The organism is Luteibacter sp. 1214 (assembly GCF_031455395.1).
In the GTDB taxonomy this organism is placed as follows: Bacteria; Pseudomonadota; Gammaproteobacteria; order Xanthomonadales; family Rhodanobacteraceae; genus Luteibacter; species Luteibacter mycovicinus.
Genome location: NZ_JAVDSQ010000005.1, coordinates 1 through 55284, shown reverse-complemented (window position 1 = coordinate 55284; position 55284 = coordinate 1). Strand labels below are relative to the sequence as shown.

The window sequence follows — 55284 nt, the reverse complement described above, 5'->3', positions numbered from 1 at the left end:
CCGGCTGTTGCAAGAAGATCGGTGCTTACGCGCCGATCGGTCGCATCACCTCGTCGAAGCTCAGTTCCTGGTCGGTGGACTTGGCGTTGTCAGCCACCCACTCGGCCACCTGATCTTCCATCACGCGGTTCTGCAGTCCCGACATCAGTTGGGGATCACCGTTATACAGTTCAATGACCTTTTCCGGTTCTTCATAGGTCGAGGCAATCGCCGTGAGCATTTCAGCCATGCGCTTGCGATCGATCCGGATCTCGTTCTTGCGTGCGATTTCGCCCATGAGCAGGGCGGCGGCGACGCGCTTGCGGGCAAACGGAGTGGCCTCGGCGACCATCTGCGGGCTCGGCTCCTGGCCACGCGGCAGGTTGCCGGCGGCGAGGCTGCGGGCTTCGGCGTCGGACATCAGTTCCGGCACGTCGAGGTCCGGATAGGCGCCTGCCAGCTTCTCGGCCACTTCGGACTTGAGACGGGCCATGAGCGTGGCCTTGAGCTCGCGCTCGAGGTTGGCGCGAACTTCCTTGCGGAAGGTTTCCAGGTCGCCGTCGGCCACGCCGAACAGCTTGACGAAGTCGGCGTCGACGGCCGGCAGGTTGGCTTCCTGCACCTTGATGATCTTGAAGGTGACCTTCGCGGTCTTGCCGGCGAGTTCCGGGTTGCGGAAGTCTTCCGGGAAGGCGACGTCCTGGACCAGCTCTTCGTCAGCCGAACGGCCGGTCAGCGCTTCGTCGAGCGCCTTGAACAGGGTGCCCGAGCCCAGCACGCTGCCGGCACGCTCGAGACCTTCGGCCGGGAAGCGGTAGTCACCGGCTTCGGCGGCGTATTCGAACATTACGAAGTCGCCGTCTTTCGAGGCGCGCGAGACTTCGTCAAAGCTGCGACGCTGGGTGCGCAGGGTTTCGATCATCTTGTCGATGTCGGCGTCCTTGACCTCCGCCTTGGGGCGGGCGATTTCGATCGTCGAGACGTCGATGGCCGGGAACTCCGGCATCACTTCGAACGTGGCCGTGTAGGCGATCTCGCCGTTCTCGGGGTTGCCCGTGGTGTCGACCGACGGATTGGCGATCGGCTGGAGCTTCTCCTGCTCGACGGCCTGGCGCAGGGTGCTGCCGATCAGCTCGGACAGCGCCTCACCACGGACCTGCGCGCCGAAGCGCTGCTTGATCACGTTGGTGGGCACCTTGCCCGGACGGAAGCCCTTCAGACGCACCGTGCGACCCATCTCCGCGATGCGCTCGCTGACCTGCGACTCGAGGCGCTCCGCCGGGAACTTCACCGTGAGCTTGCGCCCGAGCTTGCCGACATTCTCAACCGAAACCTGCATGACCTCTCCTGAAACCACTAAAACGATATGGGATTCACCGCGAATGTCGGGCTCGTCGCCGCGACCTTGATCCCCGGCGGCGAAAAACCCCGCAAATGACTGCCCATTCTACGTTTTGCCCTTACACCGCCGCAACCTGCATCAGCCGGGGCTCCAGCGCCTCGGGCCGCCGCCTTCGGAGGCGAGCGAGTCGCCCGGATTGGCGAGAGCGCATGCCGTCAGCGAAAGACAGCCGCAGCCGATACAGTCCGCCAGTTTGTCTTTCAGATTAAGCAGTTGCGAGATTCTCCCCTCCAGCTCCTCACGCCAGGCCGCCGACATCGTCGCCCACTCGTCGCGCGTCGGCGTTCGCTCATCCGGGAGTGTCGCAAAGGCCTGACGGACGGCCTCCAGGGGGATGCCTACCCGCTGGGCGACCCGGATGACCGCGATCCGGCGCAGGACGTCCGCGGAAAACCGGCGCTGGTTGCCCGAGGTACGCAGGCTCCGGATCAGCCCTTTCCGCTCATAGAAATGCAGGGCCGACACCGCGACACCGCCGCGCCTGGCCACCTCCCCCACACTCAGCTCGCGCATCCACTTGACCTAAACGTTAGTTGAGGTCGCATCCTGCGCCTCTCCGGGACCGCCGCGCAAGCGTGCGACACTCCCCACCCCCAAGGAAGCCAGCATGCACGTGGGAACCTCCGACCCCCATCTCCCTCCCGCCGAAACCCTTCCCCAGGTCGACGGCATCCTCAGCCCGCGATACCGCGCCGCCACGCTCGGCATGGTCTGTCTGATTTCGCTTATCGCCTTCGAGGCGCTGGCCGTCACGACCGCGATGCCGACGGTCGCCCGCGAACTGGACGGACTGCGCGCCTATGCCCTCGCCTTCGGGGCGTTCTGGCGACCAGCGTCATCGGCATGACGTTGTCGGGCCGCTGGAGCGATCGGCGTGGGCCGGCGCCCGCCATGTGGACGGGACTGGTCGGCTTCGTGATTGGGCTGCTTATCGCCGGATCGGCTCAGAACATGCCGATGCTCCTCGTCGGACGACTCGTCCAGGGCCTGGGTGCCGGCTGCCTGTCCCCTGCCCTCTACGTCATCGTCGGCCGCCTTTACCCGGAGTCGATGCGGCCGAAGGTGTTCGCCTCGTTCTCCGCGGGCTGGGTCGTGCCTGCGCTCATCGGTCCGGCGGTGAGCGGAGCGATCGTCGAGCACATCGGCTGGCGCTGGGTGTTCCTCGCCGTGCCGCTGCTCGCGTTACCGGCCGCCCTCGGGTTACGCGGCGCCTTGCGCTCGCTGCCGGCGCCGTCCGGCACACCGTCGGATACCTCGGGACGCATGCTCAATGCGGTCGGGGCGTCCCTGGGTGCGTGCCTGCTGTTCGTGTCGGGCCAGGAGCACGGCCTGCTCGCTGTAGCGCTGATGCTGCCGTCACTCGCACTGCTCTTCTTCTGCGGGCGCCGGTTGCTGCCACCCGGCACCTTGTGGGCTGCGAGAGGGTTGCCTGCGGTCGTCGCCTTGCGTGGCATTGCCGCTTCGGCGTTCTTCGGCGCCGAGGCATTTCTTCCGCTCGTGTTCTCGCAGCAGCATGGGCTGTCACCGATGTGGTCCGGGCTTGCGATCAGTGTCGGCGCGATCGGCTGGTTTTCCGGATCGTGGTACCAGGGCCACTACGCGAAGATTTCGCGGCAGACTTTACTCACTCGCGGCACTGCGCTGATGGTGATCGGCAGCATCGTCGCGTCGCTCGGTATCTTCGAATGGATGCCTGTGCCTGCCGCCGTTGCCGGCTGGCTTATTACCGGGCTGGGCATGGGAATGCTTTACGGGACGGTTTCCGTACTCGCGTTGTCGATGTCCGCGGAGCACGAGCAGGGAAAGAACAGTTCAGCGTTGCAGCTGTGCGAGTCGTTGATGGTGGCGACGACGCTGGCGGTCGGAGGTACGCTGTTCGCGGCGATGCTCAACGTCTCGCACGTGGCGGCGTTTGCGGCGAACTTCGCGATTACGGTGGTGTTGGCGATGCTGGGAACGGTGGTTGCGCGGCGTACGCGCGCCGACGCGTGAACCCGGGCGTCATTGATCGGTGCGGAACCATCGCCCATCATCGTGCCAGCCGGTGAATCAACGAATTTCGGACTGGTGCGAGAGGGGGGACTCGAACCCCCACGGGTTACCCCGTCAGAACCTAAATCTGGTGCGTCTACCAATTCCGCCACTCTCGCTCGCGGCGCCATTCTAGGCGCCCGCAGGACGCAGGTCTACCGACTCAGCCACGGCAGCCGGCAAGCAGGTCGAGCGCCGGCTTGTACACCGACGTGCGCGTGCCGAAGAAGCCCAGCAAGGTATGGAACAGGTTGTCCTGACTTGCCGGCTGCACGCGTCGCTGGTTGAGGCACTCCAGCCGCATGCCCGTGTCGCTTACCCAGCCGGGTGAGAACCACATCAGCATCGGGATGTGCTTCTGCTGTGTGGGGGCCGTATCCCAGTCCGCGCCATGGAGATAGATGTCGTGCTCACCCAGCGACTCGCCGTGATCGGACAGGTACATCATCGCGCTATCGATGTCGGGCGCGGCCTTTAGCGTGTCCACCACCCGGCCAAGGATATGGTCGGTGTAGAGAATGGTGTTGTCGTAGCTCGCCACCGTCTGCGCATAGGTGCACGTCTGCACTTCGGCGGTCTCGCAGCCGGGTTTGAAGACATTGAACGCGGCCGGATAACGCTGGAAGTAAGACGGTCCGTGGCTACCCTTGATGTGCAGCACCAGCAACGCGGGTGAGCGCATCTTCGCCAGACGCTCAGGCAGGTCCGCCAGCAACACTTCGTCGACGCAACCATCCGCGTCGCACAAACCCGCGACCCTGGCATTGGTCAGGTCATCGTTGGGCACTCGGGCGCAGACGTCCTTGCAGCCTTCATCGTTGTCGCGCCAGAACACGTCCACGCCGGCATGCTGCAGCACATCCAGCGCATTCCAGTGCGACTTGGCGACCGGCTTATCGAACTTCGCGCGCGTCATGTCCGAGAACATGCAGGGGACCGACACCGTCGTCGCCGTGCCGCACGACCACGCATCGCTGAAATAGATCGCGCCCGCCCGCTTCATCTCGGGATTGGTGTCGCGCGCATAACCCTGCAGCGACTGATTTTCCGCGCGCGCCGTCTCACCCACCACCAGCACGACAACACGCTTGCGCGGAGCGACGGACGCATCCGTTGGCGGCAGCGTCGCGTCGGTGCCGATCGGCACCATCACCCTCTTGCGACGGAACACATCGCGCTGCAGGTAGTGAAACGTGCCGCTGAGTGCCGCGTAGGGATTGAAGACCTCGTACATCGTGCGGTGATTACGCTCGAAGTAGACGTAGGTGCGACCCATCAACATGGGCGGCACGAGCATCAGCGCGGCGGCGACCAGCACGATGACGGCACGCCAGCTGAGGCTTCGCCAGACTGGCATGAAACGCACGGGCACGAGCAGAACGAGGACGGCGGGCAGCACGCCGAACAGCGCGATCCATGTCACCGATCCGGTTGTGATCATCGCCATCGCTTCGGCGCGCTGCGTCTCGAAAATGCTTTGGATGATTTCTTCGTTGAGCCGCACGCCGAAGGTGTCGGCGTAAAAGGCGCTCGCGGCGGAGATAACGATCAGCAGCGCAAGCAGCGCTTTACCGATACGCGGCCACATGACCAGGGCGAGCGTCAGAACCAGATTGCCAACCAGCCGACAGCAAACTGTCACACTGAGACCCCAGAATCCTTGTATGCCCTGCGATGCTGCCAGAGCCGCGTGCAGCTCCGTCCACAAGCCACGATTCAGCACGGCGAGGATGTACACGGCGACCACGGCGCCGAGCGCCCATGCCGGTAGCGCTCGCCGAGCCCGGCGCTGAGACGGCTGGTCTTGAATGATCATCGGGTATCCATCCTGGCCCGAGACAGTCGCGAGCACATGAAATATCGCACATAAGAAAAAGGCACCTAGATTTCTCTAAGTGCCTGATTCAAATTGGTGGGCCGTGTAAGATTCGAACTTACGACCAATTGATTAAGAGTCAACTGCTCTACCAACTGAGCTAACGGCCCGTTTTAAACTTGCAAACCACACTAAAAGTGGGGTGGACGATGGGACTCGAACCCACGACATCCGGAATCACAATCCGGTACTCTAACCAGCTGAGCTACGCCCACCATAAAACACGATCTGGCGCGCCCGACAGGAATCGAACCTGCAACCGTCGGCTTAGAAGGCCGATGCTCTATCCGGTTGAGCTACAGGCGCAGGCACTGTACGTAGAACGCCAATTGGTCGGGGCAGAGGGATTCGAACCCCCGACATCCAGCTCCCAAAGCTGGCGCTCTACCAGACTGAGCTATACCCCGAACTTCTAAGCTGCATCCCGATGACCCGGGGTGAAGCCTTCAAATGTTACGGGTCTAACTCAAGCCCGTCAATCCGTATGAACACACCACACTTTCAACTACCGCTACCGTCGCGCATGTACCGCGCCGGCTTACCGCTTAAAGATGGTGCGCCCGGAGAGATTCGAACTCCCGACCACCAAGTTCGTAGCCTGGTACTCTATCCAACTGAGCTACGGGCGCACACTTTAAACCTTTAACCCGGCGACTTCCGCTGCGAAGCGTTGGCGCCGTGTCGAGAAGCGGAATTATTCAGATATCGGAGCTGTGCGTCAACCCTTTTCTGCATCTTTTTTTCTCGAATCGGTAACACGCAGTTCAAATAGCCGTCCGAATGAAGAAGGGCGGCCATGGGCCGCCCTTCTCTTTTACAGCTGCGTCGCCGGTTTACCGACTTTGTCCGGTGCCGGGCCCGCGTCGCGCGGCGGTGGCGGCGGGGTCGAACCCGGCTTCTGCCAGTCGGCCGGCGGACCCGGCTCACGACCGTTCATGATGTCGTCGATCTGGCGCGCATCGATGGTCTCGTAGAGCAACAGTGCTTCAGCCATACGGTGCAGCTTGTCGATGTTCGTCGTCAGGAGGTCCTTGCTGCGCGCGTAAGCGCGATCCAGGATCGTCCTGACCACTTCGTCGATCTTGCGCGCGGTCTCGTTGGAGACGCTCTTGTGCTGCGTGACGGAGCGACCGATGAAGACCTCGTCCTCTTCCTCGCCGTACATCACCGGACCGAGTTCGTCCGACAAGCCCCACTTGGTGGCCATGTTGCGGGCCATCTTGGTGGCGCGTTCGATGTCGTTGGAGGCACCGGTGGTGATCTTGTCGTGGCCGAAGATGACCTCTTCCGCGACGCGACCGCCGTACAACGAGCACAGCTGCGATTCGATCGCGACCTTGTTCATGCTGTAGCGATCGCCTTCCGGCAGATACATGGTCACACCGAGCGCGCGACCGCGCGGAATGATGGTGACCTTGTAGACAGGATCGTGCTCGGGCACCAGGCGGCCGATGATGGCGTGGCCGGCCTCGTGGTAAGCGGTCAGCTTCTTCTCTTCGTCGTTCATGGCCATCGAGCGACGCTCGGAGCCCATGAGGATCTTGTCGCGCGCACGATCGAGGTGGCTCATGCGGACTTCGCGGGCATTCTCGCGCGCCGCGAACAGTGCGGCCTCGTTGACCAGGTTGGCCAGGTCGGCGCCGGAGAACCCGGGCGTGCCGCGCGCGATGACCATCGCTTCGACATCGGCCGCTGTCGGCACCTTGCGCATGTGGACCTTTAGGATCTGCTCACGACCCTTCACGTCCGGCAGGCCGACCACCACCTGGCGGTCGAAGCGGCCCGGACGCAGCAGCGCGGGATCGAGGACGTCCGGACGGTTCGTGGCGGCGATGACGATGATGCCTTCCGTACCCTCGAAGCCGTCCATCTCGACCAGCAGCTGGTTGAGGGTCTGCTCGCGCTCGTCGTGACCGCCGCCCATGCCGGCGCCGCGATGGCGACCGACGGCGTCGATTTCGTCGATGAAGATGATGCAGGGAGCGTGCTTCTTGGCCTGCTCGAACATGTCGCGCACGCGGCTCGCGCCCACGCCGACGAACATCTCGACGAAGTCCGAACCGGAAATCGAGAAGAACGGCACCTTGGCTTCGCCTGCGATGGCCTTGGCCAGCAGCGTCTTACCGGTACCGGGCGGACCCACCATCAGCACGCCGCGGGGAATCTTGCCGCCCAGCTTCTGGAACTTGCCGGGGTCGCGGAGGAACTCGACCAGCTCGCCCACCTCTTCTTTCGCTTCGTCGCAGCCAGCGACGTCGGTGAAGTTGACCTTGACCTGGTCCTCGCCCTGAAGCTTGGCGCGGGAGCGCCCGAAGCTCATGGCACCGCGACCGCCCGAGCCGGCCTGCATCTGTCGCATGAACCAGATCAGGACGGCGACGAAGATGATGATGGGCAGCCAGTTGAAGACCAGCCCCAGAAGGGAGAAGCCGTTATCGGCCGGCTCCTGGCGCAGCTCGACGCCCTTGTCGCGCATCTGCTTGACCAGGTCGCTGGTCGACAGGCCGACCACCGGTACGACGGTGCGGTAGGAACCGCCGTCTTTCAGTTTGCCGGTGATGGTCGGAGGTGCCGTCGACGTAATGGTGCCGCTGGCGACGTTCCCGTTATCGACCTGCTGGGCGAAGGTCGTGTAGGACATGTCCTGCGACGATCCGCCATGCGGGTTGAAGGTCTGGAACACGGTCAGGAGGACCACCGCGATGATCAGCCAGAGCAACAGATTTTTTGCCATCTCATTCATGCGCGGTTCTCGCCTGGTTGCCGGGTCGCGGACTTCAGTCCGGTCGCCAGTGCATACACCTCCGGCGAACGTGCGCGGGAGGCTTTCGGTTTACGCATCGTCACGCGACTGAAGTCAGCGCGCAAGGTCTTGAGGTACTCGTCGAATCCCACGCCCTGGAACAGCTTCACGAGAAACGACCCGCCCGGCTTCAGCCATTCGAGGCTGAACTCACGAGCGAGATCGCAAAGGTCCATCGCGCGGATCTGATCCGCCAGTGCCACACCGGACATATTGGGGGCCATGTCCGACAGGACAAGATCGACCTTCTGGCCGCCAAGCATGGATTCCAGCTCGCGCAGGACCGATTCCTCACGGAAATCGCCCTGCATGAACTCGACCCCGGCCAGGCTGGCCATCGGCAGGATGTCCATGGCGATGACCTTGCCGGTGTCGCCCAGGCGCTGCCGGGCCAGCTGCGACCAGCCGCCCGGGGCGGCGCCCAGATCGACCACGGTCATGCCGGGCTTGATCAGGCGGTCGCGCTCGATCAGCTCTTCGAGCTTGTAGATGGCGCGCGAACGCGCCCCCTCGGCCTGAGCCTTCTTGACGTAAGGATCGTCGAAGTGCTCTTTAAGCCAACGGGAGCTGGTCTTGCTGCGTGCCATGGGCTTTTGCCGGATTCTTAATAAGGAGCGGGCCTTGCATGATACCCTTTGCCGCCTATCCGCCGCACATCGAACCTGAACGCAATGTCGCTTTCCCCTACACAGCGCCGATATCTCCGTAGCCTCGCCCACGACCTGCGGCCGGTCATCCTGCTCGGCAACAAGGGCGCGACCGAAGCCGTCGCCAAGGAGCTCGCCCAGGCCCTGGATATCCACGAGCTCGTGAAAGTGAAGCTTTCCGGCGGCGACAAGGACGAGCGCCAGGCTCAGATCGCCTTCCTGTCGGGCCAGACTGGCGCCGAGAACGTCCAGGAAATCGGCCACATCGTCGTCCTGTTCCGCCGTAACGAACAGGATCCGAAGCTCGCCCTGCCCCGGTAAACCCCATGGATCTCTCGTTCGAACACCCGGGTGAGTACCTGTTCGTGCGCCGGGTTGGCCCCGGCACGGTCACCGTGGTCGACCGCGACTTCCGTACGAGCCTCCTGCTGACGCCCGAACGGGTGGTCGAGGACTGGGCCGTGAGCGACGCGAGCCAGCTCACCGCCGACGATGTCGAGACCTTCGTTGCCCTCGGCCCCGAGCTCGTCCTGCTCGGTACCGGCGAGCGCCAGGTGTTTCCGCCGGCCGCCTTCATGGCGGGACTGCTGAAGAAAGGTATCGGCGTCGAAGCCATGACCAACGGATCGGCCGCCCGAACTTACAGCCTGCTGGCTGGCGAGGGCCGCAAGGTCCTGGCCGCCTTCATCCTTCCCAAGGTCTGAACCTCATGCGACTCCTGGTCCTCGGCGCCGGCGGGACCGGCGGTTACTTCGGGGGCCGGCTCGCACAGGCCGGCTCCGATGTCACTTTTCTCGTCCGCCCCGAGCGCGAGCGCGTACTGGGCGAACAGGGACTGGTGATTCGCAGCCCGCTCGGCGACGCGACGGTGAACGTCGCAACGGTCACCGCCGAAACGGTCGGCAACGCGGGCGCGTTCGATATCGTCCTGCTTTCCTGCAAAGCGTATGACCTGCATTCCGCCATCGAGGCCATCGATCCGGCCGTGGGTCCCCGGACCGCCCTCCTTCCGATCCTGAACGGTCTGGCGCATTACCCGACGCTCGACCGGCGCTTCGGGCCGGACGCCGTCATTGGCGGACTTTGCTTCATCAGCGCGGCGAAGGGTCCGCACGGCGAGGTTCTGCACTTCGGCAACGCCGCCTCGGTCACTTTCGGCGAACGTGACGGCCAGGCGCATGACAACCGTTGCGATGCCCTGGCGCAGGCCTTTACCGCCGCCGGGGTCGACCACGCTCACTCGACGGACATCCACCGCGACATGTGGGCGAAGTTTTCCTTCCTGACGACGCTCGCCGGCGCGACTTGTCTGTTCCGCGCAAGCATCGGCGACATCGTCGCCACCAACGACGGCCGCCAGCTGATCGAGCGCATGTACGAGGAGTGCCTGATGGTGGCGCGCGCCTCGGGCCATGCCGTGCCCGACACCGCACGCTCGTTCGCCTGGAAGACGCTCACGCAGGAGGGCTCTCCGCTGACGGCCTCGATGCTGCGCGACCTGGAGTCGGGGCAGCGGGTGGAAGCCGATCACATCGTCGGCGACATGCTGACGCGGGCGCGGGATGCGGGTATCGCCGCGCCGATGCTGGAGGTGGCGTTCGCGCACCTCCAGGCGTACGAGGTAAGGCGCCCTACTTAGCCGGCAGATACTGCAACGGATCGACCGGATTGCCATCCCGCCGGATCTGGAACTGCAGTTCGTCGCGCGTCGCACCCGACGAGCCCATCTCGGCCACCGACTGCCCCGCCTTCACCTTCTCGCCTTCCTTCACCAACCGCTTCCGGTTGTGCCCATAGGCGGAGAGGAAGCTGTCGCTGTGTTTGATGATGACGAGCTCGCCGTAACCGACCAGTCCATTGCCGCTATACACCACGACACCGTCGGCGGCCGCGCGCACCGGATCGCCCGACTTGCCGGCGACCTCGATGCCGGGGATGGCATCGCCCGACGCGAATTTCTTGATCAGCGTACCGTCGGCCGGCCAGCGCCAGTTGATGCCGCCCGCACTGCGCGTCGCGCCGCTGGTGACGATCGGCGTGGCCGCCGGCGGGTTTTCGACCGGCGCCGGAGCGGCAGCGGGAGCGGAAGGCGTCGGCGCCGGAGGCACGAGCGACTCACCAGGCTTACCCGCCACGACCACCGGCGTATTGGTGGTCGTCGCCGGCGCCGGCACGGACGGCGGAGCCGACTCGGCGGCGGTCACATTCTCGAAGGCGGGCCTGGTCGGCTGCACGGGCGGTGGCGGTGAAGCCGGCGCCGGATGCCCGGCAGGCGGCGGCACGGCAACGACCACCGGCGGAGCGGCGTGCGACGAAGCCGGTGCATTCTCATGGCCTGGCGGCGACAGGCGAAGATCCTGCCCCGGCCAGATGGTGTACGGCGAGGCGATACCGTTCCAGCCGGCCAGATCGCGGAAATCGACCTTGTTCCGGAATGCGATGCTGTAAAGCGTATCGCCCTTGACGACGCGGTAGCTCCCACCCGGAGGCGGCGACGGCGACGTGGCGGCGTGCGCCGGACCGTAACCACCCGGCGAGCGGGTCACGACCACGGTACGGGTCGGCGCGCAGGCGGAAAGAGCCACAGCCATGCCCAGCACGACGGCCAGGGCCAGCGGACGGGTCATGAGCATCGCGGATTTCCTTTCTCGGTCACTCATCGCAACAGGAACCACCAGACGGCCAGGAGGACGACCGCCACGATAACAGCCCAACCTATCCACTCGATGTGTTTGCGGAGCATCTTTTCGGCACGCTCGCCGAAGATGCGGATCAGCAGCGCCAGCAGCCAGACGCGCTTGCCGCGACCGATCAGCATGCACAGCAGAAAAGGCAGCAGGGGCACGCCGACGATGCCCGAGGCCCAGGTGACGAACTTCATCGGCACCACGGGCTGCAACGCGGCCATGGCGAGCACGATGTACAGCCCGAACGAGTGCGCCTCCATGTCCTTCTGCAGGTTGCCCACGCCCGTCATGATGGGCGCCAGGAGGTGCATCGACTCGAGCAGCGGCTTCAGCGCTTCAAAGGCGTAGTGGCCGAGCATGTAGCCGACCAGCGAACCCAGCAGCGAAAACAGCAGGCTCCAGTTAGCGAGGCGGAAAGCCTTGCGCGGCTCGGCCAGCATCATCGGCGCGAGCATCACCTCGGGCATCACCGGAAAGATGAAGGCCTCGACGAACGAAAGTCCCGCGAGGTAGCGGACCGCGTGACGATGGCGTGCCCAGACGATGGCGCGCTCGTAGAGCGATGAAAACATCCGCATTCAGCGGTTTCCCTTATGGTGTGAGGACATCAGCCGATGCCGCCGAGCAGCGGAACGAAGCTCACCGCGCCGAGTTCTTCGCGCACGACCTCACCGTCGTCGCCCTTGCGCAGGCGGAGCAGCAGCTGCTGGCTCGGACTACCGACCGGCGCGACCAGTACCCCGCCCGGCTTGAGCTGATCGAGCAGCTTCGCCGGTACGCGATCGCCCGCGGCGGTCAGGATGATGGCGTCGAACGGTGCGTCGGACTCCCAGCCCAGCTTGCCGTCGTCGTGGCGCGAGCGGAGGTTCTCGATACCCAGCTGGCGGAACCGGCGGCGCGCCTGACGCAACAGCTCTTCGATCCGCTCGACGGTGTAAACGGTCGGCACGATGCCGGCGAGCACGGCGGCCTGGTAACCCGAGCCGGTGCCGATCTCGAGCACGCGTTCGGGGACGCCGTGCTCGATCAGCGCTTCCGTCATGCGCGCGACGATCCACGGCTGCGAAATGGTCTGGCCGTGGCCGATGGGCAGCGCGGTGTTCTCATAGGCGCGCGAGTGCAACGCCTGATCAATGAAGTGATGCCGCGGGAGCTGGCGGATTACTTCCAGGACGCGCTCGTCGCGAATGCCCTCCTCCACCAGCCTGGCGACGAGACGATCGCGCGCCCGTTGCGAGGTCATGCCTTCGCCGCGCAGCGCGGAAGGAGGAAGGGCGTGCAGGTTCACCATCAGGCCGCCTCCTCGCTGTCCATCGCCGAGGAGAGCGACAGCATCCAGCTGCTCACTTTCTCCAGTGCCTGAAAGCGCGTCAGGTCGGTGTGGATCGGCGTCACCGAAACGAAGCCCCGGCGCACGGCGTCGAAATCGGTGCCCGGACCGGCATCGTCGATTTCTCCCGGCGGACCGATCCACCACAGGGTGCGACCACGCGGATCCTCGCCGCGGATCGCCGGAGCGGCGCGATGGCGACGGCCGAGGCGGGTCACTTCGAAACCCCGGATGGCTTCCCAGGGGAGATCGGGGACGTTGACGTTGAGAATGGTGTCGGCAGGCAGCGGATCGACGATCAGGCGCTGCATCAGCATGAGCACGGCGCTCGCGGCCGAATCGAAATGCCGGCCGGTGCCCTCGCCCGTCACCAGGGAGACCGCGATGGCGGGCAAGCCAAGGAAGCGCCCCTCCATCGCCGCGGAGACGGTACCGGAGTAGATGACGTCGTCGCCCAGATTGGCGACGTTGTTGATGCCAGAGACGACGATGTCGGTCTGATGATCGAGCAGACCCGAGAGCGCCAGATGCACGCAATCGGTCGGCGTGCCGGCGACACGGTAAAAGCCATTTTCGAGACGCTGCGCACGGATCGGCGCATCGAGGGTGAGCGAATTGCTCGCCCCGGAGCGATCGCGGTCGGGCGCGACGACCGTCACCGCGCCGAACTCGCCCAGACGCCCGGCGAGGACCCGGATGCCCGGAGCCTCCACGCCGTCGTCGTTGCTAACCAGAACTTGCATGCTGATCCAGATCGAAAAACGGGTACGGCGGCCACAGCTGAAACGAGAGCCGCCCGACCGCCCAAGTCTACCGGACCGGGCAGCGGGATTCACGAAAGGCCGCTAGGATGTGAGACATGAAGCGACGCTCGCCCACGGTCAATGAGGACGACAGCCAGCTGTTTCGCGAGGCGATCGGCGACGTTCGGCCCATGGCGCCCGTCGAGCCCGTGCCGGAGCGCCCCCGGCCGGCGCCGCATCCGCACATGCGCGACGCGGACGAAGCCGCGGTGCCCGCGGATTCGATGCTGTTCGATTACGACCCGGCGGACCTGGAGGTGGGTGAGGAACTCTCCTACCTTCGCGACGGCTATCCGCCGAAACTGCTGAAGCAGCTGAAGCGCGGGCAATTCAGCATCCAGGCGGAGGTGGACCTGCACCAGATGAACGCCGCCGCCGCGCAGCTGACCATTGCCGAGTTTCTGGCCGAGTGCCGGCACGACGGAATCCGCTGTGTGCGGATCATTCATGGGAAGGGACTGCGGTCGAAGGCGGCGGGGCCGGTGCTCAAAGGGCTGACCGACCGGCTGCTGCGGCGACGGGACGATGTGGTGGCGTTCGCTTCGGCGAGGCCGGCACAGGGTGGGACCGGCGCGGTGGTGGTGTTGTTGAAGGGGTAACCCGGGTTACGAGGTCACCGCCACTTCCCGAAGCACGGTGGTCGCATACGCCCCGGCCGGCAGCCCGAACGACACTTCCAGCGCGCCGTCGTCCAGCCAGCGCCACGCCAGGTCGCGCGGCATCAGACGCAGCGCCCGGCGCTCCTGGTCCATGCGCGCACCCGCAAGTCCCCTGACGAGGACGTCATCCCGCGCGGCGACCGAACGCTCCAGCTCACCGACCGCCTCGGTGGTCGGCGGCTCACCATCGCCCCACAACGGTCCGGACGGATGGATGTCGAAACGGCCCAACCGCTCGGCCAGCGTCTCGTTGAACGGCTCCGGCCCGAACCACGAGCGCGAGCCATCGAGGGACCAGATCTCGCCGTCCATCGGCGTGTCCCACTGCCCGTTGCGGACACGCTCGGCGAGCACGCCGTTATAGATGTGCGAGCGTGCGGCGGAAAGCAGGATCGACCGTTTGTCGCGATCCACGCGGCGACCGCCGAACATCGCCTTCGCCTGCTCGACGTTGTTGCCACCCAGGCCGAAACGCTGCTCACCGAAATAGTTAGGCACACCACGCGCGGCGATCTCCGTCAGACGCGCATCGGCGGCGGCGCGATCGCCCTCGATCTCGCGCAGCACCAGGACGAAGCGGTTTCCACGCAGGGCACCGCGCTTGATCTTGCGCGAGTGACGCGCGGCCGAGACGATCGTCACGTCCTCGTGCGGAAACGCCGACCAGTCCGGATCGGCCTTGCCCGGCAGATGTGCCGTGAACACCTGGCGCGTCACGGCGTGACGGTCCTTCATGCCCGCATAGCCGACGTTCATCGCCTGGATACCGGCGAACTTCGCCAGCTCGCGGGCCACCCACTCGGTGTTCTGACCGCGTTTCTCGACGAGGAGAAACGCATGCTCGCCCGCACCGTCGGCTTCGTAACCGAGGATTTCCTCGACGAAGAAATCCTCGGGCGCGGAGCGCAGGCGACCGCGCAACGGCGGTTCGCCGTAGGCGTAGGGAAGTTCGTTATGGTCTGTCATGTTCGGGCCTTCAGAGCAGGAAAATCGTCGCCAGCCCCAGGAAAATGAAAAAGCCGCCGCTGTCGGTCACCGCCGTGATCAGCACGCTGGAGCCCAGCGCCGGATCGCGGCCGAGTCTGGTCATGAGCATCGGGATACCGACCCCCATGAACGCGGCGAGAAGAAGATTGAGTGTCATGGCCGAGGTCATCACCAGACCGAGCGACACGCTGCCGTAGAGCAGCCATGCGACCACGCCGATGCAACCGCCCCAGACGACACCATTGATCAGCGAGACGCCGAGCTCCTTGCGCCACAGACGCTTGGCCTGCGACGGACCCACCTGCTCCAGCGCCATGGCGCGGACGATCATGGTGATGGTCTGGTTGCCGGAATTGCCGCCGATGCCCGCGACGATCGGCATCAGTGCCGCGAGCGCGACGAGCTTTTCGATCGAGTGTTCGAACAGGCCGATCACACGGGAGGCGATGAAGGCCGTGATCAGGTTGATCGCCAGCCACGCCCAGCGATTGCGCACGGACTTCCATACCGAGGCGAAGATGTCTTCTTCTTCGCGCAGACCGCCACGCGACAGGGCTTCGGTCTCGCTTTCCTCGCGGATGAAGTCGAGCATCGCGTCAACGGCGATACGGCCGATCAGGCGCTGCTGGTGATCGATCACGGGCGCCGTGACCAGGTCGTAGCGTTCGAACGCCTGGGCGACGTCGTACGCATCGTCTTCCGGACGGAACGTATTGACGTCGGGCGCCATGATCTCGTGAACCATCTTGTCCGGCGAGTTCACCAGCAGCCAGTGCAAGGGCAGCACGCCGGTGAGCACGTTCTCCGAATTGACGACGAACAGCTTGTCCGTCTGCGCGGGCAGTTCTTCGAACCGACGCAGGTAGCGCAGCACCACCTCGAGGCTGATGTCCTCGCGGATGGTGACCATGTCGAAGTCCATCAACGCGCCGACCTGGTCGTCCTCGAAGGACATGGCAGCCTGCACGCGTTCGCGCTCCTGCGCGTCGAGGCTGGCCATGAGCTCGGGCAGCACGTCGGTCGGCAGGTCGTCGACGAGGTCGGCGAGCTCGTCCGCGTCGAGCGGCTCGACAGCGGCGAGAATCTCGCTGTCGTCCATGTCCGCGATTAGCGCTTCGCGCACCGAGTCGGAGACTTCCAGCAGGATCTCGCCGTCCCGGTCCGAACGCACGCGCTGCCAGACCGCGAGGCGATCTTCCAGCGGCAGCGATTCGAGCACGTCGGCGAGATCCGCCGGATGCAGTTCATCCAGGCGTGACTGGAGCTCCGCATCGGTCGCGCCGAGCGCGGTCTCGTCGTCGTTGGGTGCCGCACCCGCGTACTCGAGCAGGCCTTCCCGGCGCCGCAGCAACTCGGTGATCGCCTCGAGCCTGTCGTGCAGGCGCGGCGTCGAGGTGCGCGGTTCGGCCTCGCTCATGCGCGCAGCACCAGCACGGTGGCCAGCGCCGCGATGCCTTCGCGACGACCGGTGAAACCGAGGGTTTCCGTCGTCGTCGCCTTGATGCTGATGCGGTCGATGTCGACACCGAGATCCTCGGCGATGATCGCCCGCATGGCCTGCGCGTGCGGACCGACCTTCGGCGCCTCGCAGATCACGGTCATGTCGGCGTTCCCGAGCTCGTAGCCGCGCTCGGCGAGAAGATCGCGTACGGCGCGGACGAACGAACGGCTGTCCGCGCCCCGCCACTTCTCGTCGGACGGCGGAAAATGCTTACCGATATCGCCGAGCGCCAGCGCGCCGAGCAAGGCATCGCAGAGCGCATGCAGCACGACGTCGCCGTCGGAATGCGCAAGCACGCCCTGGCTATGCGGCACGCGCACGCCACCGAGCATCACATGGTCGCCGTCGCCAAACGCGTGGACGTCGAAGCCCTGGCCAATACGCATCACCGAGTTCTCCCTGACAGGAATTCCGCCAGGGCGAAGTCGGCCGGCGTCGTTACCTTGATATTGTCTTCCGAACCTTCGACCAACAGCGGCGAAACACCGGTCCGCTCCATCGCCATCGCCTCATCGCTGACGACGATACCCGCGTCGGCGGCAAGGCGAAGTGCACGCGCCAGCGCGCCGCGCCGGAACATCTGCGGGGTGAACGCACGCCAGCGGCCGTCGCGCGGCTCGGTCGCCACGCTGCGATCCTGTCCATCCGCCCGTTTCAGCGTGTCACGCAGGGGGGCGGCAAGCAGGCCACCCTCACCCGTCGAGGCGAGCTCGATCAGGCGGGAGATGTCGGTGGCGCGCACGCACGGCCGGGCCGCGTCATGCACGAGCACGAAGTCACCCTCACCGACGGACGGCGGCAAGGCCAGCAGGCCCGCGAGGACGGAATCGCTGCGTTCGCCACCACCCCTGGCCACGATCAGCGGCTTGCCGCCCACCGTGTCCACGGAAGAAAAGTGCCCATCGTCGGCCGCGATGACCACCACGAAGCCAGCGATGCGCGGATGCGCAGCGAGGCGTTCGAGGGTGCGGTCGAGCATCGGTCTGCCGGCGATCGGCTGGTATTGCTTGGGTCGATCACCGCCGGCCCGGACGCCCTTACCGGCGGCGGGAATCACACACCACAGCGCGTCCATTACTGGCCGCCAGGCGCGACGGGCGGCGGAGCCGGCGGCGCGCTGGTCGCGGCCCCCGGCTCGACGACCTGGTAGAACGTTTCGCCCGGCTTGACCAGACCCAGTTCCTGACGCGCGCGCGCCTCGGTGGCCTGCTCGCCGTGCTTGAGGTCTTCAACGTCCGCCGCCAGCGCCTGGTTGCGCTTCTGCAAGGCGGCATTGTCTTCGGTCTGTTTGGCGACCGACGCGCGCAGTGAATCGACCTCGGCCATCCCCCCACCGCCGACCCACAGCTTCAGCTGCAGCGCGATGAGGATGATGACGAGGATCAGGCCGATCCACCGCAGGATTGCCGCATTGCTCAAGTGACGACTCAGCCCGGCAGCTTGGACAGGCTCGGGAACGCATGGCGACCCGCGTACTTCGCCGATGCGCCAAGGGCTTCCTCGATACGCAGCAGCTGGTTGTACTTGGCCACGCGATCCGTGCGGCACAGCGAACCGGTCTTGATCTGCGTCGCCGTGGTGGCCACGGCGATGTCGGAGATCGTGGTGTCTTCGGTTTCACCCGAGCGGTGCGAGACGATGGCCGCGTACTTCGCGCGGTCGGCCATGGCGATGGCTTCGAGCGTCTCGGACAGCGTACCGATCTGATTGACCTTGATCAGGATGGCGTTGGCGATCTTCTTGTCGATGCCTTCCTGGAAGATCTTCGGGTTGGTCACGAACAGGTCGTCACCGACCAGCTGGATGCCTTCGCCGATCGCGCGAGTCAGGTGTGCCCAGCCTTCCCAGTCGCCTTCACCCATCCCGTCTTCGATGGTGACGATCGGGTACTGCTTCGACCACGAGGCCAGCGTGTCGACCCACTGCTCCGGCGTGAACACCTTGCCTTCGCCTTCGAGGTCGTATTTGCCGTTCTTGAAGAACTCCGAGCTGGCGACGTCGAGGCCGAGGAGGATCTCGCTGCCGACCTTGAAGCCGGTCTTGTTGACGGCTTCCAGGATCGTGTCGAGCGCTTCGACGTTGGACTTGAGGTTCGGCGCGAAGCCACCCTCGTCGCCCACCGACGTGTTCAGGCCGCGACCCTTCAGCACCGACTTCAGCGCGTGGAAGATCTCGGCGCCGTAACGCAGGGCTTCGGCGAAGCTGGGCGCGCCGACCGGCAGAACCATGAACTCCTGCACATCGACGTTGTTGTCGGCGTGGGCGCCACCGTTGATGATGTTCATCATCGGCACCGGCAGCGTGCCGCCGCCGTCGACCATCAGGTACTGCCACAGGGCCTGCTTCTTCGAGGCGGCAGCGGCGTGAGCGGCGGCCATGGAAACGCCGAGCAGCGCGTTGGCGCCCAGCTTGCCCTTGTTGTCGGTACCGTCGAGTGCGATCAGCTTGTCGTCGAGACCTTTCTGGTCGAGCGCGTCGTAGCCAGCCAGCGCCCTGGCGATGTCGCCATTGACGTTGGCGACGGCCTTCGTGACGCCTTTGCCGCCGTAACGGGAGGTGTCGCCGTCACGCAGTTCCACGGCTTCGCGGGTGCCGGTGGAGGCGCCGCTGGGCACGGCCGCGCGGCCGAACGAACCGTCGGCCAGGGTGACTTCGGCTTCGAGGGTCGGGTTGCCGCGGGAGTCGAGGATTTCGCGGGCGTGAATTTTGGTGATCGAAGTGCTCATGCTGTTCCCGTTACGAGTTGGAATGACGCAGGACAGTACCGAGCAGCATGAGGCCGCCGGTACCGATCAGGATGAAAACGTTGAGTCCGAGCCCGATCGCGCCGAACGTGCGGCGGCGGTCCTGGCGGCGCAAGGCGATGAAGCCGAGCACGACGCCGACGAGGGCGAGGACGAGAAAGGCGATGAGGATGAAGCCGATGGTGCCGAACACCGCGAGCTGCTCTTCCGGGTTACCGGCCATCATCAGGGAGGCGGCGAGCGAGATGCCGAAAGCGATGGCGAGACCGGAGACGATGGCTAGGACGAACGAGGCGATGCCGTGACCCGACTGCGGCAGACGTGCCGCACGCTGGCGACCTTCACCGGCGGTAGGGATCCCGTTGTCCTCAGTCATCCAGCCTGTCTCCCCGGACCCTTTGCGGCCCCAGCGTTGGCATCGCCGGCGCACCTCGCGCCGGCATCCCGTCAATCATACCGTTTCAGGGAAACGATCAGGCGTGGCTCGATGCCGCCGACGCCTCGGAACGGACGGCGAGCTTTTCACCCTCACGGACAGCCTTGTACTCGCGGGCGGCACGGACGAATCCGATGAACAGCGGATGGCCTTCGCGCGGCGTCGAGGTGAATTCCGGATGCGCCTGGCAACCCAGGAACCACGGATGCACATGGCGCGGAAGCTCGACGATTTCGACCAGGAGATCGTCCATCGACTTGCCCGAGATCACCAGGCCGAGGTCTTCGAACGACTGGCGGTAGCGGTTGTTGAACTCGTAACGGTGACGATGGCGCTCGCGCACCACGTCTTCGCCATAGAGTTCGCGGGCCAGCGTTCCGGCCTTGAGGCGGCACTCCTGCGCGCCCAGGCGCATGGTGCCGCCCAGGTCGGAGCGCTCGCTGCGCTGCTCGATTTCGCCGGTGGCGGTGGTCCACTCGGTAATCAGCCCGATGACCGGATCCGGCGTGTTGCGGTCGTTCTCGCTGGAGTCGGCCTGGGTGAGGCCCGCCGTATTACGGGCGAACTCGACCACCGCCGCATGCATGCCGTAGCAGATGCCGAAGTACGGCACACCGGCTTCGCGGGCGAACTGCGCGGCCAGGATCTTGCCCTCGAACCCCCGCTTGCCGAAGCCGCCGGGCACGAGGATGGCGTCCGAGTCGCCCAGCACGGTGCGCGCGCCACGCGCTTCCACGTCCTCGGAATCGACCCAGTGCAGGTTGACCCGCGTGGACTGGTTGATGCCGCCGTGACGCAGCGCTTCGGCCAGGGACTTGTAGGCGTCCTTGTGCTCGACGTACTTGCCGACGATGGCGATGTTGATCTCGTCGCGCGGGTGCTCGACGGCTTCGACCGTGCGCACCCAGCTGGAGAGGTCCGCCGGGCCGGCGTCGAGGCCGAGCCGCTTGATGACCAGTTCGTCCAGACCCTGCTCGTGCAGCCACATCGGCAGCTTGTAGATGACGTCGACGTCGATCGTGCTGATGACGGCGTTCTTCGGCACGTTGGTGAACAGGGCGATCTTGTGGCGCTCGGCGTCCGGAAGGGGCTCCTCGCAGCGGCAGAGCAGCACGTCGGCCTGAATACCGATGGAGCGAAGCTCCTTCACCGAGTGCTGGGTCGGCTTGGTTTTGATCTCGCCCGCGGCCTTGATATACGGCACCAGCGTGAGATGCACGAACATGCACTTCTCGGCGCCGTGCTCGATACGCAGCTGGCGGATGGCCTCGAGGAACGGCAGGGACTCGATATCGCCCACGGTGCCGCCGACTTCCACGAGCGCCACGTCGTAACCGCGCGTCGCTTCGTGGATGGAGTGCTTGATCTCGTCGGTGATGTGCGGGATGACCTGCACGGTGGCGCCGAGGTAGTCGCCGCGGCGCTCCTTGCGGATCACCGACTCGTAGATCTTGCCGGCGGTGATCGAATTCTTACCGGTGAGGCGCGTGCGGACGAAGCGCTCGTAATGGCCCAGGTCGAGGTCGGTCTCGGCACCGTCGTCGGTGACGTAGACCTCGCCGTGCTGGAAGGGACTCATGGTGCCCGGATCCACGTTGATATACGGATCGAGCTTCATCATGGTGACGGAGAGACCCCGCGCCTCGAGAATGGACGCGAGCGACGCCGCTGCGATGCCCTTCCCGAGGGAAGACACCACACCGCCGGTGACGAAAATCAGGGGAGTCATGCGAGCAGCCAGTGCTGGAAATCGGTATTTTACCCGAGTGCATCCCTACTCGCGAGGGGCATGATGAACGTGCCGGACGGGCGCCTTCGTTTTACCATGGTGAAATGACCGCTACCTCCATCCCCGCCCGTCTCCAGGCCCTTCGCGCCGCCATGGCCCGCGAAGGCATCGCCGCCGTCGTCGTTCCCACGGCCGATCCCCACCTTTCCGAGTACCTGCCGCCCCGCTGGCAGGGCCGCGAGTGGTTTTCCGGCTTCACCGGCTCGTCCGGCACGCTGATCGTGACGGCGACCGGCGGCGGGCTGTGGACCGATTCCCGCTACTTCTCGCAGGCGGAAACCGAGCTCGCGGGCAGTGGCCTGCCCCTGATGAAACTGAACGTGGCGCACACGGCGGAGCACGTCAGCTGGCTGGTCGGCCAGGTCGGTGAAGGCGATACCGTCGCCGTCGCCGGCGACAGCGTGTCGCTCTCGGGTGCCGAAAGCCTGGGCAAACGGCTGGCCGCCGCCGGCGCCTCGCTGCGCACCGACCTCGACCTTCCCGCCGCCGCCTGGCCGGATCGTCCGGGCAGGCCCGATGCACCGGTGTTCGCCCATCTGGCTCCGTTTGCCGCGGTCGATCGCGCGGACAAGCTGCGCCATGTGCGCACGGCGATGCGCCGCGCGGGCGCCACGCACCACTTCCTGTCCAGCCTGGACGACATCGCCTGGCTGACCAACCTCCGCGGTGCGGACGTCGACTACAACCCGGTGTTCCTGGCGCATCTGCTGATCGCGGAGGATCGGGCCACCCTGTTCGTCGATGCGGCCAAGGTGCCGGGCGAGGTCAAAGCGGCGCTCGCCGCGGATGGCATCTCAGTCGCCGATTACGCCACGGCCGCCTCCGCGCTGGCCGCCCTGCCCGACGAGGCCGTGCTGCTGATCGATCCGGCCCGTGTCGTCGTCTCCGTTCTGGAGGGTCTGCCCCCGACGGTGAAGCAGGTTCATGCCGCCGCGCCGTCCACGGCGCAGAAAGCGCGCAAGACACCCGAGGAACTCGACCACATCCGCGACGTCATGCGTCGCGACTGCGCCGCGCTGGCCCGGGCCTTCCGCCGTATCGAGACCGGTCTCGCCGCCGGTGAGCCGCTGACCGAACTCGATGTCGACACGATCGTCCGCGACGCACGCAGCGCCCAGACCGGCTTCGTCGGCGAGAGCTTCTCGACCATCGCCGGGTATCAGGCCAACGGCGCCCTGCCCCATTACCGGGCCACCGAAGACCAGTTCAGCCCGCTGGCCGCCAAAGGCCTGCTGCTGATCGATTCCGGCGGCCAGTACCTGGGCGGCACGACCGACATCACCCGCGTCCTCGCCCTCGGCCCCGTGACCGACGAGCAGCGCCGCGACTCGACCCTCGTGCTCAAGGGCATGATCGGCCTGTCCCGCGCCCGTTTCCCCAAAGGCGCCAGCGGCCCGCAGCTGGACGCACTCGCCCGTGCGCCGCTGTGGGCGGCCGGCATGGACTTCGGCCACGGCACCGGCCACGGCGTCGGGTATTTCCTGAATGTGCACGAGGGCCCGCATGGCATTCGCCCGCCGGTGACCGGTGGCGCGCTGGTACCGCTGGAGACCGGGATGATCACCTCGATCGAGCCGGGCCTGTACAAGCCCGGCCGTTACGGTATCCGCCACGAAAACCTGGCGGTGGTGACGCAGGCGGACAGCACCGAGTTCGGCGAATTCTTCGCCTTCGAGACGCTGACACTCTGTCCGTTCGATCGTCGGGGGCTGGAACCGCGCCTGCTGGAGCCCTCGGAGCGCGCCTGGCTCGACGACTATCACGCCACCGTACGCGCGGCGCTGTCACCGTTGCTGGACGGGGCGGATCGCGAATGGCTGGAGTGGCATTGCGCGCCGTTGTGAGTCATCGCCCACAGCGTGTGCTTTCGCAAGGCCGATCTCATCCTCCGATACACGGCGGTCCCACGCTTGACCATTCCGGGGCACTCACCCCATCCTGCCCGGCTACGAACGGCCTCGATACCTAATGAATACTCGCTACAACGCCTCAGACATCGAAGTCCTCAGCGGTCTCGATCCCGTCAAGCGCCGTCCCGGCATGTACACCGACACCTCGCGGCCGAACCATCTGGCCCAGGAAGTCATCGACAACTCGGTCGACGAAGCCCTCGCCGGCCATGCGAAAACCATCGATGTCACGGTCTTCGAGGACGGCTCGGTCGAAGTCACCGACGACGGCCGCGGTATGCCCGTGGACATCCACCCGGAAGAGAAGGTGCCGGGTATCGAACTGATCCTTACCCGCCTCCATGCGGGCGGCAAGTTCTCGAACAAGAATTACGCGTTCTCGGGCGGCCTGCATGGCGTGGGCGTGTCGGTGGTCAATGCGCTGTCGACGCGCGTGGACGTCACGATCCGCCGCGAGGGTCAGGAATACCGCATGAGCTTCGCCGACGGCGACCGTGCGAGCGACCTCGAAGTCATCGGCACGGTGCCCAAGAAGAAGACCGGCACCACGCTGCGCTTCTGGCCCGATCCGAAGTACTTCGACACGCCGAAGATCCTCGTTTCCAAGCTCAAGCACCTGCTGCGCGCCAAGGCGGTGCTGTGCGCCGGCCTTACCGTGCGCCTGACGGACGAAAGCTCCGGCGAAACCACCGAGTGGTACTTCGAGGATGGCCTGTCCGATTACCTGCGCGCCGAACTGCAAGGCGCCGAAGCGCTGCCGTCGGAGCTGTTCGTCAAGCATTTCTCACGCGAGACCGATGCACTCGACGTCGCCCTGGCCTGGCTGCCGGAAGGCGACCTCGTGCAGGAAAGCTACGTCAACCTGATTCCGACCGCGCAGGGCGGCACGCACGTCAACGGTCTGCGTTCGGGCCTGACCAACGCCATCCGCGAGTTCTGCGACCTGCGCAACCTGCTGCCGCGTGGCGTCAAGCTGGCACCGGAAGACGTCTGGGAGCGGCTGGCCTTCGTGCTCAGCGTCAAGCTGCAGGACGCCCAGTTCGCCGGCCAGACCAAGGAGCGCCTGTCCTCGCGTGCCGCCGCCGGCATCGTCGAAGGTGTAGTGCACGACGCTTTCAGTCTCTGGCTGAACCAGCATGTGGACCTCGGCGAGAAGATCGCCCAGCTCGCCATCGAACGCGCCAGCGCGCGCCTCAAGGCGGCCAAGCAGGTCGTCCGCAAGAAGATCACCGCAGGTCCCGCCCTGCCCGGCAAGCTGGCCGACTGCGCCTCCACCGACCTCACCCGCACCGAGATCTTCCTGGTCGAGGGTGACTCGGCGGGTGGCTCGGCCAAGCAGGCGCGCGACAAGGACTTCCAGGCGATCATGCCGTTGCGCGGCAAGATCCTGAACACCTGGGAAGTCGAGTCGACCGCCGTGCTCGCCTCGCAGGAAGTGCACGACCTGGCGGTCGCCATCGGTTGCGATCCCGGCAAGGACGACCTGTCCGGTCTGCGCTACGGCAAGGTGGTGATCCTGGCCGACGCGGATTCCGACGGCCTGCACATCGCCACCCTGCTCGCCGCCCTGTTCCTGCGTCACTTTCCAACCCTGGTCAGCCAGGGCCACGTCTTCGTCGCCATGCCGCCGCTGTTCCGTGTCGACGTGGGCAAGCAGGTGTTCTATTGCCTGGACGAGGAAGAGAAGCGTCTGATGCTGGAGAAGGTCGAGCGCGAGAAGATGAAGGGTGCCGTCAGCGTGACGCGCTTCAAGGGCCTGGGCGAGATGAACCCGGCGCAGCTGCGCGAGTCGACCGTGCATCCCGATACGCGTCGTCTGGTGCAGCTGACCATCGAAGCGGAAGACGGGACGGCGAAGCTGATGGATATGCTGCTGGCCAAGAAGCGTGCGAGCGATCGCAAGCAGTGGCTGGAAGAAAAGGGTGATATGGCGACGCTCGAGGTTTGAGCGTCGCCTTGCTTCAGTTGAGGATGGCCTGGTCGGCCGCGTTGTACGCAAAGGTCGCGCGGCCACCGATCGACGTCGCGGGTGTCCACCGGATCACCGGAACCCAGCGACCCGCTGTCGTCCTGAAATCCTGCTGATCCAGCTTCGCGCTGGCGAGGCCGGATGCATTCCCTGAGATATAGAAAAACGCCTCGAGGGGCATGTTTGCGTAGGTGTTCTGAGGCCATGCCTCCACCATGATTTCGTTCCACGTAAAGATGCTCCGCGCCTTGCGGACCTCGACGATCTGCATCCATGCGACGGCGGCATCCGGAGCGGCGTCCCCGGGGGCGATCTTGAATGCACAGCCATAAGACCCCGCGCCGTACTTTGCCTGCCACTGGGCGGCGGTGAGCACCCCTTGCGCGTGACACGGAGACCGGCACTTGTCAGGGAGGCCGTTCGTTCCGGCGTTGATGACGTAGCCGCAGTTCACCGTCAGCTGGTAGAAGTTGGGTGTGTCCGAGTAGAAATGCGGATACACGATAAACCCGTTCGGATAGGCCGAGAGGCCGAAATTCGAGTCCTGCCGCAGCCACGAGAAGGACACGCCACCATTCGCGTTTGCCGGGTTCGGAATCCACGAATGGTAGCCCGTCGACCATATCGTCCCGCGCATAAGAACCCCCGTGCACAGCACCGCGGGCGTATAGCTGGGCCGACATTCCGTGTAGAGCTGGTCGTACCGATCCTGGATGTGCTGCGCCACCGTGGCACCGTCTTCCTGCGTCGAGGCATGTGGCGTGAGTCGGCGGGGCGACTCCGTGGCGCAGCCGGCAAGCAACAGCAGAAGGGCGAAAACCTTCCACATTCCAGTGTGTCGTGTCGTCATGACGCGTCTCCATCCTTGGGAACTTCGCGCTCACTGTGCGCCCGATGGCGACAGCACCGCGATAGGCCATTGGCTGTAGGCGCGACCTGTGTTTTTCCGGCATATGAAAACGAAAAGCCCGGCATATGCCGGGCTCTTCGTGTGTTGGCGATGCTCGTTACCGACGCCCGCGAATCGCCCCGATCAATGCACGTGTCGCGCCATCGAACTGCGACAGATCGCCGACGTCCTTATCGCTGGCGAGCGACGGATAGATCTGCTTCGCAATCACCTTGCCCAGCTCCACGCCCCACTGGTCGAACGCGTTGACGCCCCACAGGTGGCCGAGCAGGAACACCTTGTGCTCGTACAGCGCGATCAGCGCACCCAGTGAATGCGGGGTGAGCGAGTCGAGCATGAACACGGTGCTCGGACGGTCTCCCTTGAAGGTGCGCTGCGCAGCCAGCGCGCGACGCTCTTCTTCCGTGCCGGTCTTCGCTTCGGCCAGGGCCTCTTCGAAGGTCTTGCCCAGCGACAACGCAGCGGCCTGCGCCAGCAGGTTGGACAGCAGCACGTCGTGGTTCTCGCGCAGCGGGTGCGCCGGCTTGACCAGACCGATGAACTCCAGCGGCACGATATCGGTGCCCTGGTGCAGCGCCTGAAAATAGGCGTGCTGCGCGTTGGTACCGATGCTGCCCCAGACCACCGGAACGGTCTTGCCCGTCACTTCGCTGCCGTCGCCCGGATGCACGTGCTTGCCGAGGCTTTCCATCTCGAGCTGCTGCAGGTAGGACGGCAGGTCGGCGAGGGAATCCACGTACGGCACGACGGCACGGCTACTGCGGCCGAGGACGTTGCGGTTCCAGACTTCGGCGATGGTCAGCAGGACCGGAAGGTTGTCCTTCCACTCCGCGCTGCGGAAATGATCGTCGGCCTCGGCAGCGCCCGCGAGCAAATCGCGGAAGCCCTTCATGCCGATGGCGAAGGCAATCGACGCGCCGACCGCAGACCACAGCGAGAAACGGCCGCCGACGTAGTCCCACATCGGGAGCACCTGAGAGGCACCCCACTTGTGCACGGCTTCGTCGTTGGAACTCACGGCGATGAAGTGCCTGGTGGTCTTCGCCTCGTCGCCGTTGTTGGCCTTGAGAATCCAGTTGCGGAACACGCCACCGTTGAGCAGCGTCTCCTGCGTGTTAAAGCTCTTGGAGACGAGAATCACCAGCGTGTGCGCCGGGTCCAGCACCTTCATCAGGTCCGTCGCTGCCTGGCCGTCGACATTAGTCAGGAAGTGGCTGCGGATGCCGTCGACATGGAACTGCTCCAGCGCGTGCACGGCCAGACGGGGACCGAGGTCCGAACCGCCGATACCGATGTTGACCACGTCGGTGACGCGACCGATCAGGCCGACCGACTCGCCTTCGCCCTTGTGGACGGCATTGACCAGGGTTTCCATCTTGTCGAGCGCGTCGGCGACTTCCTTGCGGACGTCGGCGGGCGCCGCAGGATGTCGCGAGGCACCGCCGCGCAACGCGGTATGCAGCACCGCGCGGTCTTCGGAGGTGTTGATGTGTTTGCCTTCGTACATCGCGTCGCGCGCGGCTTTCCAGCCGGTGCTTTCGATGTACTCGCCGACGGCGTCGAGCGCCGCGACGTCGAGCTTCTGGCGGGACACGTCGAGAAGGATGGGGCCCATACGGCGACGCAGGCGCTCACCGCGGGCATCGTCCTGGACGAGTTCGCGAAGCGTGGTCCTGGCAAGGCGGGAGGCGTGCTCCTCGAACGAGGGCAGACGGTCGTGCTGTGATTCCATGGCTTCCACTTGGCTGCAACGGATAGGGAATCCCGATGTTACCGCAGTGCAGCGTAAGTGGATTGTATGGATGTCGCTCCGGGGACTCGCGAGATCGTGTGGCCAGCCCGATGATGTGGCCGCCCCGCGGCTGCGGCCACCCCGCTGATGTAGGAGCGCGCCCTGCGCGCGAAAAGCCTACAGGGCGATGATGGGGTGCCGCTTCATCGCTTTGTTGGCTTTTCGCGCGCGGGGCGCGCTCCTACCCAGCAGGCGGCTACGCCGCCTGCTTCGGAATCGAATGATTCGTATGCGTGATGCGGTTGTTCGCGTCGACGTACACCAGGTCCGGCTGATACTTGGCCATCTCGGCCTCGGAGAGGGTGGCGAACGCGGCGATGATCACGAGGTCGCCTACGGAGACGCGACGGGCGGCGCTGCCGTTGACGGAAATGATGCCCGAGCCCTCATCCGCGCGCAGCGCGTAGGTGACGAAGCGTTCGCCGTTGCTGATGTTCCAGGCATGGATCTGCTCGTACTCGCGGATACCCGCGGCGTCGAGCAGGTTGCCGTCGATGGCGATCGAACCTTCGTAGTTCAGCTCGGCGTGAGTCACCGTGGCGCGGTGGATCTTGCACTTGAGCATGTTGAGCTGCATGGCGGTCTCTGGGTATTGGCGGTTACAAAAACGCCCATTCTAACGGAGGGTTGCCCGTCCGTCGCGTGGGCTTCCTCTGTCGGTGCGCTTTATGGGGGACAGCGCCTCGAAACGCAAGTCCCCGTTTGTGAAGGGATTCAGTCGAACGGCAGGTTGTCGATCAGGCGGGTATTGCCCAGCCGGGCAGCCACGAGGGCGACGAGGCCGTCGCGCTGCTCCGCCGTCGGCTCCGTAAGGTCGTCCGCACGGCGAATCGCCACGTAGTCGGGCACGAAGCCGGCCCGCTCCAGACGCGCCCTGGCGGCCTGTTCCAGCGCCTGCCAGCTGTGACCCTGACCGAACAGATCGCGCATCTGGGTCAGGGTGGCGTAGATCTGCGGCGCGCGGGCGCGCTCCTGGGTCGACAGATACTGGTTGCGCGAGCTCTTGGCCAGGCCGTCCTCGTCACGCAGAGTCGGCGCGGACATGACCTTCACCGACAGCGAGAGGTCGGCGACCATCCGCTCGATCACCTTGAGCTGCTGAAAGTCTTTCTGGCCGAACACGGCGAGATCCGGCTGGACCAGGCTGAACAGCTTGGCCACCACGGTGGCGACGCCGTCGAAGTGCCCCGGGCGATGCGCACCCTCGAGCGTGTCGGTGATGACCGGCACGTGGATGCTGACACTGGCGGCCGGGCCGAACGGATACATCGTCGACACCTCGGGGGCGAAGAGGATGTCGCACCCTGCCTCGGCCAGGCCAGCCTGATCCTGAGCCAGGGTACGCGGGTAGCGCTCGAAGTCCTCGCCCGGACCGAACTGGGTCGGGTTGACGAACACGCTGGCGACCACGCGGTCAGCGCGGGCACGCGCCAGCTTCAGCAGCGAATGGTGGCCGGCGTGCAGGTTGCCCATCGTGGGCACGAAGCCGACGTTGTGGCCGGCGGCGCGCCAGCCACGGACGGTGGCGCGGAGCGCGGCGGCATCGGTAACGGTCTGCATCGGGTGGTCCTCAGGTGAAACTGTGTTCGGCGCCGGGGAAGCGCTGTTCGCGCACGTCCTCGACATAGGCGGCGATCGCGCCCTGAATGGAATCGCGGCCGGCGAGGAAGTCCTTCGAGAACTTCGGGCGCTTGCCGGGGGTGAGGCCGAGCAGGTCGTAGACGACCAGTACCTGACCGTCGCAATCGACGCCCGCGCCGATCCCGATCACGGGAATGGACAGCTCGGCGGTGATGCGTTTTGCCAGCGCGGACGGCACGCACTCGAGCACCAGCAGGTCGGCACCGGCGGCTTCCACCGCCTTCGCGTCGGCCAGCAGCTTGTCGGCGGCGTCCTGCGTCTTGCCCTGCACCTTGTAGCCGCCGAACTTGTTCACCGATTGCGGCGTAAGACCCAGATGGCTGCAGACCGGAATGTCGCGTTCGGCCAGCGCGGCGATGACCTCGCAGATACGCCCGGCGCCCTCGATCTTGACCATGGCGGCACCCGCCTGCCCCACCAGTCGCGCGGCCGCGTCCATGGCGGTCGCCACGTCGCGATCGCTCATGAACGGCAGGTCGGCCACCAGCAGGGTCGCCGACAGCCCGCGCGCGGTCGCGGCGGTGTGGTAGACCATCTCGTCGACCGTGACCGGCAGCGTGCTGGAACGACCCTGTACCACCATGCCCAGCGAATCGCCGACCAGGGCGATATCTACCCCGGCAAACTCCAGCTGCGCGGCGAAACTCGCATCGTAGGCGGTGAGCATCACGATCTTCCGGCCGTCGGCTTTCATCGCCTTGAGGCCCGGCACGGTCACCGGCTTACGCGCCGGCGCACTCGTTTTTTCGACGTACACGCTCTTCTCGCCAGATTGGGTGAAACGGGAATTGTCCGCCTACACGAGCGGCATCTCAAGGAGATGACATCAGCCCAGCAAGACGCAGCCGGCCGCGTCGACGTGACCAAGCAACGCGTCGACCCGTCCGATCCCGGGCAGGGTCAGCGTGGGAGCGATGTCCGCGAGGGGCAACAGCACGAAGGCCCGTTCAGCGATGCGGGGATGTGGCACGGTAAGCCGCTCGTCGTCGATCGTGCGATCGCCGTAAGCCAGCAGGTCCAGATCGAGCGTGCGGGGCCCCCAGCGCTCGCCATCGCGAACACGCCCGAAGTCGCGCTCGGTGGCGAGCAGGACATCGAGGAGGTCATGCGGGCCCATGGCGGTATCGACCGCGACCGCCGCATTGACGAAGTCCGGCTGGTCGACGTTGCCCCAGGGCGGCGTACGGTAAAACCGCGAGCGAGCCCCCACCGAAACGCCCGGCACCCGGCCGAGCGCGTCGATCGCGGCCGCGAGCCGCGCACGCACGTCACCCAGATTTCCACCCAGGCCGATCAGCGCGGTCACGCTCACGCGTCGCCCGAACCGCCCTTACCGCGACCCGTCGGCTTGCGGCGCCGGCGACGCTTACGCGCGGGCGCCGACGACGAGGTGGAAGGCTCGTGCACCGGCACGCCACCGCCACCGAGGGCGGCGGCGAGCATCTCGGGCGGCAACTGCTGGGCATGCGCCCACCACTCACCCAGCTCGCGCATGCCATCCGATTCCGGGGCACGCAGGAGAAGGAAATCGAACGCGGCCCGGAAGCGCGGGTGCGACATCAGACGGAACACCCGCTTGCGGTGGATCTGCTCGAACCGCGGCTGCAGCGACCAGATCTCTTCCATCGTGAAGGTGAAACGGCGCGGGATCGCTACGCGCTGGCACTGCTCGCCGACGACACGCACCGCGGCGTGCTGCCATGCTTCGTTGACGTCATAGCCCTGGGCGATCCAGCCCTGGGCCTGGTCGCGCACTTCGCCCCACAACAGCACCGCGTACAGGAAGGCCGGCGTAACCGACTTACCCTCGGCGATGCGTGCATCGGTGTTGGCGAGCCCCTGCTCGACGAGCGCACGCAGGGCGTTGTCGCCCCGCTCGAGCGCCCGCGCCGTGGCGGGAAAGAGGAATTTCAGCAGGCCGCACGCCTCGAGCATCTTGAAGCTCTTCAGGCCGTGACCGCCCAGGAAAAGCTTGAGCGACTCGTCGAACAGGCGGGCGGGTGCCGCCTCGGTCAGCAGATGGCCCAGCGTCGCGAAGGGCGCGGACGCGGCGGCATCGATGGTGAAGCCGAGCTTCGCGGCAAGGCGGGCGGCGCGCAGCATGCGCACCGGGTCTTCGCGATAGCGCTGATCGGGGTCGCCGATCAGCCGCATGGTGCGGTCTTCGAGGTCCTGCATGCCGCCGACGAAATCGCGCACGCTGAAATCGGCGATGTCGTAGTAAAGCGCGTTGACCCTGAAGTCGCGGCGCACGGCGTCTTCCTCGATCGTGCCCCATATGTTGTCGCGGACGATGCGGCCGTCGGTGGCGATGTGCCTGTCGCCCTCGCCGCCTTCCTCGCCCGTGCCACGGAAGGTCGCTACCTCGATGATCTCGGGGCCGAACACGACGTGGGCCAGACGGAAGCGTCGGCCGATCAGGCGGCAGTTGCGGAACAGCCCCTTGACCTCGTCGGGGGTGGCGTCCGTCGCTACGTCGAAGTCCTTGGGATGGCCGCCCAGCAGCAGGTCGCGTACCGCGCCTCCGACCAGATAGGCGGCGAAGCCGGCGTCGTGCAGCCGGTACAGCACGCGCAGGGCGGCTTTACTGATGTTCTTGCGGGAAATGGAGTGCTGTTCGCGCGGGATGACGCGGAGCGTCGGCGGAACCTCATTCCTGGTTTCGGGATTCAAGCGGTCTTGGTCCTGGCGGGCGCGTCCGCGTCCGTTCAAGTGGCTGCCCCCACCGGCAGCCGGTGTCGGGATGAATGGGTCAAATGTAACGAATCTGACCCGATCCGACGAGCGGGCAAAAAAAGCGTTGCTGGCCACCGGATTTTGGCTATACTAGCGCGCTTCGTACCCCGGGTACGACCTGCTCCCTTCGTCTAGTGGTCTAGGACACTGCCCTCTCAAGGCGGGAACACGAGTTCGAACCTCGTAGGGAGCACCACTTTCCTCTTCGGCGCATAAATAGTCCGCATGACCTTTGTCGTTACCGACAACTGCATCAAGTGCAAGTATACGGACTGCGTCGAAGTCTGCCCCGTGGATGCCTTCCATGAGGGCCCGAATTTCCTCGTGATCAATCCGGACGAGTGCATCGACTGCACCCTGTGCGAGCCGGAATGCCCGATCAACGCCATCTACCCCGAGGACGACGTCCCCGCGGGCCAGGAAGCGTTCGTGGCGCTGAATGCCGAACTCTCGAAAGAGTGGAAGGTGATCACCGAGCGCAAGGACGGCCTCCCCGACGCGAAGGACTGGGAAGGTAAGCCGGGCAAGATCGATCTGATCGAGCGCTGAGTCGCCGGGCAAGGGACGGGCGGACGTGTCCGTCCCGCCCCGCCAGAACTGTCAGAAGACGTTATACGTTCCGCATGCCTTGCAGTAGATTCCGCCACCTCCTGGCGGGGTCGGTGCCGGACCTGGCGGTGGCGGCGGCGGAGGCGGGGGCGTCCCTCCCCCAGGCCCTGGAGGGATGACACGAAGAGGCTCAATGCCACCCTCCGACGCCACCGGCTGCTGAAGCAGCTCGATCAGCTTCACCACCTCTGCCAGCTTCGTCGCCAGCTCGCTCCATCGATCACTCATATCCGCTCTCCCGCGTTGATGCGCGGAGTCTCCCGATGAGACCTCCGTCGCAGTGATCCCACGCCCGCCTCAGGGCGTGTAGACGAATGAGGCCGGACCATTCGGACTGGTCGGCAGGGTCAACTGAATGACCGGCACCCAATGCCCGGTGGCGGCCTGGAAGTCGGCCTGATTCGCGCGCGCCTCCGCCAGACCGGCCGCGCTGCCAGCAAGAAAGAAGAACGCTTCGACAGGAACGCGGGGGTCGTTCTGACCCCACGTGGCGACCATCAGCTCGTCATGCAGCCACATCTCGTTCGGCAGCTTCGCTCGTATCGCTGGCAGCGCCATGAAAACGGCAGCCGCGTTCGGCGTGCCGGCGCTGACCCGGAAGCCGCATTGCATGGTGTAGCGATTGGCGGCGTATTCAAACCGGCGGAGCCACTGGTCGGCATTGAAAATGTCCTGCGACTGGCACGGCGCCGTGTTGGTGCTTGTCTCAGTGTCATGGGGCGAGCATCCGTCGCGCAGGCCGGTTGTGCGGTTGTACGTATCGGCGTCATAGGCATAGACGCACTGCACTTCCAGTGCCGTGTATCGGCCTGGCAAACCCAGGGCCGTCTGATAGGGCACCACGACGAAGCCGTTGGTGTAATTGAAGACCATCCCGCTGAACGCCGCGTCCCGGCGCAGCCAGGAGAAAGGCACTCCCCGCGGCGTGCGGCTTACCGGATTGGGATTCCAGACGCGATAGGCACCGCGCACCGTCGCCCGCATCAGCACACCGGAACATGACACGGCCGGCAGGCCGCCAGGACACGCCGTGACGGCGCTGGCGTAGCGCGCCTGCAGGGCCGCCGCCACCGAGGGTCCGTCAGCGTCCTGGACACCGACGGAGTACGTCGTCCCGGGCCCGGCTCCCTGATTGTCATGAGCACCCAGCGGCGAGACGTCCGCCGGACGCGACGCGACCGCTGTCGCCCGCTCAGGGGAGGCCGGACGAGTGCCGGGGACACTGGAGCAGGCGGCCAACATCGCGATCGCGAAAGCCACACCCCACGCGTGGTAGCGTCGAATCCATACATGCTTCATGACTCACCTTCCTTGGCTGAATAGCTCCGATCAGGGAATGGCCTGATCCTGCGGGCGATACGTGAACGTGGCTCGGTCTCCCGCCGACGGCGCCAGCGTCAGGCGAATCACTGGCACCCAACGGCCGGCAACTGCCTGAAAATCACGCTGGTAGGCCATCGCCCCGCGCGGACCGTCCTGCCCCGAGATGTAAAAGAACGCCTCGATCGGCAACCGGGCGTCATCGCCAAACGACCACTCCTCCACGACCAGTTCGTTCTGCTCACGGAACGACTGCTGCTTGATGACACGCATGGCGCCGAGAGCTTCCTGAAAGATGGCCGACGAGTTCGGTGTGGCGGACATCACGGCAAAGCCGCACTGATGGTTGCGCTGCTCGTATTCGCCCGACACCTTGACGTAGTGAAGCAGCCACGCCGCCGCCGTCACGATGCCTTGCGACTGGCACGGTCCACTGTCGGAAAGGTACTTGCGGTGGGCCCCACACCCGCGACTGGCGCGCTCATCGGACGCACCGTCGATGGCATACGCACAGAGGACTTCCATATTCCGGAATGGCCGTCCGTCATAAAGCAGCACGGGAATCAGCACGAAACCCTGCGTGTACCCGTGTGCCACTTTGTTGAACTGCGCGTCACGTCGCATCCAGGAGAACGAGATACCACCCGGCTTGGGATTCGTTGCGCCCTTGGGATCCCAGGCGTGACCGCTGGCCGGGTAGCTCGTACTGCGGAGCATGACGCCGGAGCAGAGAAACGAGGGAGCGGTGGCCGAACCGTTGCAGCGGACATTCGTCGAGTCGTCGTACCTGGCCTGGATAGCGCGGGCGACCCTGAGACCGTCGCCGTCATGCGCCATCGGCGCAGGAAGGCGAACGGTGTGACTACAGGAGGCCAGGAGGCAACACAGCCCCAGCCCACCGGCACGCAACCCTTCCGAAACACGCCGCTCCATGACGAATCCTTCCCTGACAACCCGGAACCGCTAAAGGCGACACCGCACAAACCGCAAAAATCGCGGATCGCTGTGCGGTGCCGCGCTACCTCATAACGCGTTACCGCAGTCCATGCAGTAACGCGCACCCTGAGGATTCACCGTGCTCCCACACGTCCTGCAGGCGCTCCCACCTCCCGGCGGCGGTGGCGGCGGTGACGGAGGCGGTGGATACGGCCCCGGGGGCGGCGGCACCGGCACAGGAGGAGGCGGTGGCGGAGGCGGTGGCGGAGGCGGTGGCGGTGGCGGTGGCGGTGGCGGTGGCGGTGGCGGTGGCGGTGGCGGTGGCGGTGGCGGTGGCGGCACCGTCCCAAAACACGGACACGGGATCCAGACCTGATTGGTCGAGATGCCACCGGAAAAATGCTCGATCTGCCCCTCCAGGATCGTCTGGAGGTATTCCGATGCCAACAAGGCATGCCGCCGCGCAAGCGGGCCGCGAGCCTCATCGACCACGTTCCGGTCCCGCGACGTGGCGAGCAGATCGTGCTGCCTTTTCAGAAGATACTGCCCCCAACGGGCGGCACTGACCTCCGGATGCGATTCCGCATCGGCGTCCTCCCGCACTTCGTCGTTTACCGGTCCGGCAGCACTGACCTGCGCGCCACCCACATCCGTTCGCGCATCCAGCTCATCGAGCAGGCCTAACAGCGCTACCCGCAACCGCTCGGTCGCATCGCTTCCCTGGGTCATGACGGTCTCCTTCCCGACGATCCGTTATCCATAGCGGCCGACTCGCTCCGCCTCGTTTTGACTGCGCCCTCAAGGCTCAGGGAATCTGCTGATCGGCAACCACGTACGTGAATGCGGCCGGCCCATTGACGGCCGTCGGCATCGTTACCTTGATGATCGGCACCCACCGACGAGTGGCGGCCTGGAAGTCCCATTGATTCAGTCGCGCACTGGCCAGCCCTGCGCCCCGGTCGTCGTAAAAGAAGGCCTCAAGAGGGATGTGTGCATCGTTTTGCGCCCACTTCTCCACCATGACTTCGTTGTGTATCCCGAAGAACTGCGTCAGTTGTGTCCGAATGCTCGCCTGCGCCTGAAACGAGAGAGAAGCGCCAGGCGTCCCGGCCGTCAGCGTAAAGCCGCATTGATCGCGATAGCGGTTTGGCGCCGCGCCAAACTTAGCCAGCCATTGGGCCGCTGTTTCAATCTTCTGCGCCTGGCAGGGACCCGTACCCTGCGTCGTCCCATGCTGACCGCAGCCGTCGTTTTTATCCCCTTTCCGATTCAGCGTATCCGCGTCAAAAGGAAAGATGCACAACACGGCGAGCTGGGTATAACCATCCGACGGCGAATCCGCGAAGAAGTGCGGCAGGATGATGAAGCCGTTGTCGTAGTTGAAAACCAGGCCGCCGAACGCGGAGTCCCTGCGTAGCCAGGAGAACGATACCCCGTACTTCAGAGGCGACCCGAGGTTGGGATTCCAGACATCGTAGTTCCCGCGCACGGTGGTGCGCAGCAGAATGCCCGAGCAGAGCACCGCTGGAAGCGGATTGGGATCGCTCGCGTTTTTGCGGCAGTCCGCCGCCGTGTCGTCGTAGCGGTCTTGCAGGTGGCGCGCGACGGCCTGCCCGTCGCTATCATGCGCTCCCTGGACCACCATGCCCGCACGGGTCCGGGACGCCTCCGGCGGCGGAGGCTGCCGCACGGCCGGTGCACACGCGAGGAGCAGGACCAGCCAACTCGTCACCAAAACTGTACGCAGCAACGTTTTCCCGTGCTTCATGTCCCCGTCCTTCCCTGGATCGATCGCCATCGTGGCGGGCTGCCTCGCCCTCACCCGATACGCTAATGCGGGTGTCGATCCGGGGCCATCCGCCTTTCGCTGTAGGCGCGGTGAGGCCATTTTCGGCACGTCGACGGATAACAGGTGCCGCCCCAACGCAAAACGCCGCCCGAAGGCGGCGTTTTGCGGAATACGCTGATGAGCGAGGTTATTTGCTGCCCATCCGCGATTTCAGCGAGTCGACCACGCGGCGAACGCCACCGGCGTCGCCCTGCGCGCGGACTTCGCTGCCGGTGCCGCTGGCGGTCACCGCCAGCACGACCGTATGGTTACCACCCTGCGCCGACGCCGGAGCGTCCTGCGCGTCGTCCTTCTTGCCGCCACCGAACATGCGCTTGAACAGACCCGGGCGGTTCTCCGGCGCGCTGGTGGTCGCGGCGATCTGATAGGTGTGGTTCGCATCGTCGTGCGACACGACCTTGCCCAGGTCACCCACGCTCAGCAGCTCGCCGATGCGGCGGTAGGCGGCTTCCGGATCATCCGAGAGGATGAAGCCGTCGGAGACCGGTGCGGCGATCGCGGCCGCCTTGGCATCCGCAGCGCCCGAACCGACGTCCGGCACAACCAGCGCAGCGCTCGTCGACGGCGTATCGAGACCCGGCGGGATCTCGAGCGGGGCTTCCTGCTGGGCCTTCTGCCACTCCTTGGTGGAGCGGAACGCGCCACAGCCCGATACCAGCAGGGCGGACAGGAGCAGTGCCGGGACGACCAGCGCGTACGAGGTTTTCTTCATGAATCGGGGTTCCGTTGAAATGAGATGCTTCAGGCGGCAGACGCCAATGGTGCCAGAGCGGAGAGCGTTTCGCGCAGCTTCGCCAGTTCGGGGCCGGATTCCAGCTCGACCAGCGGGAGCCGCGGCGCGGCGGAACCGAGCCCCAGCGCGCTCAGCCCCGCCTTGACCGGGATCGGGTTCGGTGCGCAGTTAAGCGCGTCGATCAGTGGTGCCAGACGCGCGGTTTCTTTCGCGGCCCGCGTGGCATCGCCCGAACGGGCGGCGTCGCAGAAGGCACGGAAAGCGTCCGGCACGAGGTTGGCCACGACCGAGATCGTCCCCGCGGCGCCCGCCAGCATGGCCTCGTGAGCCGAACCGTCGTCGCCGCTGAGGTAGACGAAATCCGGGCGGATAAGTTCCGCCAGCGCGCGAATGCGTTCCGCATCGCCCCGGGCTTCCTTGATCCCGATGATGCCCGGGTGGTCGCGCAGCACCGCCACGGTGGCCGGCGCGATATCGCAGCCGGTGCGCGGCGGCACGTTGTAAAGGATGACCGGCAGGCCGCCCTGATCGGCTACCGCAAGGAAATGCTGACGGAGGCCTTCCTGGGTGGGCCGCACGTAGAACGGCGCCACGACCAGCGCCGCGTCCGCGCCCAGCGCCTTCGCGCGGCGCGTGGTGGCGATGGTTCTGGCCGTACCCGCTTCGCCGGTGCCGGCGATGACGGGGATGCGTTTGTCGACGTGTTTCACCGCGAAGGCGAGCAGGCGCTCGAATTCGTCATGCTCGAGGAAATGCGACTCGCCCGTGGAGCCGGCCACGACCACGCCCTGCGTGCCGCCCGCGATCTGCTGGTCGAGCAGGCGACCGAAAGCGTCGAGGTCGAGGGAACCGTCGGCGGCAAAGGGCGTCGCCAGCGCGGTGATGCTTCCTGAGATGTCCAAGGTGGAACCCGTTGAGTAATCAGCCCTTCGCATGTTACCGGGGCGTTTCCGGCGAGTCCATTCAGCCAATCCCCGCCTGAACGACGCAGCGTGTCTTGCTAGCGTGCGACAGGGCCAAGTAAGCTGCTCCCAAAGCGATGGTTCCGCGCCCCGCGGGACGCGCCACGGGTAAATTCCGCCTTGAATCGTTCCGCAGCACGTAGCGCCACCACCGATAACCAGCTCCTCATCTCGACGCTGTCGCCGGCGCACCGCGCCCCGATCCTCGCGCTGGCCAAGCGCATCGCGGATTCCGGCTGCAATCTCGCCGACGCCCGCGTCTCCACGATCGGCAACGACACCTCCGTCATGCTGCTGGCTTCGGGCGCCTGGGACGCCGTGGCCAAGCTGGAGACCTCGCTGGGCAAGCTGGCCCGCGACGAAGAACTGCAGATTGTCCATTACCGCACCACGCCGCGCGAACCGACGGCGCACCTGCTGCCCTACCTGGTCGAAGTGATCGCCGCCGATCGTCCGGGCATCCTGGTCAAGATCATCGAGTTCTTCTCCCGGCGCGACATCAGCGTCGAGCAGCTGTCCTCCATGCGCTACCAGGCGATGCAGACCGGCGCCGAGATGTTCCAGGCGCAGATCACCATCGGCATTCCGTCCGAAACCCACATCGCCGCCCTGCGCGACGACTTCCTCGAGTTGTGCGATGGCCTCAATCTCGACGCCATCATGGATCCCGTGAAGTTCTGACCGAAGGATTGAAGACCCACGCATGACTGGCAAGACCACGAAACTTCCCAGACTCGAAGGCACCCTCGGCGACGGCTCGTCGCTCTCGCTGGCCTCGTTGAAAGGCAAGTGGGTCGTGGTGTTCTTCTACCCGAAGGACAGCACGCCCGGCTGCACCAACGAAGCGAAAGACTTCCGCGACCTTTACAGCGAATTCCAGGCGCGCGGTGCCGAAGTGATCGGCGTATCCCGCGACTCGGTGCGCTCGCACGCGAACTTCGCGGCCAGGCAGGAACTGCCCTACCCCCTCGTTTCCGACGCCGACGAAACCTGGTGCAACGCGTTCGACGTCATCCACGAAAAGGTGCTTTACGGTAAGCGCTATCTCGGCGTGGTCCGCAGCACCTTCCTGATCGATCCCAACGGCAAGATCGCGGCCGAGTGGCGCGGGGTGAAAATCCCGGGCCATGCGCAGGCCGTGCTAGAGCGTGTTCCCACCGCGTGACGGATTCCGCGTCACGCGGCTCCCATCCCCGGCCGTCGCCGTGCGGCCGGTCTTCGCAACCTCCACATGAGGTGACTTCCGTATGACCGGAAGCAAGCGCATCTACGCCCTCGACACCAACGTGCTGCTGCACGATCCAACCTCGCTGTTCCGCTTCGAGGAACACGATGTCTTCATACCGATGACGGTGCTGGAGGAACTGGACGAGAAAAAGAAAGGCGGTTCGGAAGTCTCGCGTAACGGACGGCAGGTCAGTCGATTCATCAACGAGCTCATTGAACGCGGCGGCGGCGAAGGCATCCGCGGAGGCATCGAGCTTTCCAATCCTCAGGGCGTCAAGCTCAAGCGCACCGCGGTCGGCCGGCTGTTCTTCCAGCAGCGCGCCGGGCACGGGAACGGCAAGGCCGACAACCAGATCCTCGCCGCGGTGCTCGACCTGCGCGATCAGTACCCCGATCGCCCGGTCATTCTCGTCAGCAAGGACATCAACCTCCGGATCAAGGCGTCGATCTACGGGATCGACGCGGAAGACTACGAGAACGACCGTGCGCTGGACGATTTCGCCCTGCTCTTCACGGGCTCCGACGCACTGCCGGAAGACTTCTGGAGCCGGCACCCGGAGCTTCGTTCGTGGAACGAGCGCGGTCGCACGTTCTACGAAGTGAGCATGCACGAAGACGAGGCGTGGTACGCCAACGAATGCCTCTACATGCCGGGTGAGAACGACGTCGAACTGCGCGTTCTGGAAATCACCGGCGACGAAGACGATCGCAAGGCAAAGCTCGTACTGCTGGACGACCACACGCATGCCGCGCATGGCGTCTGGGGCATCGCGGCCCGCAACCGTGAGCAGAACTTCGCGCTCAACCTGCTGATGGATCCGGACGTCGACTTCGTCACCCTGCTCGGCACCGCCGGTACGGGTAAGACGCTCCTCGCGCTTGCCGCCGGCCTGGCCCAGGTCATGGACCAGCAGCGCTACCGCGAGATCATCATGACCCGCGCGACGGTTTCCGTCGGCGAGGACATCGGCTTCCTTCCCGGTACGGAGGAGGAGAAGATGACCCCGTGGATGGGTGCACTGACCGATAACCTCGAGGTGCTGGCCAATCCTGAGGAGGGTGGGTCGTGGGGACGTCAGGCCACTAACGATCTGCTCGCGTCGCGCGTGAAGATCCGCTCGCTGAACTTCATGCGCGGTCGTACGTTTCTCAGCCGCTATCTGATCATCGACGAGGCGCAGAATCTGACGCCGAAGCAGATGAAGACGTTGATTACGCGTGCGGGGCCGGGGACGAAGATCGTCTGCCTGGGTAACGTCGAGCAGATCGATACGCCGTATCTGACGGAGACGACGTCGGGACTTACTTATGCGGTGGATCGGTTCAAGATGTGGGCTCATTCGGGGCACATCACGCTGAAACGCGGTGAGAGGTCGAGGTTGGCTGACTTCGCCTCTGAAGCGCTTTAAGCGCGCTGCTATGAAGAAAAGGCGCGGGCTTGTACCGCGCCTTTTTTCATTTGGGCCTGGTGGTGGGCTCGGCTTCGCCATCGCGGGCTCTTGCCGCGTTTCGGCAGGGGAGCCGCCGGTTGCCATTCTTGTCGCTAAGTCCTCCTTCGGCCGTCGCCTACGTGCGGAAGCGCTCCAATAATGGCAACCGGCGGCTCCCCACGAACGTGACGTCGGGTTGTGGGCCGGGCGATACCCGCAAGCCTGGATGCGCCGCTATCCTTCGGTTATGACGATGCGTCCTAACACTCTCACCATTGCTGGCTCCGACTCCGGGGGTGGCGCTGGCATTCAGGCTGACCTGAAGACATTTTACGCGCGGGGTACGTATGGCCTGACGGCCATTACCGCGGTGACGTCGCAGAACACGCGTGGGGTGACGGCGGTGCACACGTTGCCGTTGGCGCATGTGCGTAGCCAGATCGATGCGGTGTTCGACGACTTTGACATCGCGGCCGTGAAGACCGGGATGCTGGGTAGTGCGGCCGTGACACGGCTGGTGGCGAAGGAGATGTGGCGGCGTCAGCCGGCGTGGCTGGTGGTGGATCCGGTGATGATTGCCACCAGCGGGGCACGACTGCTGGATGAGGATGCGCTTGAGGCGCTGGTGACGCGGCTGATTCCTCTTGCCGACGTGCTGACGCCGAATCTTCCTGAGGCCGAGGCCCTGCTGGGTCGGCCGCTGGGGCGCGATATGGACGCGGTGGGGGCCGACTTGTTGGCCCTGGGCGCTGCTGGGGTGCTGCTCAAAGGCGGCCACGGCAAGGGCCGCGAAGTCGTCGATCGCTATTACGACGCCAGTGGGGTTATCGAGGTCCGGAATCCGCGCCTCCCCTTCGAGGGGCATGGGAGCGGCTGCACGCTGGCTTCGGCGGTGGCGGCGGGGCTGGCTCGGGGCAAATCGCCGCAATCGGCTGTCCGCGAGGCAATTGCATGGGTAAACAAGGCCTTCCAGCGGTCCTGGCGACCGGGCCGGGGCACGGTCCACGTGCTGGGGCACTGAGGGCGGAGTATCCTATGCGCGTTGATACGGGCCGCTCCGGCCGCATGTATCGCTCGTCCTTGTCGAGTCCACGCGCATGAATTTCCTCGGGCCACGCTTCATCGTCCTGTACCTCCTGATCCTGTTCACGCTGTGCGTGCTGCTGGTGCATCTGCGCGGCCGTTCGCGCCTGCGCTTCGATCGCCAGCTGGTGGATCACTCGGCGATCTTCGCGCCTTACAACCTGCTGATGTACGCCTTCTCGGCCGTGCCGGCGCGGCCGATCCTCGATCGTCGCGGCTTTCCGCAGCTCGACCTGCTGCAGAACAACTGGCAGGCGATCCGCGCGGAGGCGATGCATCTGTTCGACGAGGGCTTCATCCGCTCGGCGGAGAAGCACAACGACGCGTCGTTCAACTCGTTCTTCAAGCAGGGCTGGAAGCGCTTCTACCTCAAGTGGTACGGCGAGCCGCTGTCCTCGGCCGAGGCGCTCTGCCCCGAGACGGTCAAGCTGCTCAACTCGATCCCGAGCGTCAAGGCCGCGATGTTCGCCCTGCTCCCGCCGGGCAGCAAGCTCAATGCGCACCGCGACCCGTTCGCGGGTTCGCTGCGCTACCACCTCGGCCTGATCACGCCCAACTCCGACGACTGCCGCATCTTCGTCGACGGTGAAATGCACGCCTGGCGCGACGGCAAGGACGTCGTCTTCGACGAGACTTACGTGCACTGGGCCGAGAACCGCACGGACCAGACCCGCGTGATCCTCTTCGCCGACGTCGAGCGTCCGCTGAAGAGCCGCCTGATGACGGGCATCAACAAGCGCGTCGGCGCTTTCATGGGTTCGATCACCGCCTCGCCCAACAGCGACGACGGCAACGAGCAGGTCGGCTTCGTCAATCGCATGTTCGCCCTGAACAAGCGTGGCCGCGAGCGCACGCGCAAATTCAAGAAGGCGAACCCGAAGCTGTTCCGCCTGATCAAGTACATCGGTATCGTGCTGATGATCTGGCTGATCTTCCTGGCGCCCTACCCGTTCTACCGCTGATCGGGTCTTAACATCGCGCCGCGCGCTTGGCGCGATACTCCGGGCGGGGTGAGCCTGAACGGAGTACAGGTTATGAGCCAGCGAGTGTTCTGCCTTGCGTTATTGATGCCCATCGCTGCGGCCGCCTCTGCCGCGCCACCGCCCGCGCCCGACCTGGCGCCTCTGGTCTCCAGGCTCGTGGACGACACGGCAAGGGATTCGGACAGCGAACGTCGTGCGTTTGATGCGCTGATGAATCTCGGCAGCGCGGGCGTGCCGTATATCGTCAGTCACCTGGGCGACGGTCGCCGCCTTCCCGAACAGTCGATCTGGGTGCGCCGTCAGGGCTCACGCGATCGGCAAGGGCAGCCTTGGTACGTCCATGACGGGCTCGAGTTCGTGTTGAAGGTGGTGACGGGACGTGCGTTCGGTCCGCAGAACGGGCATCTGTTGCCGAGTCAGCGTGAGAAGAACACACGCAAGTGGGTGGCGTGGTGTGTCGATCATTATCCGGCGCAGGCTTCGGTTTGCCGGAGCGGCTCACGCGACTAATCGACGGCGTTCGCTGCTCAGGTCAAAGCGCCGCGTCCGGGCTCGGCTTCGCCATCGCATTTGTCTTGAAGCCTCGCCTCGGGGCAAGGGCGTCGCCGCCTGCCATTCCTGTCGCTAAGTCCTCCTCCGGCCTTCGCCTCCGTGCGGAATCGCTCCAGGAACGCCAGACGCCGACGCCCCCCCGAACGCTGACGCCACCTGGCTCATGTAGGAGCGAGCCTGCTCGCGACCCCTCAGCGCTCAACATGGCCAACGAAGCGTTGCATCCACCCGCGCCGGCGGTTCCAACATCAAACCTTGTCCCACTCCATCTTCGCGTGCGCCCGCGCCGCGCACTGCACACCCATCGTAATCAATGCACCGACACCTCCCAGCGCAAGCAACGTTCGCTGACGCTCGGGAATTTCGTCTTCCTGCAGCGACTCCACGAGCAAATCGGTCATGCCCCGCGCGTATTGCAACAACTCGGTAGCGTCATTCAACAACGCGTTGACGCTCGCCTCGGGGTCGATACAAAAACTTCCTTCGCCAACCGTTCCAAACTTTTCCATAGTCATCTCCATGCGTGCCGCACGTAGCCCCGAGTTGTGGCACGCCAAAACGCAAAGGCGTGCCACCATCGCTCGCACGATGAGCCTCGTCGGCTTGTCCGTGACCGGACGCCGGGCGGTGTGTTCAAGAAGTGGTTCGCAACGCCAGTCGCTGTCTTGCGGCTACACGGCAACGCGCCGGATAGCTACGGCAAGAAAAAACTCAACTGACAACGGCCAGCGCCGCGGTTCTTCAACCGTGTCTGCGAGATCGGCAGACGGCCCGGTAACCGTTGAGGGAAGTGCCGCCGGGAAGCGGCACGCGTGAGAATGCCTTAGTATTTGGCATAGCCATGGTCAACCTTCGTCGTTGATTAGGGTCAGCGGACCTTGTGGTGCTTCGAACACCCTGGGTCCGCGCTCACCGCTCTGAGCGATGGTTGCCTGCGATGCGTGGAATGCGATCCCGCAGGCAACGAACACAAGCTAGCAAAAAACGCGACGTCCTGTCATGAGAATCTGCGTCAATTCGCGACCCATTGGCCCGTCACCGCAAGCTTACCCAGACGCCGCTCCCGCTCTGCTCTCCGCTCTCCACACAACGAACCGCACCGTCCGAAGGGAGCCGTCGGCTGCCGTGCATGGAGCGCTTCCGCACGAAGGCGAAGGCCGTAGGAGGACCTAGCGACAGGCATGGCAGCCGACGGCTCCCTCGCTACGACGCGCAAGAACAAAAGCGATGGCGCAGCCGAGCCCTCCAACGCGATCAAAAAAAAGACCCCACGATCACTCGCGAGGCCTTTTCCAAAAGCGACAATCCGATCGAACCGTAACGCTTACGCCGTAGCGCGAATCCGCTCGACAATCGCGTCGCCGAAGGTATCCGTCGTGCCCGTACCACCGACATCCGGCGTCGTACGATCGCGCGCGTTCATCACGTCGCTGATGGCGGCGCGCAGACGCGTCGCCTTGGCGACCATGTCGAGGTGATCGAGCATGTCGGCGGCAGCCAGCAGCAGCGCACACGGGTTGGCCTTCTTCTGACCCGCGATATCCGGCGCCGAACCGTGGACGGCTTCGAAGATCGCCGCGTCCTTGCCGATGTTCGCACCCGGGGCGAGGCCCAGGCCGCCGACGAGGCCGGCGCACAGGTCGGACAAGATGTCACCGAAGAGATTGGTGGTGACGATCACGTCGAACTGGTACGGGTTCATCACCAGCTGCATGCAGGCGTTGTCGACGATCATTTCCTGGAATTCGAGCTCCGGGTAATCCTTCGCGACTTCACGCGCCACGTCGAGGAACAGGCCCGACGAGGTCTTCATGATGTTGGCCTTGTGCACGGCCGTGACCTTCTTGCGGCCCTTCTGCTTCGCCATCTCGAAGCCGTAGCGGCAGATCCGCTCCATGCCCGGACGCGTGTTGCGGATGACCGAGACAGCGACCTCGTTCTCGCCGGTGCCTTCGCGCGTCTGGCCTTCGGCCATGTACGCACCCATGGTGTTTTCACGCACCGTGATGATGTCGATGTTCTCGAAGCGCGCCTTGGTGCCCGGGAAGCTGATCGCCGGACGCACGTTGGCGTACAGGTCGAACTTGCGACGCAGGGTGACGTTGATCGAGGTGAAGCCACCGCCGATCGGGGTGGTCAGCGGACCCTTCAGAGCGACCTTGTGCTTCTCGATCGCATCCAGCGTGGCCTGCGGGAGCAGATCGCCGTGCTTCTCGAGCGCGACCACGCCCGCGTCCACGTAGTCGTAGGACAGACCGCAGTCGAGAGCATCGAGGACGCGGATGGTCGCGTCCATGATCTCGGGGCCGATGCCGTCGCCGGGGATCACGGCAATCGTCTTGCTCATGGGGTTACTCCTGAAGGATGCGTCGCATGACACACGCACGAGGGCGCGTGTGGGGAGAAAAATCGCCCAATTATCGGCGATCTCGCCCTCTTCCTTCAAGTTTGGCGCCCCGGGCGGGGCGCCATGCCCTCGTCAGGCCGCGGGGTGGTCCGCACAGGCCTCCGCCTCGGCCGGGGCCTCGGTCTCGAGCGAGTCGAGGAAGTCCACGGCGCGACGCAGGTGCGGAATCACGATGGAGCCGCCGACGACGAGGCCGACGCTGAAGACCTCGAAGAACTCGTCGCGATTGACCCCGGCTTCCTTGCACTGGGCGACGTGGTAGCTGATGCAGTCGTCGCAGCGCAGCACCATCGAGGCGACCAGGCCAAGCATTTCCTTGGTCTTCACATCCAGCGCGCCAGCCCGGTAGGTCTGGGTGTCCAGCGCGAAAAAGCGACGGACGACCTGGTTGTCCTCGCCGAGGATGCGCTCGTTCATCCGCTTGCGGAACGCGGTGAACTCCTCCACGCGGCTACCTTCGGTCGGCGTGCCGGACATCAGTTCGTCGCCCCGAGGATGTCGGCCAGCCGGCCGCTGCGGTCGGCGGCGGCGAGGTCGTCGAAACCACCCACGTGGGTGCCGTTGATGAAGATCTGCGGGACCGTGCGGCGACCGCCGCTCTTCTCCAGCATGATGTCGCGCTGCGCCGGATCGGTGTCGATGCGCACCTCGTCCCACGCCAGGCCCTTGGCCTTGAGCAGGTTCTTGGCGGCGACGCAGTACGGGCAGACGGCGGTCGAGTAGATGGTGATATCGGGGGTGGACATGGGAGGTTGGGCTCCGAACCGGAATGACTACAAAATGGCGATCTGGCGCCTATTTTACAAGGCAATCGAACCCCGCGCGGTCTCCGGGGTCAAACCCATCCCACCGCGCGCGGCGTGGAGGGTCCCTCGTCGTTTGGTGATGGTATCGTCCTCGCACTTATGCGCACCCCATTCCTCCGCCTGTCCCTGATCGCCGCCAGCGCCCTCGTCACCTTCACCGTGGGCGCGCAGGACAACGTGCGCCTGCCGGATCTGGGCAGCTCGGCCAACGCCCTGATCAGCCCGCGCGAGGCCGACGAGTACGGGGCCATGATGCTGCGCCAGATGCATGCGCTCGACCTCACGGTGGACGACGCCCTGCTGGACCAGTACATCAACGACCTCGGCTACCGCCTGGTGGCGGCCAGCGACCGGCCGAAGGACCACTTCCAGTTCTTCATCGTGCGCGACACGCAGATCAACGCGTTTGCGGCCCCGGGCGGCTACATCGGCGTCAACGCCGGCCTGATCAACATCACCGACAACGAGAGCGAGCTCGCGGGCGTCATGGCCCACGAGATCGGCCACATCACCCAGAACCACCTGTACCGCGCCTTCGAGGATTCGAAGAAGAACGCCCCACTGATGGCCTTGGTGCTGCTGGGCGCGATCGCCGCCGGTGCCGGTGGCGGCGCGGGCGACGCCGCGCCCGCCGTGCTCATGGGTGGCCAGGGGCTGCTCATGCAGCGGCAGATCAACTTCACGCGCAAGGACGAGGTCGAAGCCGACCGCGTCGGCATCCAGACCCTGTCGCGGGCCGGTTACGACCCCGAGGCGATGGGCGATTTCTTCGGCCGCATGCAGGACACGCTGCGCGTCGGCCAGGGCGAAGAGGCGCTGCCCGCCCTCCTGCAGACCCACCCCGTGACCCTGGCCCGCATCAGCGAGGCCAAGGCGCGCGCCCGTACGCTCGAGGAGGCCCAGGCCAACAAGCCGCGCCAGCCCACGCTGGACAAAGCCAGCTGGGAGAAGAGCACGGCGCCGGTGCTCTACGTGAAGGACCCCACCGCGCTGATCACCCCCGCCGGCAAGGTCGCTAAGGACAGCGTCAGCGACACCTATGCGCTGATGCGCGAACGGGTGCGCGTCCTCTCCGGGGATGCCCGTCAGCTGACGTCCTTCTATGCCACGAACCTCAAGCGCAAGGATTTCGACACCGCGGCCAACCGGTACGGCTACGCGCTGTGCCTGCTGCGCACGGACCACGGTGCCCAGGCGGTCGAGCAACTTCAGCCCCTGCTGGCCAGCCTGCCCTCCAGCGTGGTGCTGCGCCTGGCCATGGCCGATGCCTACGAGAACGCCGGCCGTCACGGCGACGCCATGGCGATCTACAAGGCCCTGCACGACAACTCGCCGCGCAACCGCGCCGTGGCTCTGGGCTACGCGCGGGCGCTGGCCAACAGCGGGCGCGTGGAGGACGCCCGGATGGCGTCGACCATGTTGAAGCCGATGCTCGACGACAGCGACGATCCGGACATCTTCCTTACCTTCGCACGGGCCAGCGAGCGGTCCGGCGACGGGATCCGGGCCGCGGAGGCGTACGCGGACAGCGCCTACCTCGCCGGCCGGCCGTTCGACGCCATGGAGCAGCTCAAGCGGCTGCTGAAACGGGACGACCTCGATTATTACCAGCGGTCGCGCATCCAGGCCCGGATCGGCGACCTCACCCCACTGCTGCTGGAATTGCGTAAACGACGCATCACGACCGACGACAATCCGGACGGACGCAGTCAATACGTGCGGTCTCAGTTCGGTCTGAGAACCGAATTGTGACCGTTGTCATTAGCGTGTAACACAGCATGGCTGCAATATGACCGTCATAGCCAACGAGCGTCCCACGCGTGCATAAGCGCATTCTCATCGTAGAAGACGAAGCATCGATCCGCGACATGGTCGCATTCGCGCTTCGTAAGGCGGGTATGGACGCGGCTCACGCCGCCGACGCCCGCGCCGCACAGATGGCGATCTCGGAGCGGGTACCGGACCTGATCCTGCTCGACTGGATGCTCCCGGGCACCAGTGGACTGGAACTGGCCCGTCGCCTCCGCCGCGAAGAGCTCTCGCGCGAGATCCCGATCATCATGCTCACCGCGCGCGGTGAGGAGATGGACCGGGTCAACGGACTGGAGGCCGGCGTGGACGACTACGTCATCAAGCCGTTCTCCACCCGTGAGCTGATCGCCCGGATCAAGGCGGTGCTCCGCCGCAGTCAGGGCGACGACGGCTCCGGCGTGGTGGAACTCGGCGGCCTGCGCATCGATGGGCCCGCGCATCGCGTGTTCGCCGGCGAGGAAGCCGTGCCGATCGGCCCGACCGAATACCGCCTGCTGTTCTTCTTCATGACCCACCCTGAGCGCGTCTACTCGCGCGCCCAGCTGCTGGACCATGTCTGGGGCGGCAGCGTGTACGTGGAGGAGCGCACGGTCGACGTGCATATCCGCCGCCTGCGCAAGACACTGGAGCCGTGGAAGCTCGACGACATGGTGCAGACCGTGCGCGGCGCGGGCTATCGCTTCTCCGCGAACACCTAGGCGTGCGCGGGTAGCCGCGCTATGGTCCCTTCCTGAGACCGACACCGGCCGTGCCCGCCATGCCACAACGCTTCCTGACTTCCTGGCGATTGCCTGTCAGCTGCGCCGCCCTGCTTCTGCTGGGTGGCGCGGTGGGCTGGCTGACGGGCGCGGTATGGCCTTGCGTGACGATGGTCGCGCTGGGCGAAACCGTCGTGCTGCTGTCGCTGTTCCGTCACAAGTCGGGGCCAATGTTGCAATCGTCCGCCACGCCCCATCCTGACCATGACCGTCTCATGACTCGCACCCGCCGAATCGCCTCCCGCCTGCGTGACCTGCGCAGCGCGGCGGGAACCCTGCCCGACGCCGTGGTCCTGCTGGATCACTCGCACCATGTGCGCTGGTTCAATCACGCGGCGGAGGATCTGCTCGGTCTGAAGCGACCGCGCGATCGTGGCCGCGTGCTGGCCGATCTGATGCGCAACACCGACCTGTCGGACTGGCTGGCCGAGGGCGCCCGTGAGCCGCTCAACGACGTGACCGCACCGGGCCACCCTAACCGCCATGTCACGGCGACGCTGCTGCCGTTCGGCAGCCGCCAGCGCCTGCTGCTGGCCCGCGACACCAGCCACCTCACCCGCCTCGAACAGATCCGTCGCGATTTCGTGGCCAACGTCTCGCACGAGTTGCGCACGCCGCTGACGGTGATCCACGGCTACCTGGAATTGCTCGATCCGGAAGACGTGCCCGAACTCGCGCCGGTGCTGGACGAGATGCGCGCGCAGTCCAAGCGCATGGGCCAGATCGTGGAAGACCTGCTGACCCTGTCGCGCCTGGAAACCCAGGAGCATGTGGCCGACGAGCAGGTGCAGATGGCCCCGCTGCTCGCCAGCCTGCGCAAGGAAGCCGAGGCCCTGAGCCAGGGTCGCCATACCATCTCCCTGGACGTCGCCACGGCACACGACCTGCTGGGCTCGCCCAAGGATCTGCACAGCGCGTTCTCCAATCTGGTCAGCAACGCGGTTCGCTATACGCCCACGGGCGGCAAGATCGCCATCCGCTGGGCCGACACGGAAGACGGCGCGCGCTTCTCGGTGCACGACTCCGGCTTCGGTATTCCCGCCGCGCACATCGCACGGCTGACCGAACGCTTCTACCGCGTATCGTCGAGCCGCTCGCGCGACTCCGGCGGCACCGGCCTGGGCCTGTCGATCGTCAAGCACGTGCTCAACCTGCACCAGGCGCGCCTGGTGATCGAGAGTGAGACGGGCAAGGGCTCCGTGTTCGCGTGTGTGTTCGTCAGCGACCGGCTGCTGGACAGCACCCGCGTGCACGAAACGGCCGGCCTGCACGGCTGATCGATGGCAGGCAGGCGTAGACGGGTTGCTGCGACGCCGCTTTCCGGCATGATCGTCCATGCGCCACCATCGGACGTCATGAAAGGATTACCGGAACGAATGAGCGATCCCGTCGACCTCGGCAACCCCGACCTCTACATCAACCGCGAGCTGGCGGCGCTGGAGTTCAACTTCCGCGTGCTCGCCCAGGCCCGCGACCCGGACGTTCCGGCCCTGGAGCGACTGCGCTACCTGACCATCGTCAGCAACAACCTCGACGAATACTTCGAGGTTCGCGTCGCCGTGCTCAAGCATAAGCACGCGCTGGGCGCAGCGATGCCGGGCGCCGATGGGCTGTCGTCGACCGAGATCCTCGCGCGGATCCGCCAGCGCACGCTCGAGCTGGTCAGCGAGCTCTACGCCATCTGGCACGAAGAACTGCTGCCATCGCTGGAAGCCGAAGGCATCCGCTTCCTGACCCGCGGCGCCTGGAGCGATCGCCAGCGACGCTGGCTGCAGGGGTATTTCCAGAACGAGATCATGCCGGTGCTGTCGCCGCTGGGTCTCGACCCCGCGCACCCCTTCCCGCGCATCCTCAACAAGACCCTCAACCTCGCCGTCGTGCTCGAAGGCCGCGACGCCTTCGGTCGCGAAGGCCACATGGCGCTGGTGCGTGCGCCCCGTTCCCTGCCCCGCATCATCCATATCCCGGGCGAAGTGGACGGCACCGAGGGCGACTTCGTCTTCCTGGCCGAGGTACTCCAGGCCTTCGCGGACGAGATCTTCCCGGGCTTCCGCGTGTGTGCGGCGTATCAGTTCCGCGTCACCCGCAACAGCGAGCTGGTGGTCGAGGAAGCGGAGGTCGAGAACCTCGCCCGCGCCCTGAGCGAAGAGCTGGTCGGTCGCGGTTATGCCCGGCCCGTGCGTCTCGAAGTCGGCGCGGACTGTCCGCGCGCGATCACGGAAATGCTGATCGCGAACTTCCAGCTCGAGGATGCCGACGTGTACCGTTGCGACGGTCCGGTCAACATCATCCGCTCGGGCCTGATCTACGATCAGGTCGACCGTCCGGAGCTGAAATTTCCGCGCTTCACACCGCGCCTTTCGCCGGCCTTCGGCAAGGGCGTCAACGAATTCGACGTCCTCGGTGTGCGCGACGTGCTGCTGCATCACCCGTACGAATCGTTCGCCGCCGTGGTCGAACTGCTTCGCCGAGCCTCCCAGGATGCGGGCGTGCTGGCGATCAAGCAGACGCTTTACCGGGCCGGCAAGGATTCCCCGCTGGTCGACCTGCTGGTCGAGGCGGCACGCAACGGCAAGGACGTCACCGTGGTGATCGAGCTACGCGCGCGTTTCGACGAGGAAGCCAACATCGGCCTGGCGACGCGTCTGCAGGAAGCGGGCGTGCAGGTCGTTTACGGCGTGGTCGGCTACAAGACGCACGCCAAGATGCTGTTGATCGTGCGGCGCGAAGCCGGCGGCCTGCGCCGTTACGTGCATCTTTCCACCGGTAACTACCACCAGGGCAACAGCCGCGGCTACACCGACATCGGCCTGATGACCTCGAACGCGGACATCGGCGAAGACATCCACAAGGTCTTCCAGCAGTTGTCCGGTCTGGGGCCGATGATCCAGCTGAAGCGTCTGCTGCATTCGCCGTTCACGCTGTACAGCAGCGTCATGGGCAAGATCGAGCGCGAAATCGAGCACGCGCGCAACGGCCGTCCCGCACGCATCGTCGCCAAACTCAACGCGCTCAACGAAGCGCATGTAGTCGAGGCGCTGTATCGCGCCTCGATCGCCGGCGTCAGCATCGACCTGATCATCCGCGGCGCCTGCACGTTGCGTCCGGGCATCCCGGGCGTGTCGGAGAACATCCGCGTGCGCTCGATCATCGGCCGTTTCCTCGAGCACAGCCGCGTGTACTGGTTCGGTAACGATGACGAGCCGGAGCTCTACTGCGCCAGCGCGGACTGGATGGAACGCAACCTCATGCGCCGCATCGAAGTCGCCGTGCCGATCATGGAACCCGACCTCGCCTCGCGTGTCTATGCCGAGACGCTGGACAATTATCTGCGCGACAACACGCAGGCGTGGCTGCTCGGCACCGATGGCCGCTACACGCGCAGCCACCCGTCGCAGGGCGAAGCGCCGCACAGCGCGCAGCAGGCGCTGCTCTCGGCGTATTGCGGGTGACACGGCGCGTCCTGCTCCTGTCGGTATCCGCGGGAGCGGGACACGTGCGCGCCGCGGAGGCGCTCGAAGCCACGGTGGCCGCGTTCGCCGCCGAGGGACACGATGTCGAGGCGAAGCACCTCGATGTCATGAACTACGTGCCGTCCACGTTCCGGCGGATCTACGCGGACTTCTATCTCAGCCTGATCACCCGCTACCCGCGGCTGTGGGGCATGCTCTATCGCATCACCGACGATACGCATCCCGATGCGGTGACCGAGCGCATGCGGCGTACGATCGAGCGCCTGAATACGCGACGGCTGCGTGCGGCCATCGCGGCATTCGCGCCCGACGCCATCGTGTGTACGCATTTCCTCCCGGCCGAGATGCTGGCACGACAGATCCGCAAGGGTCGCGTCACCGTGCCCGTCTGGCTGCAGGTGACCGACTTCGACCTGCACCGGCTCTGGGTCGTGCAGGGTATGGCCGGCTATTTCGCCGCCAGTCCGGAAATCGCGCACCGCATGCGCGCTGTCGGTCTGCCGGCGTCGCGCGTGCATACGACCGGTATCCCGATCATGCCCGCCTTTGCCCGCGCGCACGACAGACAGGCCCTGAGTGCCACGCTCGGTATCGACCCCGACCGGCCGGCCTACCTGGTGATGGGTGGCGGTGCCGGAGTCGGCGATCTGGACCAGCTGGCCGACACGCTGCTGTCCAACGGTGGCGACTTCCAGCTGGTGGTGCTCGCCGGCCGCAACGCCGTGACACTGGAGCGGCTGCGCGGCCTCGCGGCATCGAAGCACGCCGGGCGCCTCATTCCGCTGGGTTTCACGCGTCAGGTCGAGGACGTCATGGCCTGCTGCGATCTCGCGATTACCAAACCCGGGGGACTGACCAGCTCGGAGTGCCTCGCCATGGGCCTGCCGATGATCGTGAATGCGCCCATCCCCGGTCAGGAAGAACGCAATGCCGATTACCTGCTCGAACAGGGCGCCGCGTGGAAGGCGATCGACGCCGTCGCGCTTGCGTGGCGTGTCCGCCTGCTGAGTGACGAGCCAGATCGTCTCGCCGCCATGGCGGCTTCCGCACGCGCCATCGGACGCCCGCATGCGGCGCACGACGTGATCGCCGCCGTGCTCTCCCATCGGGACGGTCCATGAGTCATTCGCCCCGCCGTCGCGTCGTCGCCGTGCTGACGACCGCGCTGTTTACCCTTCTGCTCGCCTTTCTGTTCGCCCATGTCGAGATCGAAATCGAAGGCTCGCATGGCTGGGCGACCAGCCTGCCCACGTGGCGCATCGAGAACCACTGGTTGCTCGACCTGTTCTGGGGCGGGCGCGCGATGACGGGTTACCACGCTTACGTGTTTCCGTTCATCGCGCTGTTCTTTCATTTTCCGATGGTCTTCCAGGGGTACTGGAGCTGGCGTGCGCAGGTGCGGACGATCGCCTGTGTGATGCTGTTCTGGGTGGCCGAGGACGGCCTCTGGTTCGTGCTGAACCCCGCGTTCGGTCTGGCGCGCTTCGACCCCGTGGACGTGCCGTGGCACCGGCACTGGTGGGGCCCCGCGCCAACCGACTACTGGGTGTTCGGTTTTCTCTGCGTCGTGCTGTTCATCCTCTCCGCGCTGCCGAAATCGCGTGAGGCGAAAACCGCGTAGGAGCGCGCCTGTAATGGCCGGGTTTTTCAGGACCACCAAGTAGGAGCAAAATCTCCTGCGAGGTGAATCATGGCTCATAGAAAAATTCCGG

The 55284-nt window shown here is 65.5% G+C and carries 54 protein-coding genes, 7 tRNA genes and 1 pseudogene; 22 read left to right on the top strand and 40 right to left on the bottom strand.

Annotated elements, in window-relative coordinates; all coding sequences use genetic code 11:
• Positions 1-25: 25 nt before the first annotated feature.
• Both tig and soxR read right to left on the bottom strand, forming a co-directional pair.
• Positions 26-1318 carry a trigger factor gene (gene tig / locus J2X57_RS12855; RefSeq protein WP_036112052.1) on the bottom strand — a complete coding sequence of 431 codons (1293 nt, stop codon included), beginning with the start codon at positions 1316-1318 and terminating at the stop codon, positions 26-28.
• Between the two features lie 141 nt (positions 1319-1459).
• On the bottom strand, positions 1460-1894 hold the full coding sequence (gene soxR / locus J2X57_RS12850; protein WP_036112049.1) for a redox-sensitive transcriptional activator SoxR: 435 nt from the start codon (positions 1892-1894) through the stop codon (positions 1460-1462).
• A 193-nt stretch (positions 1895-2087) separates the two neighbouring features.
• Here soxR and J2X57_RS12845 point away from each other — a divergent pair.
• Positions 2088-3373: pseudogene (locus J2X57_RS12845) on the top strand (MFS transporter).
• A 73-nt stretch (positions 3374-3446) separates the two neighbouring features.
• Here J2X57_RS12845 and J2X57_RS12840 read toward each other — a convergent pair.
• The 9 genes from J2X57_RS12840 to rlmE all read right to left on the bottom strand — a co-directional run bounded on the left by J2X57_RS12840 (position 3447) and on the right by rlmE (position 8678).
• Positions 3447-3531 (bottom strand) — tRNA-Leu (locus tag J2X57_RS12840).
• Positions 3532-3575: 44 nt separating this feature from the next.
• Positions 3576-5228 carry a phosphoethanolamine--lipid A transferase gene (locus J2X57_RS12835; protein WP_309867638.1) on the bottom strand — a complete coding sequence of 551 codons (1653 nt, stop codon included), beginning with the start codon at positions 5226-5228 and terminating at the stop codon, positions 3576-3578.
• Between the two features lie 94 nt (positions 5229-5322).
• Positions 5323-5398: transfer RNA gene (locus J2X57_RS12830), tRNA-Lys, on the bottom strand.
• 28 nt (positions 5399-5426) lie between these two features.
• A tRNA-His gene (locus J2X57_RS12825) sits at positions 5427-5503 on the bottom strand.
• 14 nt (positions 5504-5517) lie between these two features.
• Positions 5518-5594 (bottom strand) — tRNA-Arg (locus J2X57_RS12820).
• A gap of 24 nt (positions 5595-5618) precedes the next feature.
• Positions 5619-5695, bottom strand: a tRNA-Pro gene (locus J2X57_RS12815).
• A gap of 145 nt (positions 5696-5840) precedes the next feature.
• A tRNA-Arg gene (locus tag J2X57_RS12810) sits at positions 5841-5917 on the bottom strand.
• 185 nt (positions 5918-6102) lie between these two features.
• The gene (gene ftsH, locus J2X57_RS12805; protein WP_197056479.1) at positions 6103-8031 is read right to left on the bottom strand and encodes an ATP-dependent zinc metalloprotease FtsH; all 1929 of its coding nucleotides are present in this window, start codon (positions 8029-8031) and stop codon (positions 6103-6105) included.
• Positions 8028-8678: a 23S rRNA (uridine(2552)-2'-O)-methyltransferase RlmE gene (rlmE, locus tag J2X57_RS12800; RefSeq protein ID WP_036112043.1), complete on the bottom strand. Its 651-nt coding sequence runs from the start codon at positions 8676-8678 to the stop codon at positions 8028-8030. The genes ftsH and rlmE overlap by 4 nt, the downstream gene beginning before the upstream one ends.
• Positions 8679-8762: 84 nt before the next feature.
• On the opposite strand from rlmE, the gene J2X57_RS12795 reads away from it, so the two are divergent.
• Genes J2X57_RS12795 through panE form a run of 3 tightly spaced genes read left to right on the top strand, consistent with a single transcriptional unit; the run spans position 8763 to position 10377 of the window.
• Positions 8763-9059 (top strand): YhbY family RNA-binding protein, encoded by a 297-nt coding sequence (locus J2X57_RS12795; RefSeq protein ID WP_036112039.1) that lies wholly within the window; start codon positions 8763-8765, stop codon positions 9057-9059.
• A 5-nt stretch (positions 9060-9064) separates the two neighbouring features.
• Positions 9065-9442: an Mth938-like domain-containing protein gene (locus tag J2X57_RS12790; RefSeq protein WP_043694775.1), complete on the top strand. Its 378-nt coding sequence runs from the start codon at positions 9065-9067 to the stop codon at positions 9440-9442.
• A gap of 5 nt (positions 9443-9447) precedes the next feature.
• The gene (gene panE / locus J2X57_RS12785) at positions 9448-10377 is read left to right on the top strand and encodes a 2-dehydropantoate 2-reductase (RefSeq protein ID WP_036112035.1); all 930 of its coding nucleotides are present in this window, start codon (positions 9448-9450) and stop codon (positions 10375-10377) included.
• Here the strand turns inward: panE and J2X57_RS12780 are convergent.
• The 4 genes from J2X57_RS12780 to surE are packed head-to-tail and all read right to left on the bottom strand — an operon-like array spanning position 10370 to position 13498.
• A complete protein-coding gene (locus tag J2X57_RS12780) occupies positions 10370-11365 on the bottom strand; it encodes a peptidoglycan DD-metalloendopeptidase family protein (protein WP_309868070.1) in 996 nt (331 codons plus the stop codon). The two genes, panE and J2X57_RS12780, sit on opposite strands and share 8 nt — an antisense overlap.
• A gap of 29 nt (positions 11366-11394) precedes the next feature.
• Positions 11395-12003 (bottom strand): DedA family protein, encoded by a 609-nt coding sequence (locus J2X57_RS12775; RefSeq protein WP_036112032.1) that lies wholly within the window; start codon positions 12001-12003, stop codon positions 11395-11397.
• Positions 12004-12032: 29 nt separating this feature from the next.
• Positions 12033-12716, bottom strand: coding sequence for a protein-L-isoaspartate(D-aspartate) O-methyltransferase (locus J2X57_RS12770; protein WP_036112029.1), 684 nt, complete (start codon positions 12714-12716; stop codon positions 12033-12035).
• The gene (surE, locus tag J2X57_RS12765) at positions 12716-13498 is read right to left on the bottom strand and encodes a 5'/3'-nucleotidase SurE (protein WP_309867622.1); all 783 of its coding nucleotides are present in this window, start codon (positions 13496-13498) and stop codon (positions 12716-12718) included. The genes J2X57_RS12770 and surE overlap by 1 nt, the downstream gene beginning before the upstream one ends.
• 116 nt (positions 13499-13614) lie before the next feature.
• Here surE and J2X57_RS12760 point away from each other — a divergent pair, with 116 nt between their 5' ends.
• Positions 13615-14157 carry a Smr/MutS family protein gene (locus J2X57_RS12760; RefSeq protein WP_036112024.1) on the top strand — a complete coding sequence of 181 codons (543 nt, stop codon included), beginning with the start codon at positions 13615-13617 and terminating at the stop codon, positions 14155-14157.
• Positions 14158-14163: 6 nt separating this feature from the next.
• Here the strand turns inward: J2X57_RS12760 and truD are convergent, their stop codons facing one another.
• From truD to J2X57_RS12720, 8 genes are all read right to left on the bottom strand, one after another.
• Positions 14164-15183: a tRNA pseudouridine(13) synthase TruD gene (gene truD / locus J2X57_RS12755; protein WP_309867618.1), complete on the bottom strand. Its 1020-nt coding sequence runs from the start codon at positions 15181-15183 to the stop codon at positions 14164-14166.
• Positions 15184-15193: 10 nt separating this feature from the next.
• Positions 15194-16621, bottom strand: coding sequence for a magnesium transporter (mgtE, locus tag J2X57_RS12750; protein ID WP_079521084.1), 1428 nt, complete (start codon positions 16619-16621; stop codon positions 15194-15196).
• Entirely contained in the window at positions 16618-17091 is a 474-nt protein-coding gene (gene ispF / locus J2X57_RS12745; RefSeq protein WP_036112013.1) for a 2-C-methyl-D-erythritol 2,4-cyclodiphosphate synthase, read from the bottom strand. The genes mgtE and ispF overlap by 4 nt, the downstream gene beginning before the upstream one ends.
• Positions 17091-17780, bottom strand: coding sequence for a 2-C-methyl-D-erythritol 4-phosphate cytidylyltransferase (gene ispD, locus J2X57_RS12740; RefSeq protein ID WP_308847655.1), 690 nt, complete (start codon positions 17778-17780; stop codon positions 17091-17093). Before ispD ends, ispF begins: the two co-directional genes overlap by 1 nt.
• Positions 17780-18109 carry a cell division protein FtsB gene (gene ftsB, locus J2X57_RS12735; protein ID WP_036117324.1) on the bottom strand — a complete coding sequence of 110 codons (330 nt, stop codon included), beginning with the start codon at positions 18107-18109 and terminating at the stop codon, positions 17780-17782. Before ftsB ends, ispD begins: the two co-directional genes overlap by 1 nt.
• Positions 18110-18132: 23 nt before the next feature.
• The gene (eno, locus tag J2X57_RS12730; RefSeq protein ID WP_043694793.1) at positions 18133-19431 is read right to left on the bottom strand and encodes a phosphopyruvate hydratase; all 1299 of its coding nucleotides are present in this window, start codon (positions 19429-19431) and stop codon (positions 18133-18135) included.
• 10 nt (positions 19432-19441) lie between these two features.
• Positions 19442-19825 (bottom strand): hypothetical protein, encoded by a 384-nt coding sequence (locus tag J2X57_RS12725; protein ID WP_309867610.1) that lies wholly within the window; start codon positions 19823-19825, stop codon positions 19442-19444.
• 97 nt (positions 19826-19922) lie between these two features.
• Positions 19923-21614 carry a CTP synthase gene (locus J2X57_RS12720; RefSeq protein ID WP_309867608.1) on the bottom strand — a complete coding sequence of 564 codons (1692 nt, stop codon included), beginning with the start codon at positions 21612-21614 and terminating at the stop codon, positions 19923-19925.
• 104 nt (positions 21615-21718) lie between these two features.
• Between J2X57_RS12720 and J2X57_RS12715 the strand changes: the two genes are divergently transcribed.
• Positions 21719-23518 (top strand): aminopeptidase P family protein, encoded by a 1800-nt coding sequence (locus J2X57_RS12715; protein WP_309867605.1) that lies wholly within the window; start codon positions 21719-21721, stop codon positions 23516-23518.
• A gap of 124 nt (positions 23519-23642) precedes the next feature.
• On the top strand, positions 23643-25532 hold the full coding sequence (gene parE / locus J2X57_RS12710) for a DNA topoisomerase IV subunit B (protein WP_036111990.1): 1890 nt from the start codon (positions 23643-23645) through the stop codon (positions 25530-25532).
• Between the two features lie 13 nt (positions 25533-25545).
• Here the strand turns inward: parE and J2X57_RS12705 are convergent, their stop codons facing one another.
• The 7 genes from J2X57_RS12705 to pcnB form a co-directional block, all read right to left on the bottom strand.
• Positions 25546-26403 (bottom strand): hypothetical protein, encoded by an 858-nt coding sequence (locus tag J2X57_RS12705; protein WP_143025813.1) that lies wholly within the window; start codon positions 26401-26403, stop codon positions 25546-25548.
• Between the two features lie 157 nt (positions 26404-26560).
• Positions 26561-28195, bottom strand: coding sequence for a glucose-6-phosphate isomerase (pgi, locus tag J2X57_RS12700; protein ID WP_308847659.1), 1635 nt, complete (start codon positions 28193-28195; stop codon positions 26561-26563).
• Positions 28196-28451: 256 nt separating this feature from the next.
• Positions 28452-28832, bottom strand: coding sequence for an aspartate 1-decarboxylase (gene panD / locus J2X57_RS12695; RefSeq protein WP_036111981.1), 381 nt, complete (start codon positions 28830-28832; stop codon positions 28452-28454).
• A 137-nt stretch (positions 28833-28969) separates the two neighbouring features.
• A complete protein-coding gene (gene panC, locus J2X57_RS12690) occupies positions 28970-29815 on the bottom strand; it encodes a pantoate--beta-alanine ligase (RefSeq protein ID WP_036111978.1) in 846 nt (281 codons plus the stop codon).
• Between the two features lie 10 nt (positions 29816-29825).
• Entirely contained in the window at positions 29826-30653 is an 828-nt protein-coding gene (gene panB, locus J2X57_RS12685) for a 3-methyl-2-oxobutanoate hydroxymethyltransferase (protein ID WP_043694806.1), read from the bottom strand.
• A 69-nt stretch (positions 30654-30722) separates the two neighbouring features.
• Positions 30723-31208: a 2-amino-4-hydroxy-6-hydroxymethyldihydropteridine diphosphokinase gene (gene folK / locus J2X57_RS12680; protein WP_239709081.1), complete on the bottom strand. Its 486-nt coding sequence runs from the start codon at positions 31206-31208 to the stop codon at positions 30723-30725.
• Positions 31205-32569 (bottom strand): polynucleotide adenylyltransferase PcnB, encoded by a 1365-nt coding sequence (gene pcnB / locus J2X57_RS12675; protein ID WP_036111972.1) that lies wholly within the window; start codon positions 32567-32569, stop codon positions 31205-31207. Before pcnB ends, folK begins: the two co-directional genes overlap by 4 nt.
• Before the next feature lie 183 nt (positions 32570-32752).
• On the opposite strand from pcnB, the gene J2X57_RS12670 reads away from it, so the two are divergent.
• Together J2X57_RS12670 and fdxA are read left to right on the top strand one after the other, a co-directional pair.
• Positions 32753-32828 (top strand) — tRNA-Glu (locus J2X57_RS12670).
• A 29-nt stretch (positions 32829-32857) separates the two neighbouring features.
• Positions 32858-33181, top strand: coding sequence for a ferredoxin FdxA (gene fdxA / locus J2X57_RS12665; protein ID WP_036111970.1), 324 nt, complete (start codon positions 32858-32860; stop codon positions 33179-33181).
• Positions 33182-33538: 357 nt separating this feature from the next.
• Here fdxA and J2X57_RS12660 read toward each other — a convergent pair whose 3' ends face one another.
• From J2X57_RS12660 to J2X57_RS12650, 3 genes are all read right to left on the bottom strand, one after another.
• Positions 33539-34540 (bottom strand): hypothetical protein, encoded by a 1002-nt coding sequence (locus tag J2X57_RS12660; protein WP_309867591.1) that lies wholly within the window; start codon positions 34538-34540, stop codon positions 33539-33541.
• A 30-nt stretch (positions 34541-34570) separates the two neighbouring features.
• Positions 34571-35494 carry a hypothetical protein gene (locus J2X57_RS12655; protein ID WP_309867589.1) on the bottom strand — a complete coding sequence of 308 codons (924 nt, stop codon included), beginning with the start codon at positions 35492-35494 and terminating at the stop codon, positions 34571-34573.
• Positions 35495-35594: 100 nt separating this feature from the next.
• Positions 35595-35858, bottom strand: coding sequence for a hypothetical protein (locus J2X57_RS12650; RefSeq protein WP_309867587.1), 264 nt, complete (start codon positions 35856-35858; stop codon positions 35595-35597).
• A 38-nt stretch (positions 35859-35896) separates the two neighbouring features.
• Between J2X57_RS12650 and J2X57_RS12645 the strand changes: the two genes are divergently transcribed.
• Entirely contained in the window at positions 35897-36181 is a 285-nt protein-coding gene (locus tag J2X57_RS12645; protein WP_036111962.1) for a hypothetical protein, read from the top strand.
• Between the two features lie 121 nt (positions 36182-36302).
• Here J2X57_RS12645 and J2X57_RS12640 read toward each other — a convergent pair whose 3' ends face one another.
• From J2X57_RS12640 to dapA, 3 genes are all read right to left on the bottom strand, one after another.
• Positions 36303-37265: a hypothetical protein gene (locus tag J2X57_RS12640; protein WP_051943447.1), complete on the bottom strand. Its 963-nt coding sequence runs from the start codon at positions 37263-37265 to the stop codon at positions 36303-36305.
• 208 nt (positions 37266-37473) lie between these two features.
• A complete protein-coding gene (locus tag J2X57_RS12635) occupies positions 37474-38058 on the bottom strand; it encodes a hypothetical protein (RefSeq protein ID WP_079521095.1) in 585 nt (194 codons plus the stop codon).
• A 29-nt stretch (positions 38059-38087) separates the two neighbouring features.
• Entirely contained in the window at positions 38088-38981 is an 894-nt protein-coding gene (gene dapA, locus J2X57_RS12630) for a 4-hydroxy-tetrahydrodipicolinate synthase (RefSeq protein ID WP_043694816.1), read from the bottom strand.
• 180 nt (positions 38982-39161) lie between these two features.
• Here dapA and J2X57_RS12625 point away from each other — a divergent pair, with 180 nt between their 5' ends.
• From J2X57_RS12625 to J2X57_RS12600, 6 genes are all read left to right on the top strand, one after another.
• Positions 39162-39722 carry an ACT domain-containing protein gene (locus J2X57_RS12625; RefSeq protein ID WP_036111955.1) on the top strand — a complete coding sequence of 187 codons (561 nt, stop codon included), beginning with the start codon at positions 39162-39164 and terminating at the stop codon, positions 39720-39722.
• 22 nt (positions 39723-39744) lie between these two features.
• Positions 39745-40206: a peroxiredoxin gene (locus J2X57_RS12620; protein WP_036111952.1), complete on the top strand. Its 462-nt coding sequence runs from the start codon at positions 39745-39747 to the stop codon at positions 40204-40206.
• 82 nt (positions 40207-40288) lie between these two features.
• On the top strand, positions 40289-41677 hold the full coding sequence (locus J2X57_RS12615; RefSeq protein WP_043694819.1) for a PhoH family protein: 1389 nt from the start codon (positions 40289-40291) through the stop codon (positions 41675-41677).
• A 247-nt stretch (positions 41678-41924) separates the two neighbouring features.
• Positions 41925-42719, top strand: a complete 795-nt coding sequence (thiD, locus tag J2X57_RS12610) for a bifunctional hydroxymethylpyrimidine kinase/phosphomethylpyrimidine kinase (protein WP_309867575.1) — start codon at positions 41925-41927, stop codon at positions 42717-42719.
• Positions 42720-42819: 100 nt separating this feature from the next.
• Positions 42820-43743, top strand: a complete 924-nt coding sequence (locus tag J2X57_RS12605) for an aspartyl/asparaginyl beta-hydroxylase domain-containing protein (protein ID WP_275041283.1) — start codon at positions 42820-42822, stop codon at positions 43741-43743.
• Positions 43744-43815: 72 nt separating this feature from the next.
• On the top strand, positions 43816-44274 hold the full coding sequence (locus J2X57_RS12600) for a hypothetical protein (protein WP_309867571.1): 459 nt from the start codon (positions 43816-43818) through the stop codon (positions 44272-44274).
• Positions 44275-44564: 290 nt separating this feature from the next.
• Here J2X57_RS12600 and J2X57_RS12595 read toward each other — a convergent pair whose 3' ends face one another.
• The 4 genes from J2X57_RS12595 to grxC all read right to left on the bottom strand — a co-directional run bounded on the left by J2X57_RS12595 (position 44565) and on the right by grxC (position 47469).
• The gene (locus J2X57_RS12595; protein WP_309867568.1) at positions 44565-44825 is read right to left on the bottom strand and encodes a hypothetical protein; all 261 of its coding nucleotides are present in this window, start codon (positions 44823-44825) and stop codon (positions 44565-44567) included.
• Positions 44826-45640: 815 nt separating this feature from the next.
• Positions 45641-46663, bottom strand: coding sequence for an isocitrate dehydrogenase (locus tag J2X57_RS12590; protein ID WP_036111939.1), 1023 nt, complete (start codon positions 46661-46663; stop codon positions 45641-45643).
• A 132-nt stretch (positions 46664-46795) separates the two neighbouring features.
• Positions 46796-47200, bottom strand: a complete 405-nt coding sequence (locus J2X57_RS12585) for a carboxymuconolactone decarboxylase family protein (RefSeq protein WP_309867565.1) — start codon at positions 47198-47200, stop codon at positions 46796-46798.
• Entirely contained in the window at positions 47200-47469 is a 270-nt protein-coding gene (gene grxC, locus J2X57_RS12580) for a glutaredoxin 3 (protein ID WP_036111935.1), read from the bottom strand. Before grxC ends, J2X57_RS12585 begins: the two co-directional genes overlap by 1 nt.
• Before the next feature lie 159 nt (positions 47470-47628).
• On the opposite strand from grxC, the gene J2X57_RS12575 reads away from it, so the two are divergent.
• The 6 genes from J2X57_RS12575 to J2X57_RS12550 all read left to right on the top strand — a co-directional run bounded on the left by J2X57_RS12575 (position 47629) and on the right by J2X57_RS12550 (position 55193).
• Positions 47629-49281, top strand: a complete 1653-nt coding sequence (locus tag J2X57_RS12575) for a M48 family metalloprotease (RefSeq protein WP_309867561.1) — start codon at positions 47629-47631, stop codon at positions 49279-49281.
• 68 nt (positions 49282-49349) lie between these two features.
• Positions 49350-50039, top strand: coding sequence for a phosphate regulon transcriptional regulator PhoB (gene phoB, locus J2X57_RS12570; protein ID WP_036111931.1), 690 nt, complete (start codon positions 49350-49352; stop codon positions 50037-50039).
• Between the two features lie 59 nt (positions 50040-50098).
• Entirely contained in the window at positions 50099-51376 is a 1278-nt protein-coding gene (phoR, locus tag J2X57_RS12565) for a phosphate regulon sensor histidine kinase PhoR (RefSeq protein ID WP_309867556.1), read from the top strand.
• A gap of 99 nt (positions 51377-51475) precedes the next feature.
• Positions 51476-53551: a polyphosphate kinase 1 gene (gene ppk1 / locus J2X57_RS12560; protein ID WP_309867553.1), complete on the top strand. Its 2076-nt coding sequence runs from the start codon at positions 51476-51478 to the stop codon at positions 53549-53551.
• A gap of 44 nt (positions 53552-53595) precedes the next feature.
• Complete coding sequence (locus J2X57_RS12555; protein WP_309867550.1) at positions 53596-54693, top strand: glycosyltransferase; 1098 nt, start codon at positions 53596-53598, stop codon at positions 54691-54693.
• Positions 54690-55193: a hypothetical protein gene (locus J2X57_RS12550; RefSeq protein ID WP_309867547.1), complete on the top strand. Its 504-nt coding sequence runs from the start codon at positions 54690-54692 to the stop codon at positions 55191-55193. Before J2X57_RS12555 ends, J2X57_RS12550 begins: the two co-directional genes overlap by 4 nt.
• The last annotated feature ends 91 nt before the right edge of the window (positions 55194-55284 follow it).

What these genes read in the sequence shown, in the direction of transcription:
- tig (WP_036112052.1), bottom strand. Translation starts at nt 1,318, where the DNA reads ATGCAGGTTTCGGTTGAGAATGTCGGCAAGCTCGGGCGCAAGCTCACG.
- soxR (WP_036112049.1), bottom strand. Translation starts at nt 1,894, where the DNA reads ATGCGCGAGCTGAGTGTGGGGGAGGTGGCCAGGCGCGGCGGTGTCGCG.
- J2X57_RS12835 (WP_309867638.1), bottom strand. Translation starts at nt 5,228, where the DNA reads ATGATCATTCAAGACCAGCCGTCTCAGCGCCGGGCTCGGCGAGCGCTA.
- ftsH (WP_197056479.1), bottom strand. Translation starts at nt 8,031, where the DNA reads ATGAATGAGATGGCAAAAAATCTGTTGCTCTGGCTGATCATCGCGGTG.
- rlmE (WP_036112043.1), bottom strand. Translation starts at nt 8,678, where the DNA reads ATGGCACGCAGCAAGACCAGCTCCCGTTGGCTTAAAGAGCACTTCGAC.
- J2X57_RS12795 (WP_036112039.1), top strand. Translation starts at nt 8,763, where the DNA reads ATGTCGCTTTCCCCTACACAGCGCCGATATCTCCGTAGCCTCGCCCAC.
- J2X57_RS12790 (WP_043694775.1), top strand. Translation starts at nt 9,065, where the DNA reads ATGGATCTCTCGTTCGAACACCCGGGTGAGTACCTGTTCGTGCGCCGG.
- panE (WP_036112035.1), top strand. Translation starts at nt 9,448, where the DNA reads ATGCGACTCCTGGTCCTCGGCGCCGGCGGGACCGGCGGTTACTTCGGG.
- J2X57_RS12780 (WP_309868070.1), bottom strand. Translation starts at nt 11,365, where the DNA reads ATGACCCGTCCGCTGGCCCTGGCCGTCGTGCTGGGCATGGCTGTGGCT.
- J2X57_RS12775 (WP_036112032.1), bottom strand. Translation starts at nt 12,003, where the DNA reads ATGCGGATGTTTTCATCGCTCTACGAGCGCGCCATCGTCTGGGCACGC.
- J2X57_RS12770 (WP_036112029.1), bottom strand. Translation starts at nt 12,716, where the DNA reads ATGGTGAACCTGCACGCCCTTCCTCCTTCCGCGCTGCGCGGCGAAGGC.
- surE (WP_309867622.1), bottom strand. Translation starts at nt 13,498, where the DNA reads ATGCAAGTTCTGGTTAGCAACGACGACGGCGTGGAGGCTCCGGGCATC.
- J2X57_RS12760 (WP_036112024.1), top strand. Translation starts at nt 13,615, where the DNA reads ATGAAGCGACGCTCGCCCACGGTCAATGAGGACGACAGCCAGCTGTTT.
- truD (WP_309867618.1), bottom strand. Translation starts at nt 15,183, where the DNA reads ATGACAGACCATAACGAACTTCCCTACGCCTACGGCGAACCGCCGTTG.
- mgtE (WP_079521084.1), bottom strand. Translation starts at nt 16,621, where the DNA reads ATGAGCGAGGCCGAACCGCGCACCTCGACGCCGCGCCTGCACGACAGG.
- ispF (WP_036112013.1), bottom strand. Translation starts at nt 17,091, where the DNA reads ATGCGTATTGGCCAGGGCTTCGACGTCCACGCGTTTGGCGACGGCGAC.
- ispD (WP_308847655.1), bottom strand. Translation starts at nt 17,780, where the DNA reads ATGGACGCGCTGTGGTGTGTGATTCCCGCCGCCGGTAAGGGCGTCCGG.
- eno (WP_043694793.1), bottom strand. Translation starts at nt 19,431, where the DNA reads ATGAGCACTTCGATCACCAAAATTCACGCCCGCGAAATCCTCGACTCC.
- J2X57_RS12725 (WP_309867610.1), bottom strand. Translation starts at nt 19,825, where the DNA reads ATGACTGAGGACAACGGGATCCCTACCGCCGGTGAAGGTCGCCAGCGT.
- J2X57_RS12720 (WP_309867608.1), bottom strand. Translation starts at nt 21,614, where the DNA reads ATGACTCCCCTGATTTTCGTCACCGGCGGTGTGGTGTCTTCCCTCGGG.
- J2X57_RS12715 (WP_309867605.1), top strand. Translation starts at nt 21,719, where the DNA reads ATGACCGCTACCTCCATCCCCGCCCGTCTCCAGGCCCTTCGCGCCGCC.
- parE (WP_036111990.1), top strand. Translation starts at nt 23,643, where the DNA reads ATGAATACTCGCTACAACGCCTCAGACATCGAAGTCCTCAGCGGTCTC.
- J2X57_RS12705 (WP_143025813.1), bottom strand. Translation starts at nt 26,403, where the DNA reads ATGACGACACGACACACTGGAATGTGGAAGGTTTTCGCCCTTCTGCTG.
- pgi (WP_308847659.1), bottom strand. Translation starts at nt 28,195, where the DNA reads ATGGAATCACAGCACGACCGTCTGCCCTCGTTCGAGGAGCACGCCTCC.
- panD (WP_036111981.1), bottom strand. Translation starts at nt 28,832, where the DNA reads ATGCAGCTCAACATGCTCAAGTGCAAGATCCACCGCGCCACGGTGACT.
- panC (WP_036111978.1), bottom strand. Translation starts at nt 29,815, where the DNA reads ATGCAGACCGTTACCGATGCCGCCGCGCTCCGCGCCACCGTCCGTGGC.
- fdxA (WP_036111970.1), top strand. Translation starts at nt 32,858, where the DNA reads ATGACCTTTGTCGTTACCGACAACTGCATCAAGTGCAAGTATACGGAC.
- J2X57_RS12660 (WP_309867591.1), bottom strand. Translation starts at nt 34,540, where the DNA reads ATGAAGCATGTATGGATTCGACGCTACCACGCGTGGGGTGTGGCTTTC.
- J2X57_RS12655 (WP_309867589.1), bottom strand. Translation starts at nt 35,494, where the DNA reads ATGGAGCGGCGTGTTTCGGAAGGGTTGCGTGCCGGTGGGCTGGGGCTG.
- J2X57_RS12645 (WP_036111962.1), top strand. Translation starts at nt 35,897, where the DNA reads ATGCTCGATCTGCCCCTCCAGGATCGTCTGGAGGTATTCCGATGCCAA.
- J2X57_RS12640 (WP_051943447.1), bottom strand. Translation starts at nt 37,265, where the DNA reads ATGAAGCACGGGAAAACGTTGCTGCGTACAGTTTTGGTGACGAGTTGG.
- J2X57_RS12635 (WP_079521095.1), bottom strand. Translation starts at nt 38,058, where the DNA reads ATGAAGAAAACCTCGTACGCGCTGGTCGTCCCGGCACTGCTCCTGTCC.
- J2X57_RS12620 (WP_036111952.1), top strand. Translation starts at nt 39,745, where the DNA reads ATGACTGGCAAGACCACGAAACTTCCCAGACTCGAAGGCACCCTCGGC.
- J2X57_RS12615 (WP_043694819.1), top strand. Translation starts at nt 40,289, where the DNA reads ATGACCGGAAGCAAGCGCATCTACGCCCTCGACACCAACGTGCTGCTG.
- thiD (WP_309867575.1), top strand. Translation starts at nt 41,925, where the DNA reads ATGCGCCGCTATCCTTCGGTTATGACGATGCGTCCTAACACTCTCACC.
- J2X57_RS12600 (WP_309867571.1), top strand. Translation starts at nt 43,816, where the DNA reads ATGAGCCAGCGAGTGTTCTGCCTTGCGTTATTGATGCCCATCGCTGCG.
- J2X57_RS12595 (WP_309867568.1), bottom strand. Translation starts at nt 44,825, where the DNA reads ATGGAAAAGTTTGGAACGGTTGGCGAAGGAAGTTTTTGTATCGACCCC.
- J2X57_RS12590 (WP_036111939.1), bottom strand. Translation starts at nt 46,663, where the DNA reads ATGAGCAAGACGATTGCCGTGATCCCCGGCGACGGCATCGGCCCCGAG.
- J2X57_RS12585 (WP_309867565.1), bottom strand. Translation starts at nt 47,200, where the DNA reads ATGTCCGGCACGCCGACCGAAGGTAGCCGCGTGGAGGAGTTCACCGCG.
- grxC (WP_036111935.1), bottom strand. Translation starts at nt 47,469, where the DNA reads ATGTCCACCCCCGATATCACCATCTACTCGACCGCCGTCTGCCCGTAC.
- J2X57_RS12575 (WP_309867561.1), top strand. Translation starts at nt 47,629, where the DNA reads ATGCGCACCCCATTCCTCCGCCTGTCCCTGATCGCCGCCAGCGCCCTC.
- phoR (WP_309867556.1), top strand. Translation starts at nt 50,099, where the DNA reads ATGCCACAACGCTTCCTGACTTCCTGGCGATTGCCTGTCAGCTGCGCC.
- ppk1 (WP_309867553.1), top strand. Translation starts at nt 51,476, where the DNA reads ATGAGCGATCCCGTCGACCTCGGCAACCCCGACCTCTACATCAACCGC.
- J2X57_RS12550 (WP_309867547.1), top strand. Translation starts at nt 54,690, where the DNA reads ATGAGTCATTCGCCCCGCCGTCGCGTCGTCGCCGTGCTGACGACCGCG.